General features: G+C 50.4%; 39 protein-coding genes and 1 riboswitch (1 of these 40 only partly in view). Of the genes, 19 read left to right on the forward strand and 20 right to left on the reverse strand.

Features of this window, described 5'->3' with window-relative positions; translation table 11 throughout:
- The 4 genes from Q1B47_RS15310 to Q1B47_RS15325 all read left to right on the forward strand — a co-directional run.
- Positions 1-1,146 carry the 3' portion of a methyl-accepting chemotaxis protein gene (locus tag Q1B47_RS15310; protein WP_299795338.1) on the forward strand. It extends 777 nt beyond the left edge of the window, so 1,146 of the gene's 1,923 nt are visible here — the last part of the coding sequence; the start codon falls outside the window, past its left edge; it ends in the stop codon at positions 1,144-1,146.
- A gap of 288 nt (positions 1,147-1,434) precedes the next feature.
- Complete coding sequence (locus Q1B47_RS15315; RefSeq protein ID WP_299795340.1) at positions 1,435-2,316, forward strand: helix-turn-helix domain-containing protein; 882 nt, start codon at positions 1,435-1,437, stop codon at positions 2,314-2,316.
- Positions 2,317-2,772: 456 nt separating this feature from the next.
- Positions 2,773-4,392, forward strand: coding sequence for an Ig-like domain-containing protein (locus Q1B47_RS15320; protein ID WP_299795342.1), 1,620 nt, complete (start codon positions 2,773-2,775; stop codon positions 4,390-4,392).
- 603 nt (positions 4,393-4,995) lie between these two features.
- Positions 4,996-6,603, forward strand: a complete 1,608-nt coding sequence (locus Q1B47_RS15325; RefSeq protein ID WP_299795344.1) for an Ig-like domain-containing protein — start codon at positions 4,996-4,998, stop codon at positions 6,601-6,603.
- A 267-nt stretch (positions 6,604-6,870) separates the two neighbouring features.
- On the opposite strand, the gene Q1B47_RS15330 is transcribed toward Q1B47_RS15325, so the two are convergent.
- Entirely contained in the window at positions 6,871-7,071 is a 201-nt protein-coding gene (locus Q1B47_RS15330; RefSeq protein ID WP_299795346.1) for a YheV family putative zinc ribbon protein, read from the reverse strand.
- A gap of 193 nt (positions 7,072-7,264) precedes the next feature.
- On the opposite strand from Q1B47_RS15330, the gene Q1B47_RS15335 reads away from it, so the two are divergent.
- On the forward strand, positions 7,265-9,178 hold the full coding sequence (locus Q1B47_RS15335) for an ABC transporter ATP-binding protein (protein WP_299795528.1): 1,914 nt from the start codon (positions 7,265-7,267) through the stop codon (positions 9,176-9,178).
- A gap of 68 nt (positions 9,179-9,246) precedes the next feature.
- Complete coding sequence (locus Q1B47_RS15340) at positions 9,247-9,684, forward strand: TIGR02444 family protein (RefSeq protein WP_299795348.1); 438 nt, start codon at positions 9,247-9,249, stop codon at positions 9,682-9,684.
- Between the two features lie 79 nt (positions 9,685-9,763).
- On the opposite strand, the gene Q1B47_RS15345 is transcribed toward Q1B47_RS15340, so the two are convergent.
- Positions 9,764-11,359, reverse strand: a complete 1,596-nt coding sequence (locus Q1B47_RS15345) for a GMC family oxidoreductase (protein ID WP_299795350.1) — start codon at positions 11,357-11,359, stop codon at positions 9,764-9,766.
- A gap of 69 nt (positions 11,360-11,428) precedes the next feature.
- On the reverse strand, positions 11,429-11,944 hold the full coding sequence (locus Q1B47_RS15350) for a TAT leader-containing periplasmic protein (protein WP_299795352.1): 516 nt from the start codon (positions 11,942-11,944) through the stop codon (positions 11,429-11,431).
- 233 nt (positions 11,945-12,177) lie between these two features.
- Here Q1B47_RS15350 and Q1B47_RS15355 point away from each other — a divergent pair, with 233 nt between their 5' ends.
- From Q1B47_RS15355 to Q1B47_RS15365, 3 genes are all read left to right on the forward strand, one after another.
- Entirely contained in the window at positions 12,178-13,149 is a 972-nt protein-coding gene (locus Q1B47_RS15355; protein WP_299795354.1) for a hydrolase, read from the forward strand.
- Positions 13,150-13,151: 2 nt separating this feature from the next.
- Positions 13,152-13,400 carry a YheU family protein gene (locus tag Q1B47_RS15360; RefSeq protein ID WP_299795355.1) on the forward strand — a complete coding sequence of 83 codons (249 nt, stop codon included), beginning with the start codon at positions 13,152-13,154 and terminating at the stop codon, positions 13,398-13,400.
- A gap of 91 nt (positions 13,401-13,491) precedes the next feature.
- Positions 13,492-14,379 carry a phosphoribulokinase gene (locus Q1B47_RS15365; protein ID WP_299795357.1) on the forward strand — a complete coding sequence of 296 codons (888 nt, stop codon included), beginning with the start codon at positions 13,492-13,494 and terminating at the stop codon, positions 14,377-14,379.
- Positions 14,380-15,000: 621 nt separating this feature from the next.
- Here the strand turns inward: Q1B47_RS15365 and Q1B47_RS15370 are convergent.
- The 5 genes from Q1B47_RS15370 to Q1B47_RS15390 all read right to left on the reverse strand — a co-directional run bounded on the left by Q1B47_RS15370 (position 15,001) and on the right by Q1B47_RS15390 (position 22,358).
- Positions 15,001-18,135, reverse strand: a complete 3,135-nt coding sequence (locus Q1B47_RS15370; RefSeq protein WP_299795359.1) for a CusA/CzcA family heavy metal efflux RND transporter — start codon at positions 18,133-18,135, stop codon at positions 15,001-15,003.
- 12 nt (positions 18,136-18,147) lie between these two features.
- The gene (locus Q1B47_RS15375) at positions 18,148-19,452 is read right to left on the reverse strand and encodes an efflux RND transporter periplasmic adaptor subunit (protein WP_299795361.1); all 1,305 of its coding nucleotides are present in this window, start codon (positions 19,450-19,452) and stop codon (positions 18,148-18,150) included.
- Positions 19,452-20,774, reverse strand: a complete 1,323-nt coding sequence (locus Q1B47_RS15380; RefSeq protein WP_299795363.1) for a TolC family protein — start codon at positions 20,772-20,774, stop codon at positions 19,452-19,454. Before Q1B47_RS15380 ends, Q1B47_RS15375 begins: the two co-directional genes overlap by 1 nt.
- Positions 20,775-20,910: 136 nt before the next feature.
- Positions 20,911-21,249 (reverse strand): hypothetical protein, encoded by a 339-nt coding sequence (locus tag Q1B47_RS15385; protein WP_299795365.1) that lies wholly within the window; start codon positions 21,247-21,249, stop codon positions 20,911-20,913.
- 332 nt (positions 21,250-21,581) lie between these two features.
- The gene (locus Q1B47_RS15390; protein ID WP_299795367.1) at positions 21,582-22,358 is read right to left on the reverse strand and encodes a tetratricopeptide repeat protein; all 777 of its coding nucleotides are present in this window, start codon (positions 22,356-22,358) and stop codon (positions 21,582-21,584) included.
- A gap of 447 nt (positions 22,359-22,805) precedes the next feature.
- Here Q1B47_RS15390 and crp point away from each other — a divergent pair, with 447 nt between their 5' ends.
- From crp to Q1B47_RS15410, 4 genes are all read left to right on the forward strand, one after another.
- Entirely contained in the window at positions 22,806-23,441 is a 636-nt protein-coding gene (gene crp, locus Q1B47_RS15395; protein ID WP_012144207.1) for a cAMP-activated global transcriptional regulator CRP, read from the forward strand.
- 82 nt (positions 23,442-23,523) lie between these two features.
- Positions 23,524-23,862: a hypothetical protein gene (locus tag Q1B47_RS15400; protein ID WP_299795380.1), complete on the forward strand. Its 339-nt coding sequence runs from the start codon at positions 23,524-23,526 to the stop codon at positions 23,860-23,862.
- Positions 23,863-23,909: 47 nt separating this feature from the next.
- A complete protein-coding gene (locus tag Q1B47_RS15405) occupies positions 23,910-24,584 on the forward strand; it encodes a response regulator transcription factor (RefSeq protein ID WP_299795382.1) in 675 nt (224 codons plus the stop codon).
- Entirely contained in the window at positions 24,581-25,906 is a 1,326-nt protein-coding gene (locus Q1B47_RS15410) for an ATP-binding protein (protein ID WP_299795384.1), read from the forward strand. Before Q1B47_RS15405 ends, Q1B47_RS15410 begins: the two co-directional genes overlap by 4 nt.
- A 338-nt stretch (positions 25,907-26,244) precedes the next feature.
- Here the strand turns inward: Q1B47_RS15410 and Q1B47_RS15415 are convergent, their stop codons facing one another.
- Together Q1B47_RS15415 and Q1B47_RS15420 are read right to left on the reverse strand one after the other, a co-directional pair.
- Complete coding sequence (locus tag Q1B47_RS15415) at positions 26,245-26,415, reverse strand: hypothetical protein (RefSeq protein ID WP_299795386.1); 171 nt, start codon at positions 26,413-26,415, stop codon at positions 26,245-26,247.
- A 324-nt stretch (positions 26,416-26,739) separates the two neighbouring features.
- Positions 26,740-28,530 (reverse strand): flavocytochrome c, encoded by a 1,791-nt coding sequence (locus Q1B47_RS15420; RefSeq protein ID WP_299795388.1) that lies wholly within the window; start codon positions 28,528-28,530, stop codon positions 26,740-26,742.
- A gap of 442 nt (positions 28,531-28,972) precedes the next feature.
- Between Q1B47_RS15420 and Q1B47_RS15425 the strand changes: the two genes are divergently transcribed.
- Together Q1B47_RS15425 and Q1B47_RS15430 are read left to right on the forward strand one after the other, a co-directional pair.
- Positions 28,973-30,973 carry an ATP-binding protein gene (locus tag Q1B47_RS15425; RefSeq protein ID WP_299795530.1) on the forward strand — a complete coding sequence of 667 codons (2,001 nt, stop codon included), beginning with the start codon at positions 28,973-28,975 and terminating at the stop codon, positions 30,971-30,973.
- Positions 30,970-32,352 carry a sigma-54 dependent transcriptional regulator gene (locus Q1B47_RS15430; RefSeq protein ID WP_299795390.1) on the forward strand — a complete coding sequence of 461 codons (1,383 nt, stop codon included), beginning with the start codon at positions 30,970-30,972 and terminating at the stop codon, positions 32,350-32,352. The genes Q1B47_RS15425 and Q1B47_RS15430 overlap by 4 nt, the downstream gene beginning before the upstream one ends.
- 68 nt (positions 32,353-32,420) lie before the next feature.
- Here the strand turns inward: Q1B47_RS15430 and Q1B47_RS15435 are convergent, their stop codons facing one another.
- The 8 genes from Q1B47_RS15435 to Q1B47_RS15470 all read right to left on the reverse strand — a co-directional run bounded on the left by Q1B47_RS15435 (position 32,421) and on the right by Q1B47_RS15470 (position 46,629).
- Positions 32,421-34,460, reverse strand: coding sequence for an ATP-binding protein (locus Q1B47_RS15435; protein ID WP_299795392.1), 2,040 nt, complete (start codon positions 34,458-34,460; stop codon positions 32,421-32,423).
- Positions 34,457-35,626, reverse strand: coding sequence for an urea ABC transporter substrate-binding protein (locus tag Q1B47_RS15440; protein ID WP_299795394.1), 1,170 nt, complete (start codon positions 35,624-35,626; stop codon positions 34,457-34,459). The genes Q1B47_RS15435 and Q1B47_RS15440 overlap by 4 nt, the downstream gene beginning before the upstream one ends.
- Positions 35,627-35,860: 234 nt before the next feature.
- On the reverse strand, positions 35,861-37,135 hold the full coding sequence (locus Q1B47_RS15445) for a dicarboxylate/amino acid:cation symporter (RefSeq protein ID WP_299795396.1): 1,275 nt from the start codon (positions 37,133-37,135) through the stop codon (positions 35,861-35,863).
- A 503-nt stretch (positions 37,136-37,638) separates the two neighbouring features.
- Positions 37,639-38,859, reverse strand: coding sequence for a phosphoenolpyruvate carboxylase (locus tag Q1B47_RS15450; protein WP_299795398.1), 1,221 nt, complete (start codon positions 38,857-38,859; stop codon positions 37,639-37,641).
- 1 nt (position 38,860) lies between these two features.
- Complete coding sequence (locus Q1B47_RS15455) at positions 38,861-39,514, reverse strand: hypothetical protein (RefSeq protein WP_299795400.1); 654 nt, start codon at positions 39,512-39,514, stop codon at positions 38,861-38,863.
- Complete coding sequence (locus Q1B47_RS15460) at positions 39,514-43,188, reverse strand: ATP-binding protein (RefSeq protein WP_299795401.1); 3,675 nt, start codon at positions 43,186-43,188, stop codon at positions 39,514-39,516. Before Q1B47_RS15460 ends, Q1B47_RS15455 begins: the two co-directional genes overlap by 1 nt.
- 530 nt (positions 43,189-43,718) lie before the next feature.
- Positions 43,719-45,098: a sodium:alanine symporter family protein gene (locus tag Q1B47_RS15465; protein WP_299795403.1), complete on the reverse strand. Its 1,380-nt coding sequence runs from the start codon at positions 45,096-45,098 to the stop codon at positions 43,719-43,721.
- Positions 45,099-45,274: 176 nt separating this feature from the next.
- Positions 45,275-45,437, reverse strand: a riboswitch (glycine riboswitch).
- 490 nt (positions 45,438-45,927) lie between these two features.
- The gene (locus Q1B47_RS15470) at positions 45,928-46,629 is read right to left on the reverse strand and encodes a DUF3581 domain-containing protein (protein WP_299795404.1); all 702 of its coding nucleotides are present in this window, start codon (positions 46,627-46,629) and stop codon (positions 45,928-45,930) included.
- A gap of 328 nt (positions 46,630-46,957) precedes the next feature.
- Between Q1B47_RS15470 and Q1B47_RS15475 the strand changes: the two genes are divergently transcribed.
- The 4 genes from Q1B47_RS15475 (at position 46,958) to Q1B47_RS15490 (ending at position 52,158) form a co-directional block, all read left to right on the forward strand.
- Positions 46,958-49,150 (forward strand): TonB-dependent receptor, encoded by a 2,193-nt coding sequence (locus tag Q1B47_RS15475; RefSeq protein WP_299795406.1) that lies wholly within the window; start codon positions 46,958-46,960, stop codon positions 49,148-49,150.
- Positions 49,151-49,420: 270 nt separating this feature from the next.
- The gene (locus Q1B47_RS15480; protein ID WP_299795408.1) at positions 49,421-50,608 is read left to right on the forward strand and encodes a porin; all 1,188 of its coding nucleotides are present in this window, start codon (positions 49,421-49,423) and stop codon (positions 50,606-50,608) included.
- Between the two features lie 137 nt (positions 50,609-50,745).
- Positions 50,746-51,264 carry an FMN-binding protein gene (locus Q1B47_RS15485; protein ID WP_299795410.1) on the forward strand — a complete coding sequence of 173 codons (519 nt, stop codon included), beginning with the start codon at positions 50,746-50,748 and terminating at the stop codon, positions 51,262-51,264.
- A gap of 99 nt (positions 51,265-51,363) precedes the next feature.
- A complete protein-coding gene (locus Q1B47_RS15490; RefSeq protein ID WP_299795412.1) occupies positions 51,364-52,158 on the forward strand; it encodes a PepSY-associated TM helix domain-containing protein in 795 nt (264 codons plus the stop codon).
- Between the two features lie 373 nt (positions 52,159-52,531).
- Here the strand turns inward: Q1B47_RS15490 and mrcB are convergent, their stop codons facing one another.
- Both mrcB and hrpB read right to left on the reverse strand, forming a co-directional pair.
- Positions 52,532-54,895 (reverse strand): penicillin-binding protein 1B, encoded by a 2,364-nt coding sequence (gene mrcB / locus Q1B47_RS15495; protein ID WP_299795414.1) that lies wholly within the window; start codon positions 54,893-54,895, stop codon positions 52,532-52,534.
- Positions 54,896-54,987: 92 nt separating this feature from the next.
- On the reverse strand, positions 54,988-57,546 hold the full coding sequence (gene hrpB, locus Q1B47_RS15500) for an ATP-dependent helicase HrpB (RefSeq protein WP_299795532.1): 2,559 nt from the start codon (positions 57,544-57,546) through the stop codon (positions 54,988-54,990).
- Positions 57,547-57,671 lie beyond the last annotated feature (125 nt).

Genomic DNA, 57,671 nt, shown 5'->3' on the forward strand with positions numbered 1-57,671 from the left:
CGCTATCTGCCCGATATCGGTTGGTACCTTATCGCTCAGATCCCACGGGACGAGATCTTTGGCACCTTAGACGATGCCACCTGGTCTGTAGTTATTATGGGGATAGTGATCGCCCTTCTCTTTATGGCCATCAGCATGTGGCTGATTAACCACCTGCTCTCCCCCTTTGGGGAGTTGGCTAAGATGCTTAAGGCCATCGGCGAGGGCGAGGGCGATCTCACCTTGAGACTGGATGATTCCCGTCAGGATGAGACAGGAAACATGGCACAGGGCTACAACCATTTCGTCGACTATCTCAGCCGCACGTTGCAAAGCGTGTCGGCGACGGGGAACGATCTCTATGAGGCCGTCGAACGTATCGACAATCAGGCCAAACATATGGAACATGAGATTAATGAGCAGGTAAGCAAGATAGAGCAGATAGCGACAGCGATCCATGAGATGGGAATGACGGCCGAGGAGATAGCCGGAAGCGCTAATAACGCCGCGGAAAATGCCTCTGTCGCCGAAGAGGCCGTGGTGCAGGGTAACAGCTCCGTCCAAAAGACCATTACCAGCGTGGCGACAATGAGCGAGCAGCTGAACAATACCAGCTCGACCATCAGCCAGCTCGCCGAAGATGCTAACTCTATCGACACTGTGCTCGAAGTGATCCGCGGCGTCTCTGAACAGACTAACCTGCTGGCACTCAACGCCGCCATTGAGGCCGCCCGTGCCGGTGAACAGGGCCGGGGCTTTGCCGTGGTCGCCGACGAGGTAAGGACATTAGCCTCACGTAGTCACGCCTCTACCGAAGAGATCCGCAATATTATCGAGCAGCTACAGGCCAGAACCAACGAGGCCGTCGAGGCGATAGCCCAGAGTACCGAGCTGAGTAACGATAGCCAACAGGAGGCAACCTCATCGGGTGAACACCTGCAGAGTATCTCAGACAACATCAAGGCGATGAACGAGATGAGCGTACAGATAGCCACGGCAACCGGGGAGCAATCGAATGTGGTGGGCGAGATCAACCCTCATGTCACCGCTATCGCAGATATCTCACGCACCAGCAGTCAGGTGGTGCAGCAGACCTCTATCGACTGCAGCGATCTCAGGGAGATGGCGGTACAGCTCAATGAGCTGGTGTCACGATTTAAGTTTTAATAAGTTCGTCATTCCGTAAAGAGAGAGGAACAGATAGGGACTCTAAGGTACTTTATACCAGCTGGCCCCCAGAGATCTCGTTCCTCGTTCCTCGATTCTGGGATAATGGGATCCGGCTCAGAGATCCGCATGGCCTGAACACAATTTGATTCCATTTGAGTAGTTCAGGTTCTATTATCAGATCTGATAACTGAATTATGGATAGAAATATCTATACCGTCGCCTCAACTATTCCTGCATTTTTATGCTGAAAACCGCTATCAAATAAGAGCTATCATCTGAATCTGAATGGATAAGTTTACAGACATACCAGACATTAAATATCGGGCTCCCAACAAAGAGAGGTCCGGCATAGAGGTGTTAGATCTCGACAAATTTTACAGCAAACTGCCAAAGTATGATCATGATCCCTCACAGCCCCACAGGCTCCATTACTTCTGCTTTCTCTATATAACCCAGGGGGAGGGCAGCCACTTCATCGATTGTAACTACTACCCAGTCAGGCAGGGTAGCTTCATCGCTGTTAACAAAAACCAGATACAAGCCTTCGATCTAAAGAACCGGCCCAAAGGCAAGATGATCAATGTCACTGAGAAGTTTTTTGACGAAATTAGAGCCAATATCAGAATGCCACTATTCACCCCCGCACATCTGGCGACAGCACATTCACCGGTTTTTGTGTTGGATCAAGCAACTAAAGAGAGCTGTGATCTTTTTTTAGCGGAGATCGATAAGGAGCAGGCAAGCGGGAGTTGTGATAACCTGCTCCTGCAGCTCGTTTTCTCTTCGCTACTACTGAAGTTAAGCCAGAAAAAAACGAGTCATATCGAGCAGTTAAACGAAGTGCAGGCACAAAGGTTCAGTCAGTTTATCTCACTGATTGAAAAGAAGTTCACTATCACCAGAGATGCATCTGTCTACGCCGACATGATACATATCTCGTATAAATACCTGAATCAGATCTGTAAACTGGCATGCAACCAAACCGCCAAACAGCTGATTGATGCGCATATCATTCTGGAGATAAAGCGCAGACTTACCATAGATAACTCCCAAGTGCAGCAGATAGCCTATGATCTGGGCTTCGATGATGTCACTTACTTCGTTAAGTTTTTCAAAAGACACACCCTTCTCACCCCATCTCAATTCAAAGAGACCACAAAAGGCTAATCCATTTTACCTCCAGGCTCCACTTGATGCCTGGAGGTAAAAAGTAATTTCCAAGCCTGTGCTCTCCAAAAAATACTTCCACATATGCTCTGTATTAACTTAAAAAGAAGCAGCCATCTCTCTTTCAATTAGCCTTAACTTAACTAAAATGAAGGGGTTCTGAATTGTTAAATATCTACTTGAGCAGGTATTAAGGCAGTCAATCTATCTCTCCCCCGCCCCCCTCTGGTTCAAAGAATTCTTATCAGGTTCGATTATCGCCATTTCTGGTTCGATAAGTCCATGCTGTTCGCAAGGGTAATTAATTAACTTCCCCTTATCGCACCATTTACATAGTTTACGTTCAGACAACAAGCTCTGTTCACCTAAAACCCCCATTAAATTAGGAAGCTATGTTGGTGCGATACCTAATGTGTAGAAAATAATAATCGATGAAAAATGATTACAGGAAAGATAATGATGAATACCATAAATGTAGGCGTACCATACAGGAAGTTAGCACTTGCCTGTATGATAAGTATGCTGACGGCTTGTGGCAGTGACGATCCAGCTCCCGCTCCAGAGCCAACACCGGAACCTCCACAACCAGTGGAGAATACCGCTCCGGTAGCCAATCCAAACGAAGCTGCGACCCTTGTGGGAAGCAGCATACTGATCGATGCCCTGTCTAACGATACAGATGCCGACGGCGATGCACTAACCATAGAGGCTGTGACGCTGATTGACGGCAGCGGAACAGCGACCATTGAAAGCAACCAGATCCGATTTACTCCGGAGCAGGCTGGTACCACAACACTGAACTACAGCATCTCCGATGGTAACGGAGGCACCGCCGAGTCAGGGATCACAATTACCGTAACCGATGACACTTTAAGTTATGTCGGTACTGATACTTGTCTCTCCTGCCATACAGATAAGAAGAGCTATTACGAGACAGGTCATAACTTTAAGTTGACTAAAGTTGTAGACGGCAAGATGCCAGAGTATCCATTTACGACTCTCGATGGTTCCTTAGAGGTAATGGACGGAGTCACTAACACTCTGGGTAAACCAGAGAGCTGGGCGGATATCAGCTATGTTATCGGTGGCTATAAAAAAGTCGCTCTGTTTATCGATGCGAATGGTTACATTATCAATGGTACAAATGTGACGGCTCTTGCTGCGCCTTTAGGCGAGAAAGTGACCAAGATGTTCCCGGAGTATCCTGACAAGGATCCGGATGGAAGCCCGTACGGTTACTGTGGCAGATGCCACACAACAGGTTGGCAAGATTACACCGAAGGTGCCGGTGACAACCGAAACCTGAACAGACAAGATGATCTGCCCGGAATGGACGGCACGTTCGCTATGACCGGGGTTCAGTGTGAGAGTTGTCATGGCGCCGGTAGTAAACACGTTAAGGCTCCATCAAAAGATAACATCGTTAAGATAGCTCAGGCCCGTGTTCCAGGTGATTTCACCGCAGATGATATGGCCTATGGCAAGGCGGCTTCCTGTAAAGAGTGTCATACCACAGATGACGCCGTCAGACGTTACCCGGACTATGAGTCTCCCTTCGAGCAAGAGTTTGGAGCACCCAGCCTGGGCGCACGCTTGAAGAGAGTCGACGACGTCTTTGGCCCCGAAGGGCGCAAGGATGGCCGTGGTGGTCGTCATGCTGCTTCAACCTTGATAGGCGCCGATCCGGACACCGGCGAGTTAATGGGTAAGAAGAAGGACTTCGCCTGCTCAACCTGTCATAACCCTCACCGGTCTGAACACTATCAGGACCAACCTGGTCACGAAGATGCGATGGTAAAACAGTGTAGTGACTGTCATAACAAGGAGTTTGCTAATGCGCCTGATGGTGGCGGAGCCGCCGCCCACGAGTTCATCGCTGAGTGTAAAGATTGCCATATGCCAGGTTCATCTCACCTGCTTAAGATCGATCTCGAGGGGGCAAAGGAAGACCCAAGACACTTCTCAGCAGACGGCAAGTGGCAGAAGCCCTGGCTTCGCGCCTGGGACAGCTGTTCCGGCTGTCACGAGGAGGATTATGACGAGAGAGCCGCTAAGATTGGCAAGATTCATAAATAATGATTCACAGATAATAGTACCTGCAACCCTCTAGGGCATTGCCATCGCCTTAGGCTTAGCCAGCCACAGATAGTGGCTGGCATTTTTTGCCCTACCGTCCGATAGCGGTTTCATTCCCCCATTTTTATCGGGTGTACTGCCCATTTACTATCGTGAAGCTGAACTAGCCAAAAACACGCTGTCAGTTCTCACACAATCACCACCAGGTTCGTTAATTACCATTTTTGTTCCGATATCTCCATGTCGACGGGGGGGGCTTTCTACTACTTTTAGGGTATTAAAGTATGAGTTGTAAAGAGTTAAAGGCTTTTGTTACGCACAAATAGAAACACCGAAAAAGACCATATTTTATATATCGTCGGTAACTGCATTTTTTAGTGCATCGGAGGTTTCAATCTTGTCTGTATATGAAGTGTTTTAATATATAAATCTCAGTCCATATTTTAATTGACGATATACAGCCGAACTTAAACACTTTGTTTTTATAGGTTTTCTAACTCGCAATGATTAGCCATAACCGAAGAAGGTTTATTTTAGCTGTGTTAAAAATTCTAAAATAAAAATATCCAATATATTAAGTAATAAATATATTAAGGGCATATCATGATGAACATTTCAGATATACGCATTCCATATAAGAAGTTAATACTTGCCAGTATGATCTCTTTGCTGGTGGCTTGTGGTAGCGATAACGACGATCCAGTTCCTCCACCAGAAGATAATAACCCGCCGATTGCTAACCCAAGCGATGCTGAAACCGTTATCGGTAGCAGTATATTGATAGACGCTTTGGCCAACGATACCGATCCCGATGGAGATCCACTGACTATCGAGACCGTGAGTGTGACGGAAGGGTCAGGAACGGCGTCGATTCAGGATAACAAAATCCTGTTCGAACCGGTTGAGGTCGGCACCACAATAATCAACTACACCATCTCAGACGGTAACGGCGGCGAGGCGAGCTCGACTGTCACCGTCGTTGTGACAGCAAGCGGGGCGGCGTTGACCTATGTCGGAACAGAGACCTGTATCGCCTGTCACACAGATAAGAAGAGCTATTATGAGACAGGCCATAACTTTAAGCTGACTAAAATTATAGACGGTAAGATGCCCGTGTATCCATTTACGAGTCTCGATGGTTCCATAGAGCTAATGGACGGAGTCACTAACACTCTGGGTAAACCAGAGAGCTGGGCAGATATCAGCTATGTTATCGGTGGCTACAAAAAAGTCGGTATGTTTATCGATGCAAATGGTTACATTATCAATGGTACAAAAGTGAAGCCTATTGTTGCGCCTAAAGGCGAGAAAGTGACCACGATGTTACCAGAGTATCCTTACAAGGATCCGGATGCCAGCCCCTACGGTTACTGCGGCAGATGCCACACAACGGGTTGGAAAGATTACACCGAAGGTGCCGGTGACAACCGAAACCTGAACAGACAAGATGATCTGCCGGGAATGGACGGCACATTCGCTATGACCGGGGTTCAATGTGAAAGCTGTCATGGCGCCGGTAGTGAACATATTAAGGCTCCGGCAAAACATAACATTGTTAAGATAGCTGAAGCACGCGTTCCAGGTGATTACACCGCAGAAGATATGGGCTATGGCAAAGCGGCCGCCTGTATTGAATGTCATACCACAGATGACGCCGTCAGGCGCTACCCGGACTATGAGTCTCCCTTCGAGCAAGAGTTTGGAGCACCTAGCCTGGGCGCACGCTTGAAAAGGGAAGACCACACCTTTGGCCCCGAAGGTCGCAAGGATGGCCGTGGTGGTCGTCATGCTGCTTCAACCATGATAGGTGTCGATCCGGACACCGGCGTGGCCATGGGTAAGAAGAAAGACTTCACCTGCTCAACCTGCCATAACCCTCATCAGTCTGAACACTATCAGGATAAGCCGGGTCACGAAAATGCCATGGTGCGCGAGTGTACCGATTGCCATACCAAGGAGTTTGCCGACCTCCCTGGCAGTGATATGGCTTCAGCCGCCCACAAGTTCATCGCTGAGTGTAAAGATTGCCATATGCCAGGTTCATCTCACCTGCTCAAGATCGATCTCGAGGGTGCAAAGGAAGACCCAAGACACTTCTCCGCAGACGGCAAGTGGCAGAAGCCATGGCTTCGCGCCTGGGACAGCTGTTCCGGTTGTCATGAGGAGGATTATGACTTGAGAGCCACTCAGATAGGCAAGATTCATAAATAATGATTCTTAAATACTGATGCTTAAAGAATAGTACCTGCGACCCTCTAAGGTTCTAGCCTTAGCCAATGCCAGTCACTGATAGTGACTGGCATTTTTTATGGTGTTGCGCAATGTTCTGTCGGCCGATGCAGCCTTGGTACTGGAGAAACGCTTTAAAAAGTTATAATGCCGCAACTGACATGAGTAACGCCTGAATTCTAGTTAGCAGGTTTTAGGAGCTATAGTTTAGAAGCCAGGTTCTAAAGCCTCGAATCCAGAACCTTATTTTTACGGCTTAAACACGCCTATCACATCACCACCGGCCTGTTTAGCCACCTTCCCATCGCTCTGCTGCTCGCTGTAATCACAGTCGATACACTCGACCGTTTCCACACCGTTAACTTTAAACAGGACTATGCTATCCATCGCCTTACATTTAGGACACTTAGCACCGGCAACAAAACGTCTCTTCACTCTGGATTCAGCCACTTAATTCTCAACCTTAGGTTAGGGTCATAGTTCAATAGAACTCCATTTTGCCACAAACAGGACGAAATCGCCGTATTGTTCGACACTTTTACCCTGTTTGTGGCGCAGTTTGTGGCTCGCTTTGTGGTAATGGTGGCCATTTGTGAGATATCATCTGCGCAATAGTCTCCAGAACATCACCAAGTCGTACTCCATGATATCCATCAATCAAGCACAGTTGATCCGCGGCAGTAAAACGCTTCTGGATGAAACCTCTCTCACCATCTATCCGGGCCACAAGGTAGGCCTGGTCGGTGCTAACGGCACAGGCAAGTCATCACTCCTGGCACTGATACTCGGCAAGATAAGCCTGGATAAAGGCGATATCAGTGTCCCCGCCGGCTGGCAGATAGCCACTGTCGCCCAAGAGACACCGGCACTTGAGGTATCGGCCCTGGAATACGTTATCGATGGTGATGTGGAGTATCGCGAGCTTGAAAAGCAGCTGCATCAGGCTCAGGCCGATGATGATGGCAACGCCATTGCACATCTGCATGGAAAAATTGATGCCATCGGCGGTTATGCCATTCACGCCCGTGCGGCCAGCCTTTTAGCCGGCCTTGGGTTCAGTGAAGCCGAGCAGTCTAACCCGGTTAAGAGCTTCTCCGGTGGCTGGCGTATGCGCCTCAACCTGGCTCAGGCGCTGCTATGCCGCTCAGATCTGCTGCTTCTCGATGAGCCGACCAACCACCTCGACTTAGACACCATGTACTGGCTCGAAGGCTGGATTAAGTCTTATCAGGGCACGCTGATCCTTATCAGTCACGACAGAGACTTTATCGACGGCATTGTCACAGAGATCATCCACCTGGAGAACCAGAAGCTTAACTACTACAAGGGTAACTACACCGCCTTCGAACGGATCCGTGCAGAACGCATGGCTCAGCAACAGGTCGCCTTCGAGCGTCAACAGAAAGAGCGTGCCCATATGCAGTCTTTCGTCGACAGGTTCCGTTATAAGGCGAGTAAGGCCAAGCAGGCACAGAGCCGCTTAAAGGCACTGGAGCGCATGACTGAGCTGCTGCCGTCTCAAGCCGACAGCCCGTTTCATATGGCGTTTAAAGCGCCTGAAACCCTGCCTAATCCACTGGTGACCATGGAACAGGTGTCTGTAGGCTATGGGGATAAAGAGATCTTAAATAGCGTACATCTTAATCTGGTTCCCGGCGCGCGCATCGGCCTTCTCGGTCGCAACGGTGCGGGTAAGTCGACACTGATTAAGCTGCTCTCCGAAGAGCTTTCCCCGATGAAGGGAAAGTACGAGACCAATCCGGGCCTGAATATCGGTTATTTCGCCCAGCATCAACTCGAGAGTCTGCGCCTGGATGATACACCGCTTCAGCACCTATCCAGACTGGCACCGACAACCCGTGAACAGGAGTTGAGAAACTTCCTCGGCTGCTATGGCTTCAACGGCGACATGGTGTTATCCCCTGTTCGACCCTTTTCCGGTGGCGAGAAGGCCCGGTTAGTATTAGCGCTGCTGGTATGGCAACGCCCTAACCTGCTGCTTCTCGATGAGCCAACTAACCACCTGGATCTGGAGATGCGTCATGCACTGACGATGGCACTGCAATCGTTCGAAGGGGCGATGATCATCGTATCCCACGACAGGCACCTGCTGAGACTCAGTTGCAGCGACTACTATCTGGTCGATGGCGGCAAAGTACAAAGTTTCGATGGCGACCTCGATGATTATCATCAGTGGCTTCTCGATGCTGCCAAGGCGGCAAACAAAGAGGAGGTCGGTCAGGATGCTGCAAAGCCGGCTCAGGATAAGAAGCTACAGAAGCGTTTAGAGGCGGAGCTGCGCCAGAAACTGTCTCCGTTGAAAAAGGTTCAGCTTAAACTTGAAAAAGAGCAGCAGAGATCGAGTAGCCGTCTATCCGAACTCGAAGAGATGCTTGCCGACATGAGTTTGTATGATGCCGAAAATAAGGCTAAATTAACTCAGGTCTTAAACGAAAGAACTAAGCTCACTCAGGCATTAGAGGAGAGTGAGATGGAGTGGTTAGAGGTTCAGGAGTCTATCGAGGAGATCGAACAAGAGGTTCGTTCGGCTCTTTGATTCAGATTCGGCGCCGCTCAGATGATTAAAGGCGGCGCATCGACAAAAATGCAAAGGAAACGCGTTAAATGACCTATTTAAATCAGTTTGATCTCTCCCTTTGGCAGGTGTGTGACGGTTATTACGACCAACATCAAGCCCTCTGCCTGCAACTTCAGGATGAGCACCAGGTCAATGTGAACCTGCTCCTGCTCTCCCTGTGGTTAGACAAACAGGGATATCTGTTGTCCGAGAAAGATTGGTCACAGATGAGAGATGAGATCCACCACTGGGAGGAGCGGGTGCTGCTCCCCTACAGAAAATTACGCAAACTGAGTAAAAACAGCTTAGTCGATGGGGAGTATCAACAGATGCTTGAGGTCGAACTCATGCTGGAGCGAAAGTCACAGGCTCTGATTTTACACAAGCTCAGACAGCTGCCCCATGAAGGTAAGAGTTCAAATCTGAATGTCTTTTTGGATCTCTACCGACTGGATGCAGATGAATACCAACAACTGGCAGCCTAGTCTAAAAACTCGTTAACCTTCCCGATCAGGAGTGAATCATTCACTCCTGCTCTATTGAGCCGGCCCTCAGCGTTTTAAACTAGCCCTTCGAAAGGCTCAGCCGTTCGGCCAAACGTGTCGCATTTCTGGCTGTGATGCCGTAGATAGAGAGCTGCGGATTGGCCCCCAGGCTGGTAGGGAAGATTGAACCGTCCATCACCGACATATTTTCATAGTAGTGAGATTGGCCGTGGCTATCGACCATAGAGATCTTCTGGTCCTCGCCCATGGGACAGCCCCCCATCACATGAGCAGAAGCGACTACGGTTTTAAGCGGTGCTAATGTCATCCTCTCTATCTCTGATTTAGCCTCAGCCCAGCTTTTGAGATAGGACATACCTTCACTGATAGGCAGTACCTGTTTAGCCCCGGCAGCAAACTGCAGCTCGGCCATGCTGGCAAATGCCCTTCTCGCCGCAGCCCAAAACGTATCTGTCAGCGGGTAATCCAGCATAAATCCACTGTCGGTCAGATGAACCTGCCCCCCCTGACTCTGCTCATGATACCCATCCCTCACCAGAGCGATGGTGACCTGGAGTTGATTGAAGTTTTCCATCAATTCGGCGTGGCTCTTGCCATAACCCAATGTTTTCGAGGCGATGAGCACCGGGTGAACCGGGGGCACCTCTAACTTATAACCCAACTGGCCATCGGCTCCGTCACGCCAGACAAATTCATCACTATAGATAGACTGAGGTGCGCCGCTGTGGGCATTAATGGGATCTGAAAATATGGCACCACTGAGCAGGGTAGGGTGCAGGAAGGTACGCTTACCCAAAATTTGATTCGGGTCGCTTACACCTGAGCGCATCATGAGGGCCGGCGTATGTACGGCGCCCGCCGCAATAATATAGTGTTTCGCCTTAAAGGTTAACTTCACGGACGTTGGCCGTAACTGCTCATCCAGCGCAATGGCCTTAGCCGCAACTATCTTCTCTTTGTGGTGCTCTAACTTCACCACCTTAGCCCGACTGACCAGTGTCGCGCCTTTTTCAAGGGCCGCCGGTATAGTCGTCACCAACATAGATTGCTTTGCGTTTACCGGGCAGCCCATTCCACAATACCCTGTATTCCAGCAACCCTTGACGTTGCGCTTGATCACGGTGAAATCCCAATTTAGCTTCTCACAGCCGGACTTCAAGGCTTCATTATTTCTATTTGGAGCAAAAGGCCACTCGGTGATATTCAGGCGCTGCTCCATCTTCTCAAACCAAGGGTCCAACTCCTGCCTGGATAAACCTTCGATCGACTTCTCCCGGGCCCAATATTCCAGTGCATTTTTCGGAGTCCTGATGGAGGTGGTCCAGTTGACGGTTGTCGAGCCTCCCACCGCCCTGCCCTGAAAGATACCGATCGCCTTATCTTTGGTCTTCATGGCCGCAGCCTGCTGGTAGAGATCCGGGTAGGCGCGCCGCTCCTCCATATTAAAGCTGCGGGATGACTTGAGCGGACCGCCCTCTATGATGATAACTGTCAAGCCTGCATCGGTTAATATTTCGGCAGCGACACCGCCACCGGCACCGCTGCCAACGATTACGACATCGGCCTCCAGAGTCCGGTTTCGGCTCAGCTTACTGGCATCGATATGTTTCCAGCCGGATGACAACCCCTCCTCTATCGGATCTGCTATTACCACCTGTCCCCTCCACACCATCTTTTATTTATAGTTATTTAATCTGTAACAGCCAATTTCAGTCGCCAGTGTCTATGTTTCCGTACCGAGAAAGGTCGGTTTTACATAGTTCAGTCGGCTCCAATGCTCGGGGCAGGAGTAGTAGCTGGCCATAACCAGCTCCCTGAGCCCTTGATAAGCAGTCACCATCAACTCTATGAAACTGTTTCGCCAATACTCCAGCAGGGTGACCAGCTCCTGCGCAGTTCGCATCATCAAAGGGGTCATGCTACCTGTGAGGATCAGCAGCCCCAACCTCTGCTCCAACATGCCCAGCAGCTGCTCCAGCTCGGCTCGGCTCTCTTCGGGCAACATGGCAATGGTCTGTGTAATGGCATCTAAGGTGCGGTTCTCTGCGGCGCGGCGAAGACTCTCGACCTCGGGAAGCGCCCCATCTAAAAATACCGGGAGCAGTGCGCTGAACAGTAATCTATGTTGGCTATCTTGTGACCTGTTGGCCGCGATAAACTCCGGTGAATAGAGGTTTACTCCCAGCGCTATTGCGGCCGTGCCAACGAATGCCGATGTCAAAAACGTACGTCGTTTCATGCCTCTCCCTGTGAACGTTTCAAAATGGATAGATTACCAACACTGAAAAACGATGCTTTTCTATACTATACCTATGCAGACCATTGTGCGAAGCAGACCAGAACCTTAATCATAATCGAGAGCGAAGAGGCCAGACTTTCTCTCATCGAAAAAGCAACACTCTGGTATGCTACAATGCGACTCTCACTAATAATTAAACACACGTTTTAATTTACAGCAATAGCCAATACATTATGACGCACTCTTTTTCTCCCCCCTGGTGGGCAAGAAGCCCCCATGTTCAGACGATTCTGCCGGTATTCACCAAGGTGGACAGACCAGCTTTGAGTCGCGAACGGTTGGAGCTCAGTGACGGGGACTTTATCGATCTGGACTGGCTGAGTTTCCCTGAAGATGGTCAGACTATTCTGGTCGTTATTCATGGGTTGGAGGGCAGCGCCGAGTCTCACTATGTACGCCGCCTGCTGCAGGATTGCCGTGCCAGAGGCCTGTGCGCCGTCGTACATCATCACAGAAGTTGTTCGGGTGAGCCTAACCGTCTGGCCCGAAGTTATCATAGCGGCGACACCCGCGACCTGCACGAAAACCTGACCCATCTGAAGGCACGGTTTCCCAACTCAAGAATCAGGGCGGTCGGCTACAGTTTGGGTGGCAACGTACTGACTAAATACCTGGGCGAACACAGTGATTCCAGCCTTATCGAACGGGCCGTGGTTGTCTCGGCGCCGCTGAAACTTGCAGCCTGCGCCAAGAAACTGGAAAAAGGGTTCTCTAAGGTCTATCAAAGCTACCTGATAAAGCAGCTACAGCAGAAACTGACTAAAAAAGTACAGGATAAGCGCCTGTCGGAGAGTATGCCGGTTTCGATGTCGCAGATAGAGGAACTCAACACCTTCTACAGCTTCGATCACCGGGTAACGGCCCCGCTCCATGGGTTTGAGGGCGTGGACGACTACTACCACAGAGCCAGTGGCATGAACTTTCTCCAACATATCTGCCAGCCAACGCTGGTGATACACGCCGAAGACGACCCATTTATGACCCGGGAGGTGATCCCACCGGCTAAAAAGCTGTCACCTGATGTGGTCTATGAGCTACACAGTCGCGGCGGTCACGTAGGCTTCATCGATGGCGGGACACCATTTAAACCTAAGTACTATCTGGAAAAACGGATCCTTACTTTTCTTTCACAGAGTGATACCTGAATATGCTTGTACCTTTTGATGCACTTCAGCAACTGCCAAACGAAACCTTAGAGAGCCTGATCAAAGAGTATCTCTTCTCGCAGGTGGAGGATGGCAGCTTTTCAGACACAGACGGTGAGGCGATAAAGCTCGCTATAACCAAGTGTAAACAAGCCCTTAAACAAGGGACTCTGGTCGTCGAATACAGTGAAGATGATGAGTCTGTTGCGATCCGCCAACAGGATGATCTTCATATATGGTCAACCCCTTAAATCGTATGCGAGTTTGACCTGAGAGTATCGATTACCGTATAAATACAGCTCAGCTACTCATTATAAATTCAGGTTCCATTTAGGAAATTTAATGTCAGCAAAACATCCCATCATCGCAGTGACCGGCTCCTCAGGAGCAGGAACAACGACAACGACTACGGCCTTTAAGCATATTTTCCGCCAGCTGGGGATCAATGCCGCAACGGTCGAAGGTGATAGCTTTCATCACTTTACCCGCCCTGAAATGGAACTGATGATACGTAAGGCTAAGACAGAAAATAAAAATATCAGTTATTTTGGCCCCGAGGCGAACGACTTTGAAAAACTGGAGCAGTGCTTCAGCGACTATGGCGCTACCGGCCAGGGTGAAACCCGTGCCTACCTGCACACGTTCGATGAAGCTGTGCCGTTCAACCAGATGCCCGGCACCTTTACCCAGTGGCACCCTCTGCCTGAAAATACCGATATGCTCTACTATGAGGGACTTCACGGTGGCGTGAAAACCGACACCTGCAATGTGGCGGAACATGTCGATCTGCTCATAGGTATGGTGCCTATCGTCAACCTGGAGTGGATCCAGAAGATCATTCGTGACACCTCGGAGAGAGGCCACAGTCGCGAAAAGGTGATGGGCTCGATAGTGCGTAGCATGGATGATTATATCAACCATATGACTCCACAGTTTTCACGTACCCACATCAACTTTCAACGTGTGCCTACCGTAGACACCTCCAACCCGTTCAGTGCCAAGAATATCCCCAGCCTGGATGAGAGTTTCGTTGTTATCCGTTTTCGCGGCATCAAAAATGTCGACTTCCCCTACTACCTGAAGATGATAGACGGCTCATTTATGTCCAGAGTCAATACCATGGTGGTGCCCGGCGGCAAGATGTCCCTGGCCATGGAGCTGATCTTAACCCCCTTGATACGGGATCTGCTGGAGAAGCGACAACAACTCCTCTCTCTCGATAACGAATAGAGACAGAAAATTTGCACGTTTTATTTCGACTAAGAAAAGCTTAAGCTTCATTTAAGTATGATGCAGTAAACTTTCTCTCGTCGGGATTTCAGGCGAAAGACTGATGAGCTGGCATGCTCTTGGAAGTGAATTCCCCCATCTTGATCTGTTTGTTTCCTTGAGTATGCTAGCTATTCCCCTCTTCAACTAAGACAACCCAGAGTGAATTCCACATCCGTGCTTGATCCGCTTATTTCCTTGAGTATGCTAGCTATTCCGACCCTCTTGTTTATCATCGAAAGTGAATTCCACATCCATGCTTGATCTGCTCGCTTCTTGAGTATGCTAGCTATTCCCCTCTTCAACTAAGACAACCCAGAGTGAATTCCACATCCATGCTTGATCTGCTCTTTCCTTGAGTATGCTAGCTATTCCCCTCTTCAAATAAGACAACCCAGAGTGAATTCCACGTCTATGCTTGATCCGCTCATTTCTTGAGTATGCTAGAACTAGGATAAACCTAAGGTCCTAGGAGCTAGAATCTCAAACCTCGCAACTCTCAACTTAAAACTTAAAACTTAAAACTAAGAAGATAAGATATTAGCGGGAGACTGGCTCCCGCTATCGAAACCATAATCCGGACTAGCTCACCTCCCTCTTACCACTAAAACGGTACACCAGCAGATATAGCACCGGCAGGATAACCAGAGTCAACAGGGTCGAGGAGACGATGCCGCCAATCACGACGGTAGCCAGCGGTCGCTGCACCTCGGCACCGGTGCCGACATTCAGTGCCATAGGAATAAAGCCGAGACTCGCCACCAGCGCAGTCATCAACACCGGGCGCAGTCGCTGGCTTGCACCCTGCTTGATCGCCTCGAGTAACTCGCCTCCCTGCTGCCTCAACTCCTTGATGAAGCTCAGCATTACCACACCGTTGAGTACGGCAATACCCGAGAGGGCGATGAATCCAACCGCCGCCGAGATGGACAGGGGCATATCTCTGAGCACCAAAGCCAGCACGCCACCGGTCAGTGCCAGCGGTACACCGCTGAAGATGATCAACGAATCCCTGATTGAGCCGAAAGCGCTGTACAGGAGGCCGAAGATCAGCAGCAGAGTGAGCGGCACTATGATCATCAAGCGGTTCGATGCCGACTCTAACTGCTCAAAAGTTCCCCCATATTCACTCCAGTAACCACTGGGCAGGTTAAGATCCCTCTCCATCAGCGACTTGGTCTCCTTGATGAATGAGCCCAGATCCCTCCCCTCGACGTTAGCCGTCACCACCACATGTCGTTTACCGCTTTGGCGATTGATCTGATTTGGCCCCACCTTAAATTGAATATCGGCAACCTCACCAAGGGGCACATAACTGAGATCCGGGTTAAGCTCCGCCGGTAAGGGGATCGGCAAACGCTTAAGCGCCCTCAGATCCTGACTGATATCCCGCTGCATGCGAACCACCAGCCTGAAACGGCGATCGCCCTCATAGATAAGGCCGACGGGCACACCTGAAACCGCAGCCTGTAACGCCTGTTGCACATCGACTATGGTCAGCCCCAGCAGGGCTAAATGGTCGCGATTAGGCTCGACCGATAGTGTCGGCAAACCAGACATCTGCTCGACCCGGATATCCTTAGCCCCATCGAGTTGATGGAACAAGACCTCGGCGCGATCACCGGCGGCTTTGAGAGTATCGAGATCGTCACCATATATTCGCAGTGCCACATCGGCACGAACACCGGCAATCAACTCATTGAAGCGCATCTCGATAGGCTGGGTAAACTCGTAGTTGTTACCGGGTACCTGCTCGACATGCTCTCTCAGCTCATCGATAAACTCCTCCTTAGTCTTATCCGGATCGGCCCACTGATCCCGTGGCTTGATGATCAAGATGGTGTCGGCAACACTCGGCGGCATAGGATCGGTCGCCACCTCAGGGGTACCTATCCTCGAAAACACACGCTCAACTTCATCAAGCTCACCGATAACCAGTTCGAGCTTCTTCTGCATCTCGGTCGACTGCTCCAGGCCGGTTCCGGTTATGCGCATGGCATGCATCGCGATGTCGCCCTCATCCAGCTTAGGCAGAAATTCAGAGCCTAAACGACTCGCTTGATACAGTGTGAGCGCCATCAAGGCGATAGCGATGAGCACTATGACGGCGGGGCGCTTCAGCGAGAAAAATAGCACAGGTTCATAGACGCCACGTGCTCTGGCCATCAGCCAGTTCTCCTTCTCATTGACCTTACCCTTAACAAACAGCGCAATGGCGGCAGGAACGAAGGTGACCGAGAATATGAGTGCACCGATAAGGGCCGCAACTACGGTGAAGGCCATAGGGTGGAACATCTTACCTTCGACGCCACTGAGAGCGAAAATAGGCAGATAGACCAACATGATGATCAACACACCAAACACCGCCGGACGGAACACCTCTTTGGTCGACTCAAATACCACCTTCAGACGCTCCTCGAGTGTGAGCAGACGGCCGAACTGATGCTGAGCCATCCCTAAGCGGCGAAGGGCGTTCTCGACGATGATCACCGCACCATCGACGATAATGCCAAAGTCGATGGCACCCAGGCTCATCAGGTTGCCCGATACCCGGTTCGTTGTCATACCTGTGATGGCAAACAGCATACTGAGCGGGATCACCAGGGCGGCGATCAGCGCGGCGCGAAAGTTCCCCAACAGGGCAAACAGTACAACTATGACCAGTACGGCACCTTCGAACAGGTTCTTCTGCACCGTAGCTATCGCCTTATCGACTAAGCCGGTTCTGTCATACACAGCCTCGGCCACAATCCCCTCTGGCAGACTGGCATTAACCAGTTCCAGTCTGTCGCCGACCTCCTTGGCGACCACGCGGCTGTTCTCCCCCATCAACATGAAGGCGGTACCCAACACAGTCTCTTCACCATCCTGGGTGGCGGCGCCGGTTCTGAGTTGCTTACCGTAAAACACCTCGGCGACATCGCCGATACGAACAGGTGCATCATCCCGCTTAGTCACCACGACCCGGCGGATCTCATCGAGGTTCTTCAGCTGCCCCGGTGAACGCACCAGCCACTGCTCGCCACTCCTCTCTATGTAGCCGGCACCGATATTACGGTTGTTACGCTCCAACGCCGAGATCACATCATCGACGGTAACCTTAAATGCCAGTAACTTGCCGGGATCCGGTGCCACCTGATATTCCCGCTCGAAGCCACCCAGGCTGTTGATCTCGGTGACGCCGGGAACCTTGACCAGCTGCGGACGAATGATCCAATCCTGGATGGTACGCAGATCTTCGGCATTATAGGGAGTGCCATCCTCTTTCAAGGCGCCATCTTGCGCGCGAATAGAGTAGGTGAAGATCTCACCCAGGCCACTGCTCACAGGCCCCAGAGCTGGCTCGGCTTCCACGGGTAACTCCCCGGAGACGCCCTGAAGCCGTTCGGCTATCTGCTGTCTGGCCCAGTAGATATCTGTACCCTCATCGAAGATCACCGTCACCTGAGACAGGCCGTAACGCGAGATCGAGCGCGTATGGTCCAGATTAGGGATCCCCGCCATCGCATTCTCGATGACATAGGTCAGTCGCTGTTCAGACTCGAGTGGAGAGTAGCCAGCAATCGCCGTATTTATCTGTACCTGCACATTGGTGATATCCGGCACGGCATCGATTGGCAACTTCAGGGTGTTGTATACGCCCAACAGTGCAATGAGCAAGGTCATGGCGAGCACCAGTAACCGTCTCTTTAGCGCAAAGGAGATGATTGTATCCATGTTAATCCTCTCCTAGTGTACGTGCTTAGCGGCATTTTTCATGATATCCGCCTTAAGCAGATAGCTGTTTTCGGTGACATATTCCACGTTACTATCCAGTCCCGCCAAAACTTCTACATATACGCCGTCACTCTCACCGAGTGTCAGCATACGCACCTCGAAGGTATTTCCATGCTTTATAAATACAGCAGGTTTTTCCATAAAGGTTTGAAGTGAATCGACGCGTACTGCAAGCGGTACCTGTTTGGTACGGGTCTCAATATCGGCCTGTATATGCATGCCCGGACGCCAGTGTCCATGATCATTATCGATCACTGCGCGGACGCGGGCGATATGGCCACCTGTCATGATTGGGGCGATATAGCTGATGGTACTACTAGCCGGGGGGCTGACCTCTTTGCCCTGATGCACCTTGTCTTTGTGAGCATCTCCTATCGTCACCGGTTGACCCAGCGACAGCTTGGCTATGCTGTCAGGAAAGGCTGAAAGATCGATCCAGACACGCGATAGGTCGCTGATACGTACAAGGGCACGATTTAATGTATTGTCCCCCAGACTCAATAACTGCTCGGTGACCTGACCACCGGCCGGACTCTTGACCTGATAGCTCTGCAGTGTGCTTGAGTTACGCACGGTAGCGATAACCTGCCCCTTCTGTACGCTATCACCTATGCTGACATGAAGTTGCTCGATGACACCGGCATAGGGTGCATTCACACTGAACTGATTATCGGCAATAGGGGCGATGATACCGAACAGGGTATCGACGAAGGTGAGCTGCTTAGCCTCCGCAAGCTGCGTCTGAACCCCAGAGAGCTTCAGCAACCGGTCGTTGATCTCGGTACGGCCCATAAAGTTATCGTAGTGCCAATCGAACTCCTCCCCCTCAAAACCGGCATGCACCTCCACCTCAAATGAGTGTGGCTCGGCGACGCTCTGTTCACTCACCAGATAATCCTCCTCAATGGTAAAGCTGACTCTGTCAGTTTTTCCGCCAAGACGATTAAGCAGGAGCTCGAGATTAACCCTGCCCGGCTCCACCGGCTCGCCCTTAAGGTAGGCATACACACGCATCTCCGGCGGGATCCCGGACTCGACCATAGTGATCTCCAGTTCAAACTCGCCACTGTGCAACAGCCGGCCACCGTGTGGTCCTTCGGGAACGTGCTCCTCCTGCTCCTCATGCCCATGCCCATGACCGTGGTTGCCACCGGCCCATACTTGACCCGCTGGCAGCAGAGTCGGAATAGAAAAAGCCGACAGGGTGATGGCCGCGGCCATCAATGCTGATGAAAGCTGATTCATTTTAACGTTCATTATCTGTTCTCCTGTGCCGCAGCTGGCATGGCATTGAATGGGTTAGTGCTCATGGATTGTCCGGTTATACGCTCGAGCTCGAGCTTCTGCCGGTAGACTGCCGCCTCGGCTTCGATAAGGTCACGCTCCACGCTAAAGAGTTCCGACTGGGCATCGGCAAGCTGCAGCACATTAGTCTGCCCGGTTTGGTAGGCAGCTTGAGTATCTTTGAGCAGACGCCGGGCCAGAGGCAAGATCTGCTGTTCGATCAGCCTTGCCTGTCCGACGTTGTTTACCATGGCCTGATGGATCTCCAGCAGTGAAAGTCTCAGCTGACTACGGGCTAGTTTTTGCTGCTCCATCGCCATCGCCTCATTGGCTTTAGCGGCCAGTATGTTGCCCTGGTTAGGGTTTGAGAGTGGGATAGGCATAGAGAAATTGAACATCAGGGCACCATCATCGAAGCCGTCATAACTTCTGACTCCCAGACCCAATGTCACATCGTGTTGCGCCTTAGCCTCCTCCATGCGACGTTTGGCATACATCAAACGTCCTGTACTTAACAGCTGCAGATACTGCGGTGCCCTTTCGATAGCGTTGAGTACACTGGCTGCCGCCGGTAGCCTGGTCAGTGGCTTGAGCTCACCCGCCGCACGTTGAAAGTGCGGCTCACCGGACCAGATGGCGGCTAAGCGCAGCCGTGCCAGAGCCGTCTCGCCATCGAGCCTCTCTTTAACCGCTTTTGAGTGTGACAGGCGCAGTGCCATCTTAGTGACATCGGCCTCGATAACGGCTCCGGCTCTGGCACGGGATTCGATAGCCTTCAGGGCTTCGCGTTCGACCAGGATCCGTCGCTCGCTCCAATCCTGTAGCGCCTGCAACCTGAGTAGTTGATAGTATCGTCCGGTGGCCTGAGCCAAAATATCCAGGCGCAGAAGCTCATACTCCCCCAGTTTCTGACGCTCTGAAGCTTGAGCGACATCGATACGCCGCTGACGCTTATCACCCAATTCGATAAGCTGACTCAACCCCAGAGTCACCTCGACGTTATCCACCCCCTGCATATCTCCCGTGCCGAGCAGATTTTCAACTTCGACGGAAAATTCGGGATTGGGCTTGACCCCGGCTTGCAGGGTCAAGGCTTCACTGACTCTTAATTCATAGGGAAAAGCTTGCAGCTGAACATTGTTCAACAAGGTTTTTTCCAGTACCCAAGGTAGAGTAATTTCGCCCGGCTCTGTCTGAGCTGAACTTTTGCCTGCAAATAATGCAAGCACACACAGACTCACGGTGACCAGTGCACGTTGGCAGGTCACAAGTGTGTTCGCTTGAGATCTCTTCACGAGAATAAACTCCGGTTTTCGCCGGAACACACGGCGATGCGAATGGCATCTAATCAAGATCAGACACAGGAATCCGCACCCAATATCAGGTGTTCAGGCAGATTTAATTAAGAAAAATTATTTAAATAACGCGGAGTTAACTATATGGAGGGGGGATTGGCGGTGCGTAACTTCTATCTTGATAGCTGATAAGAAACAGGCTTTTACCTTCGACCCGGTCGCGATCACAGGCAAACTGCAGCTCTACGGGCGGATGACAGGAGGTATGAAAATCATCATCGTGTTCATCGTGTTCATCTTGCTCACTGCCCGCTCTGGTATGAACACAAGTGCAGGTCGGCGCATGACAGCAAGACTCCTGCTCTTCACCCGAGGGAGTGGCTTGGATTTGCGAGAGTGCTTGCGAGAGCTCTTGTGAGGTTAGCTCGTTGGTGTGGATATCCGATGCTACACAGGTCGGAAATAACTGAGACACGAAAACCACCAGCAATAGAACCAGTGTCAACTTAGATTGTAAAACCTGTGTTGAAGCTTTCATGTTAAACAAACAACCATTCCCAAGTCAGAATAGCCTTTGGCTATTAAGGTTAAAAACTGCAACTCGCAGTTAAGAGTGGGGCCTATCAACCTGACCCTGTAAAAAACACTGGCTATTAGACCAGAGTCAATTTTTAAGATCCAGAGACAAGATATCTATTTACACGGACAAATAGGGATTTCGTGACATGCACTAAGGTATTTGATTAAATTTCAATAGAGATGAATAGGGCCACCTCTCCAGATGACCTAAAGGTTAAGCCTATATAGTTACATCAAAGGTACGACTTCACGAAACGGTTTATTCTGCTGATAGGTCTGAAGGCGCTGCTCAAACTCACCGGCTCTATGGGCCTCTTCGCTATGTTTCAATGCATCGATCGCTTTAAGCTGGGTGCTGATTGCCGCATTGTAGTCACCGATTTCAGCGTAGGCTGCTGCCAGATTATCCAGATTGGTTGGATTTTCCCGATCCGCCTCGACCAGGGTGCGAGCCAGCTGTAGTGCCTTATCTCCATTTCGGTACTCCTCTTCAGGACAGGTCGATAGGATCCAGGCAACATTACCCAGCGAAACTTCATCGCCGACCGAACTGAAACGATCGACCGCTTTACCACAATTACGCTCCACTCCATTCCCGCCGGCGGCATAGATAAAGCCCAGCCTGAATTGCGCCCACTTGCTCCCCTGCTCGCTTAAGGAGAGATACCAACGCTCGGCAACGGTAAGGTCACGCTCGATGATATTGCCTTCGAAGGAGAGATCGGCCAAGGTTTGTTGCGCCTTAGGGTGTCCCTGTTCGGCAGCGAGAGATACCCAATCGAGCCCCTGTTGTTGATCTTGTTCGACAAAACGACCTGACAGATACATGAGCCCAAGAAGAAACTGTGCCTCTTTCTCTCCTTGAGCGGCCTTTAATTGAATATGAGCGAGTTTACTCGCGGCAACTTCCGCTACAGGTTGAGGAATTGAAAACGCATTAGCTGTAGTACTCGTTAAGAGTAAAAAAACAAAACCAACGCCAACAAATAACGGATGATATTTCAAAACAACTCCTAATTGAAATCAACATTTGGGCCAGTCTGAAGCGGATATCTGATGTAGATAAAACAAAACCGGAACAGAGAAAATAGCACAGTAAAAATTTTGTACAAACCCCTTGTTTCCCCTGAGTTAGCCAGATTTAACAGTCAAAGTCGAGAAAAACAGTATTTCATGATCAGTTTAAGACAAATAAATATTGAACAAGTTCAGCATGAAAGGGGGATAAGATGTGATTGAGTCTGCATTGTTAAACCAATCAGTGCATATTTATACGGTATTAGTTGACTTATATCACTAATGTATCAAAATAAACATCAATATAGATAGTCTGTTACGAATATTCATTCTCTCTAAACTTAGACATTCATCTAGGTTTTGGTGACATAATTGACGTAAACTGCTTATTTAGCATATTCTTGTATTTAAATTAAACTGTCGAGGAACATAGGCATGGCTCTGATTGGTAAGCCTAAACCGGATCCTACTTTGGAATGGTTTTTATCACACTGTCACATTCACAAGTATCCAGCCAAAAGCACTTTGATCCACGCTGGTGAAGAATCAGATACGCTTTATTACATCGTTAAAGGTTCTGTCGCTGTTTTGATCAAAGACGAAGAAGGCAAAGAGATGATCCTCTCTTACCTTAATCAAGGCGACTTCATCGGGGAACTTGGCCTGTTTGAAGAGCAAGCCGAACGTACAGCTTGGGTTCGTGCTAAGCAACCTTGTGAAATTGCAGAGATATCTTACAAGAAATTTAAGCAGCTCATTCAGGTTAACCCTGAAATCTTGATGAAGCTTTCTTCGCAGATGGCTTATCGCCTGCATAGCACCAGCCAGAAAGTTGGTGATCTTGCATTCCTGGATGTCGCAGGAAGAATCGCTCAAACATTACTGCATTTGGCTAAGCAGCCGGATGCGATGACTCACCCGGATGGCATGCAGATCAAGATCACTCGTCAAGAGATTGGTCAAATCGTTGGCTGTTCACGTGAGACAGTGGGACGTATCCTTAAGATGCTTGAAGAGCAAAGCCTGATTCAAGCTCACGGTAAAACAATCGTAGTTTACGGCACACGCTAAGCTAACATTAAGTTAGATTTAAGACAGCTTCGATAAAGTGGCCTGAGATGATCTCAGGCCATTTTTTTTGGAGATAATATTAATGACAAGGGCACTGTGTGTTAGCTTATTCGCTCTTGCGACCTTAATGTCGATGAAAGGTCACACAACCAACCTGATAGAACTCGAGCATTACGAGGCTAAACAATTAGTTAGCTCAGGAAAGATCTTGTCCCTCGATGTCACTCTCTCCAGAATAAAACATTTCTGTTACGGCAAACTTATCGATGCACACCTCTATCGTGAAGATGGTAAATGGCGTTATGATTTGCAAATTAAGGCACAACATGGCCAAATTATAGATCTGAGCCTGGACGCTAGCACCGGACAGCCCGATCCCTATAGATCATTACCCAGTGACTGCAGAGCTTTTGAGAAATAGTTCAGCCTGCCACTTGAGTCGATGACACCATTTGATGACAGGTTAATATGAAACTACTGCTCGTTGAAGACAATACACTACTCGTTGAAGAACTCGAAAAACAGCTAAAGCAGGCCGGGTACGTAACAGACGTAACAGATAAAGCGGCCGAAGCCGACTACCTATTGAAAGAGACCAATTACGATTGCGTGATTCTCGATATCGGTTTACCCGACGGAAATGGGCTGGAACTACTCGAAAGCTGGCGTAATCAAGGGGTTAATACACCTGTCATCATGCTGACTGCGCGCAGCCAGTGGCATGAGAAGGTCGAAGGATTCAATGCCGGCGCAGATGATTACCTGGGCAAGCCGTTCCACACTCAGGAGCTCCTGGCGAGAATACATGCGCTCATACAGCGCGCCCACGGCAAGGCGAGTTCACCAACGAAAGAGCTCAGTTTTTCAGGCGTCACTCTCGATGAAAACCAGCAATCAGTCATGGTCGGCTCCCAATCATTTGAGCTGACCGCGATGGAGTTCAGGCTACTCAAGATATTTCTGATGTCACCGGAAAAACTGCTCTCAAAGTCACAGCTCACGGACAAACTTTACCAGTTCGATGATGAGAAGGAGAGCAATGTGGTAGAGGTCTATGTCACCCATCTGCGCAAGAAGCTAGGTAAGACAGCCATCGAAACCCGTCGTGGCCAGGGATACATTTTCCACGGCATCAAACAATGATCTCGATAAGAACTAAGCTCAGCCTCTGGCTCACGGGCTTAGTCATCCTGTCGACGGCCGTTGCCATTATCTTCTTCGAGTCTATGCTGAGACAGGCGTTTCACGACTCGATCATAGCCAGATTACAGGAAGACTTAGAGCAGGTCATGCTTGCCACTCAGCTACACGGCGATGAGTTAACCATTGACCAGAGCCAGCTCTCCGGATTCTATAAGCCTGTGTTTTCCGGACGTTACTATCAGCTCAACCTGCCGGATCATGAGATCCGCTCACGCTCCCTTTGGGATCAGAAACTCGATATCGAACTCTTAAAGGGGGGAGAGAGCCGGGTATGGCAGACTAAGGGGCCTCAGAATCACGATATTCAACTTCTCTCGCTCGGTCTCAGCTCAGACTCCCTGAATGTAGATGCGACCTTGACCGTGGCTCAGGATCTGAGTATCGGACGTAAAATTTTCTCTCAGGTTTACGGCACAAAACTCGGGGTAAACCTGGCGATGCTGTTAACCATGATCGCCGGTATTTTTCTGGTCTTAAGACAATCATTTAAACCTATTACCCATATGCAGAAAGCACTCTCAAAGCTGAGGGAGGGTGAGATCAACTCATTAGAGGTCGATAAGATCCCCCCCGAACTGCAGGGGCTGGCCGAGACCTATAATGAGCTGCTGCGATACTCAAGCAAACAGCTGGAAAGAAGCCGTAATAACATTGGAAACCTGAGTCATGGACTCAAGACACCTCTGGCGGTGATGCAGCAACAGGTTGAAGCCTTAGGGCTGAAAGATCCTGACGCGGCAATTGCGCTGCAGAAGCAGTTAGATCTGATTCATAAGATGATAGAGAGAAAACTTGCAGCCGCCCGCATCACGGGCGATATGTTACCCGCAGCACAGATGCAGCTGCCAAAAGACTTAGATGACCTCTGCCAGACCTTAGGTAAGGTACACTTTCACAAGCAGATACAGTGCAGCATAGACATTCCTGAACAACTGCCAAGGCTTCCCGTTCACAGGGAGGATGGTATGGAGCTGATTGGCAATCTGCTCGACAACGCTCACAAGTGGGCCAACGCTAAGGTAGAGATCGGCGCCACTATTGAGGGTGATAAGATAAGCCTTACCATAGAGGACGACGGACCCGGTGTCGCCAATGAAGAGCTGGCCTTATTGACCAGCCGCGGTAAGCGTTTAGACGAGGCGACCATGGGTCATGGCCTGGGACTCTCTATCGTCAAAGATATTGCCGAACAGTATGAGATAGAGTTGCAATTTACCCATAGCGAACACTTAGGTGGATTGAAGGTGAGCTTAACCTTTTAACTAACTCGCCCACAGACTTTAAGCGCCCTAAACGGGCCCGTTGAGTAACCCCAGAACAGACTAAAGTTGTTATTAAGCCAGTTGCTACTCCCAGCTGGCTTTTTTATATACTTCGTTTGAGATTTTAATCCCTAAACTATGATTCAGTCCCAAGTGTGTCCAGCCCTGAGATAGATTGATACTTCAATTCCGCTTATATCGTCAGTTATTAAGAAGCTACAGCCTCCTCAGAAGACACCAAATCACACGACTCACTCTGTACCAGTTTACTCATAAATACTTCCCTATCAGCCGGATAGGAGCCCTCAGCGATATAATAGCCCTCAGCCACATATCTGCTAACCCGATGAGCGGGCACCACTTCGAAGACATCTCCTCCCCTGCCCCATAGGAATATGGGTCAGAGGCGGGAATGCCAAATTGATGCCGGGAGCATCATTGGCCCATGGCAAACAGACATAAGTGTTCTGACTGCCAGGGTCTAAAGCGTTCCCTACACTCTTAGACATTTCCCATATCCATATGGGTCAGATGGCGGGAATGCCAACAAATGTTGGGAACATTTGTGGCCAGACACAACGTCTGTTTTATGCCTTGACCCACAGGGACGTGGGGAATGCCAAATTGATGCCGGGAGCATCATTGGCCCATGGCCCCTTCTTGAAAAAGACAGACATAACTTTCCATTACAAGAATGCCAGACACAAAAAAGCCACAGCACGGAGTCTGTGGCTTTTGTTCAGAGGCTTACTGAAGCGGATAAACCGGAGAGCGTTACCCGCTTCTAACCATACTCACTCATAGAGCGCTTTCAGAAGACTATTTCCAGAAGATTACTTCTTCTTAGAGTATGCAGCCGCTTCTTCACCGGCCAGTCTGCCGAAGGTGATGATATCAGAGATAGCGTTACCACCTAAGCGGTTAGCACCATGAACACCACCGGTCACTTCACCGGCACCATATAGGCCAGGTATAACCTGCTTCTTAGCATTCATGATCTCTGCTTTAGAGTCGATCATCACGCCGCCCATAGTGTGGTGAACACCAGGAGTCACTTCGATAGCGTAGTAGTTACCTTCATTGATGGCACGAGGCAGGTTAGGACGAGCAAAGTCGGCATCCTTACCACTTGTCACGAAGGTGTTATAACGAGCAACTGTTTCTTTCAGTGCCTTACCATCGATGTTTTCCATCTTACCTAACTTAACCAGAGTATCGGCAGTAGGAGCGACACCCAGGCCGATGTACTTATCGATCTTCTTCAGAGACTTACGTACAGAGTCATCGAAGATCAAGAAAGCAGATTTACCTGTTTGTTGCAGAATCGCAGCGGCAGCCTTATCACGAGTGGTGATCTCGTTGACGAAACGCTTACCTTCGCGGTTAACCAGGATAGCACCGTTACCACGTACGGCTTCAGTAACCATAACGCCACCTTTCACAGAAAGCGTTGGGTGAGCCTGGATGTACTCAAGGTCTTTCATTGCTGCACCGGCATTACCGGCTACGTCGATACCATCACCGGTTGCACCAGGCTGGTTAGTCGATACGAAACCTTTCAGCTTAGGATCCAGCTTAGCAACACGATCATTGTTCTTAGCGAAACCACCGGTAGCCAGAATCACAGCGTCGGCCTTAATCCAGTAGTAACCTTTGTACATCCCCTTAACCAGCAGGCCTTTAACGTTACCTGAATCATCTTTAAGGATCTCGATACCACGGGTGTTCATGCGCATATCGATTTCGCGTTTAACCGCGTTATCATAAAGCACCTGAATAACGTGTGCACCCACACCTGCACCACCGGTTGGACGGTGAGTACGGTTAACCGATGCGCCACCCATACGGCCTACATCGCTCAGGTCAGCACCCATGGCTGTCATCCAGTCGACAGAGCCTTTTGAGTGAGAAACCAGCACATCGACCAGTGCAGGGTCGTTGATGTTACGTCCCCCCTTCATGGTGTCTTTTGTCATCAGCTCAAGGCTATCTTCGATGCCCTTAGCTTTTTGTTGATCGGTCCAGGCAGCATTCATACCACCGGCTGCAAGTTTCGCATTACCACCGATAACAGGCTCTTTCTCGATAAGAATTACTTTGGCGCCCTTATCGTGGGCAGCTACAGATGCAGAGAAACCAGCTCCGCCTGAACCTACGACAACAACATCGACAGTGTCTTTAGGTGCGCTGGCCAGTGCCGCTTCACGCTCAGACTTATCTTTAGCAAGCTCGGCGATGCTTGGCTCGTGGCGCTCCCACTTACCTGCATATGGCATATCGAAATCGAAGCTATGGCAGGAATCACAATAGACCATAGATTTTTCGTGAGCGCTGTGACAAGAGGTACAAGCAACGTCACCAGGGAAGTGAGAGTCGTGAGCGTTGTAATGCTCATGTTTAGTCTCTTCAGCTACCTCTTCCATTGTACCGTGGCAAGAAACACACTGCTCATTTTCATAGGTAAGGCTATCGTTAGATAGTTCACCGTCTGCGGTATGACAGCTGTCACACTCTTGGTTTTCAGCATGGAAGTCTGCAAGGTTATCTGCGGCAGTTGCATTGGCAACCATTCCTGCAGAACCAAGCAAGGTGGCTAGGCATATCGCTTTTTTAAAGTTTTTCATCACGTCTCCTAACTTTTTAACAGTTCAAAAATATTTGGAAAATATCGTTGCGCCATTAACAAGCTCATCTCTGGTATTGTTAGCTAAGTTTTCTGACCCCATAACTATAGGATGCTCTCAGCTTTCTGTTTCAAATAAAGTTTGAGCCATGTCAAAGAGGAGCTCAATATTAAAAAAAAAGCAGGAGATGAAAATCAAGCGAGCTTCACAGCTGAAAAAGATGCTCATGCAAAGATGCATAATTAAATAGGTCGTTATGCAGTTTTGCATAGGCCATAGATGAATGGATCACAAAACCTCCGTATCATGCCAGCTCCACCTGATTGAGCTCATAATCTGAGCTGATATGTTGCGTCAAATGTAGTAATTGCGCCCATCACCACAGTTCATCAGTTATCGGGCATGTTAAAATTCTGCCATGAAATATCTTTTTATATTAGTCATGGTGCTATGTTTCCATGCACCATCTCAGGCCGCACAGGCACAAGACTTATCACATAAGAGTATCGTCTTTGGCGTTCACTCCAAAACGGCTCCGCTGGAGTGGCGTAATAATGGTGTCGACCAGGGGTTCAACCTGGAGCTGATGAGCCGAATCGGACAACTCATAGATAAGAGAATCGTTGTCAGACGGAAAACATTTCAGCAGCTACTGACCGATGTTCATGATCCAGACTGCCCTATCGATGTCATCGCTGTTGTCAGCCCGGTCACCATAGACAGAAAACTGAGTCAGTCTGATCCTATCTACGCCACTCACGCCAAGGCGTACACGCTGCAGGGCAAGTCCTTTATCAACGGCTGGCAGGACCTTGCCGGGAAACGGGTTGCCATCAAGAAAGGCGCCTTCGTGGATGTCTATATAACCGGACAGCCACAGGAGTTCGAACGCGTCGATGTTGATCTCTACGAGACAGGCTTTCAGCTGCTGATCAAGGGGGAGGTCGATATTGTGCTGGCCGAAAATTTTGTAGCCAGACGTCTGATGCCTCTCTATCCCTCTATCAGGAGCTCCAGTGATCCCCTGATATATGGTGCCTTCAACTTTGTGAGTAATAAGGTTAACGCTCCTCTGATGGGCCTGATTAACGACGCCCTCAGACAGCTAAAACTCTCAGGTGAGTATGACCGACTGGTCAATAAATGGTTTGGTACGGGCCGGGAGAAGGTCGATCTCACCTCCACCCAGCAGAAGATGTTATGGCTGGCTATCACGGTGAGCATCATCTCGGCGCTGGGTATGCTATTCACCGGCTATATCAGCCGAAGCTTACGCAAGCGAACCCGTTCGCTTAACCTGGAGTTGGCCCAGCGTCGCAAGGCAGAGCATCAAATATCCAACCTGTCCAAGCAGTTTCAATCTGTATTGGATGGGATCCCCCATGGTGTCACGCTATTTAACCGGGAGTGTGACAGTTTATGGAGTAACGACAACAACAATGATCTGCTGGAAAACCCTGATTTTCACTTTATCGATGGCGAGCCCTTCGAACTCAAGGTCACCCTGCTGCAGGTACTGGACAACCAGCGCTCGCTTATCGAAGATATGAGCTTTCATGATCAGTTCTGGCAGCTTCAGATCCACCCCATAGGGGAAGATCAGGCCGTTATTCTGCTTGAGGAAGCCACTGAGCGACATCAGTTAAGACAGGCCAATGATGAAGCCAGCCGTCTGGCCTCATTAGGAGAACTCTCGGCTGGCGTAGCCCATGAAATTAATAACCCAACAGGGATTATCATCCACTCGGTCGCCTTCCTAAACGATGCGCTCAAAGATCTCAAGCCGGCAACCGATGCCTATCTGAAGCAAAATCCATTCTGGCTTATAGCCGGTCTGGATCCTGAGCGCGCCCTGTATGAACTGCACTATAGCTGCCTCAATATTGACGAGGGAGCGACCCGAATAAGCCGCATCGTCAATGATCTCAAACGCTATGCCCTACCTAACATAGCCGCCGAACACCAGAGGCTAAGTCTAAATGAGGTGGTACAGGTCTCGCTGCGCTTAACCGCCAATCAGATAAAAATATTTAAGATAAGACCCCGGCTGCATCAGCCCGAGCCCTTCATCACAGGGGATGCACAGCAGCTGCATCAGGTACTGATCAACCTTATCCAAAATGCCTGCCATGCATCACCACCTGACGACGGTGAAGAGACTGAAGCTGGCATGATCGCCATCGAAACCAGCATAGTGGATGAGAAGGCCTGCCTGACTGTCTGCGATAACGGTTGTGGCATGGACAGAGCGACGCTACAACGCATCACCGAGCCCTTCTTTACGACTCGTCGCTCATGTGGCGGCACCGGACTTGGATTATCTGTGTGCAGCAGAATAATCAAAGAACATAAGGGCGAGATGCAGATAACTTCCCGTCAGGGCAAGGGAACCTGTATCAAACTTCTCTTCTCATTGGACACCTCAATGGAGCACCCCAGATGAAACTCGCACGAAATATTCTGTTAGTCGATGATGAAGCCTCTTGGTTGAGAACCTTAGCCGTCACACTCAACAGGCTCGTCCCCGAGGCGCAGGTCGATACCTGTGTAGACAGCAGGCAGGTCATTAATCGTCTCTCGGTATCCGATTACGCCCTGGTCCTGCTCGATCTGACGATGCCATTTCACTCCGGCGAAGAGCTACTGGAGATAATCAGGTGTGACTTTCCCAAGACCCGCGTCATCATAGTGACCGGGGTCAATGAGGTAGACACCGCGGTTCGCTGCATCAAAAATGGCGCCTACGATTACTTTATCAAGACAGACAATGTAGACGATCTGGCCCGAACCGTGCGACGAGCCCTCGAAGTTGTCGGTTTAGAGAGAAACTACCTGAGAATAAAAGAGAGCTTCCTGAGTCGAACCCTGAACCAGCCGGAAGCCTTTAATAACATTCTCACCTGTGAGCCTGTCCTGCTGGATCAGTTTCGTTATCTGGAAGCTGTTGCCCTGAGCCCTGAGCCGATTCTCATACTTGGAGAGAGTGGCACCGGCAAAGGTGAGTTTGCAAAGTCCTGCCATCAACTCTGTTGCCATGATTCCCCTTTTATCAATATCAACCTCGCCGGCATCAGTACAGATGCATTTGAACTACAGCTGTTCGGGCAGATCCATACCCATGAGGACGGTCAGGTTTCGGCTCAGGCCGGTGTGTTGCATCAGGTCGGTAACGGACTCCTTTACCTCAACGAAGTTGGCGATCTTCCGCTGGAGGCCCAGGCCAAGCTTGTCGATGTTATCGAGCATAAACAGTATTACCCCATAGGCAGCGATCGCTCCTACCCGGTAAACTGCCGGATCATCACTTCGACTCAAAACGATCTGCGGGCACTCAATCAGGCCGGAAAGTTTCGCAGCGATCTGCTATACAGGTTACGCTCCCACAAGATCACCCTGCCACCACTGCGAAAGCGCCCCATGGATCTTTCCATGCTTATTAACCACTTTATCGCTCAGGCATCTGAAGAGATGGGGCTCGACGCTCCCCAACAACCCAGAAGTCTGGCGAGTCGGCTGGCAGATTATGATTTTCCCGGAAATCTTCATGAACTCAAAGGGATGGTCTTCGATGCGGTGAGTCGCAGCGATGGTGTACAACTCAATATCTCCCCCTTCATGGAGGCGATTAACGAGCAGAAAGGCTCCACTGAGACACCACAAGATGCCTTGATCTTTCCCAAGCAGTTGCCCACCCTGGCCGAAATGAGTAACGCCTTGATCAATGAGGCGATGAGCCGCACGGCAAATAACCAAACTGCAGCCGCTCAGATGCTCGGCATCAGCCAAAGTGCGCTGAGCAGACGTATGACGAAAGAGAAGTAGCCGTGATATCGACCGGAGTTGAACCAGAGCCGCTTTTCATCGAATAAACGGGCGATTTCACAGTGGGATTAATCTTCGACAGGGCAGGTGATAGTAAATTTGGTTCCCTGCCCCAAGTCAGAGCTCACATCTATATTCCCACGAAGCTTTTGCTTCACTATGTTGTAGACAATACTCAACCCTAATCCACTGCCCCCCTGACCGCGCTTAGTGGTAAAAAAGGGCTCAAAAATATTGCTGCAATCCTGCGAGGAGATCCCCTTGCCATTATCGGCAACCGTCATGATCAGGCTTTGCTGCTTTATTGAGGCATCGATGACCAACTCACCATTAGGGTAGCCGCTAAAGCCGTGAAGCAAGGAGTTGAGGATCAGATTGGTTAATACCTGATAGAAGTCTCCGGCATAGGAGTGAACAACAATCTCCTTATCGACCCGGTTGGAAATGGCAACCGGGTACTTCCTGGTCTCAGGGGACAAACTGCTCAGTAGAGACTCTATCAACTCATGTAGGACAAACTTCTCCTTGTGCAGATTAGTTTGCTCGACGGCCACCAGTTTAAAGTCTTTCACCAATGAAGCCGAGCGCTTCAGGTTTTTATCAAGCAGGGAACATGCCGCTTTAATATCGTTCAGGTACCGTTTGAATACATCTTCGGTCAGCTCGTCACTACTGTAACTCTCCTCTAAGATAGTTAACTCCCTCAACAGGAGCGATGATGCCGTGATGGCCACACCTATGGGCGTATTCAGCTCATGAGCAAAGCCGGCCACCAGCCCACCCAGAGCCGCCATCTTCTCAGATTCGATAAGCTGAGACTGCATCGCCTGCAAGTTTTTCATCGACAGGTTTAAGCGCTTATAGCTTTCGGCCAGTGCGGCTTCCTTGTTTTGCCTCAGTTCGATCTCATCGGTTAACTTAAGAGTACGTTCTTCGACCTGTTGCTCTAACGTCTCTCTGGCCAGAGTGAGGGCGTGTGACATCTGGTTAAAACAGAGCGCCAACTCATAGCTCTCCCTGAAGCCTTCGGGCTTCATCCTACTGCCGGTTTCTCCCGATGCTATAGAGCGGGTCATCTGACTCATAGACTCAAATGGCTTAGCCATCACTCTTCCAAGTAAGCCGGAAACAAGCAGTACACCGATAAGTACAATCCCCAGTGTCAGTAAGCCGAGCCTGAAGAGTTGTTCGTAAACCTGCATCACTTCACTCTTATCCTCCTTAAATACCAGCCCCCACTGCACAGATGGGATATAACGGGAAGCCGCCAACACCTCTACTCCCCGGTAATCCCTGTCGAAACCGATATACCTGTGACCCGACAGAGCCTTAGATAATGGCTCGGATAACGCCGAAACCGGCTGTGGCTGTCCTATGGTCACACCGCTATTATATTTAGACTTAACCTGATAACTGAAACTATCTCCCTGTCTGGCCGCCACCACCACCTCTCTGCTCGACCTGAGTCCACTGACATCTGAAGCCACCTTTTGAATAATATGGCTATCGAACTGCAGCACAACGATACCTATCAGGCGCCCCTGCAGTAGCACCGGAGAGCCGATATAGGCCGCAGTCTGTTCTATGGCAGGGGAATATTCGAAGCCCGATAAGGAGGACTCCAGAAAGTACTTGGCTCTCTGCACCACAAAATTTTGCCCACTGTCAAATTCAGCATCGGCGTTCAGGCTTTCCACCACGTCACCGTTTCCTCCCAAGGAGAACAGAAGCTCACCTGCTGGGGAAACGAGTAAAATGTCCAGATAACCGTAGTCCTGATAGTGTTGATATCGTGCCCTGAATCCAGCCGATAACTCCCGGTAACGCTCAGCCTGCTGCTCATGACCATATAACCTGTTGAACTCCTCCAGGGCTTGTACAATCTCAACCGACTGGGACAAGCTGAATGCATCGGCGATTCGCTCGTCAATATAGCTCTCAATCTGCTTAACTTTTCTATCGGCAAACTGAGATAAGCTCTCCTCCTGCTGTCGCAGGAAACTGCTCTTAAATGAACTGAGGTATAAGCCGGATAAGATCACAGTCGGCGTCATGACACTCAAGAGAAGCCAGATAAAAAGTATGGTCGATAAGTTATGGCGTCTCATCGATACTCAAGCTCCTGCAGACGCTGCAGCCAAACTGAACGGCTATGGTATTTCGGAAAAGGTGTAGGCCTGATGGGGGAATCACTTCGCCAGACTATATCGAACTGCCCATCATCTCCGACCCGGCCGATGCGCACCGTTTTCCACAGATGTTGGGTGCCCATATCGACCGATACAATACCTTGAGGAGCGTTGAGGCTCTGGTAGCCAAGGGCATTTTTTACCCTCATGGGATCAAACGTGCCCGCCGCAATGACTCCCTGAACCCAGAGTTTAATACCTATATAGGTTGCCTCCATAGGATCGTTAACCACCCTGTGCTCACCAAAGCGCTTTTTAAATGAGTTCACAAATTGTCGGTTCTCTTCACCCTCTATACTCTGGAAATAGTTCCAGACGGCGTAATGCCCCAGCATCTTTTCAATACCTATGGCCAGTATCTCGGGTTCGGCGAGGCTGAAAGAGACCACCTTGGTACCTTCGAGTCCACTCAAGCCATTAAAGAATGCGATATTGCTGTCGCCGTTAATGGTATTGAATACCAGATCCGGTTTTAACCGCCTGATATCCTCCACAACAGCGGAGACATCTAAAGAGCCAAGAGGCAGGTAGCTCTCACCCAGTGGCTCAATGCCACGATTCTTCAACTGATCTTTAATCAGCATGTTCGCGGCGCGTGGGAAGATATAATCGGAGCCAAGCAGGTAGATCCCCTCTCCTATATTTTCCAGTGCCCAGTGAACACTGGGGATGATCTGCTGATTTGGTGCGGCTCCCGTATAGATGATATTAGGCGACTGCTCCAACCCTTCATATTGCAGGGGGTAGAACAACAGGTTTTGATATCGTTCAACAATGGGCTTCACCGCAATACGGCTGCCCGAGGTCCAGCAACCGAACAAGACAGCAACCCCCTCCTGTGTAATGAGTCGCTCCGCCTGTGATGAAAACTGCTGCCAGTTCGAAGCCCCATCCGCTACAACGGGCTCCAACTGCCTACCCAGCACCCCGCCATCGGCATTGATCTCTTCGATCGCCATGGTCAATACATCGACCAGATCCCGCTCGCTGAACGCCATGGTTCCGCTCATCGAATGCAGTATACCAACCTTAATCGTCGCATCTTTTTCAGTGTCACAGGCAGCAAGACCCGTAGCGAGAAGCATGGCTAATAACAGCCATCTCCACCCAGGGACGAAACATTGAAATGTACACGCTCTAGCCTTCGCCATAGATCGTTGTCGTAAATCCGGATTCACCACATTTAATTTTGGCAGATAAGTGAAGTTTATCCACTCGAGGGCAACCGGGAAGCACACACAAAAAAGCCCACAGCAATAAACTGCGGGCCTTATTAATTATGCGTCTTACTCTAAATTTTTTACCTTACAGCAAAGTATCTATGCCTGGTTGGTTTCCTGAATCGAAAGAGCCGGAGCTTCGCTCTCATCCGCAACACCTTTCTCGGTTTCATCGACAATAGTCAGTACCGCCGCATCGCCGACAACATTACAGGAGGTCAATACCATATCGATCAGCCTATCCAGCGCCGCCACAATGGCGAACGCCTCTACCGGCAGCCCCATCTGATGAATAAGCACACCTATCATCACCATTCCACCACCGGGCACACCACCGGCACCGACCGACAGCAGGAAGATGCTGAATAACAGGGCCGGAAGTTGATCCATTGCGATTGGGGCACCGAAGGCGTTTGCCACAAAGAAGATCGCAATCGTGATATAGATAGAGACTCCCCCCATGTTCATGGTTGCCCCCAGAGGTACACCGAAGCCTGCAATGGCACGCTTAACACCTAGCTTATCTGTCAAGGTTCTCATCGTCACAGGGATGGTGGCATTCGAACTTGCGGTAGAGAGGGAGAATAAGATCTGCTCCTGAGTCTTAGCACGAAACTCTTTCGCCGAGACAGAGGTGAAGGCACCGACCGCCACCGGGTAGACGATGAAGATCCAGGTCAGCAACAAGCCCAGAATAACCACCAGATACTCGAGTACGCTCAGGAAGATGCTCGCCTCGAGTGTTGCCCCCAGCTTCAACATCAAGGCAAAAACACCGATGGGAGCCAGCTGCATCACAACAGTGATAAGCTTCATCATCAGTTTATTACCTTCCTGGAACCCTTGAACCAACAGAGGAACCCCATCCCCCAGAGACTTAATCACACCGCCGACCAGCAACGCCATGAAGATAACCTGCAGCATATTACCCGAGGTAAAAGCCGCGACCGGGTTACTCGGTACGATATTAACGATAAGCTGAACCAGGTTAGGAAGCTCTGTTGCTGTGATCTCAGCCCCCTCGCCTCCGGACATATCTACGCCTAAACCAGGTTGTAGCAGCAGCGCAACCGTCAGCGCCGCAAAAATTGCCACTAAGGTATTGATGATATAGAAGCTAAAGGTCTTGCCACCAAGACGTCCGAAGCTCTTAAGGTCATCGAGCTCCAACACACCACACACTATGCTGACAAATACCAGCGGTACGACCAACATCATGATCATATTGACGAACATGGTGCCTACGCCGGAGGATAACTCGACGACGGTGCCGGAAAAGAAACCGATATCGCCGAGTAGGTATTGAATAATTGAACCGAACAATAATCCGGAAAACAGACCGATAAAGATCCGTGTAGAAAGTGATTTTGTCATTTGCCTGCCTTCAATTTGGCATCTCTTTTTGTATGCCTTTTTAATTCAGCATCGAACGCTTCGAGTATCCGTGCCGTTAAATTGAGGGAATGAGTTCCCTTCTTTGCACCAGATAGTGAATCATGCTGGAGAAAAATTCAATCACAATCGAAAATACGCAAATTGATACAATTCTATAACCCACGCATAAACAAGCATAAAATCACGCACAAACAGGAATCAACCCAAAGAACATGAATCAAAACTTTTACATTATTCTCACTACCGCAACACCAACGCCAACAATTCGCAAATAGAGCCAGTTGATAACACCAGCACAACCACAATTTATGGATGATAAAACCAACAAAACAATCCTTTTAAGAGCTTACAGCTGGTTAAACTCGGGTGTCAGGATGGTTAGTTTGTCATTTGATTAAAAAAAAGCCGTTAACAGAAGAAGCTGTCAACGGCTCTTTAAGTAGATAACTCCATATTAAGGCTGAGCTTTTAAGCCAAAACAGTTAAGCCAGCCAAAGCTCTACATCCCTGATGATAAAGTTACCCGTATAAACCGGATCTGACTCACCGATAGGCTCTAACTCGAAGTAGTGCCTGTGCTCTTCGGGCAGGCCTTCATAGCCGCAGATAACCTGATAGAGCCAGCTCTCGCTCTCCCACGGCAGCTCCTTCTCTTTCAGATACTCCAACGCCGACTGACTCCGCCCCGAGTCGATGACCGAGCAGAAATACTCATCCACGGCCAACTTCAGCGGATTATCCGGGATATCGAACTCTTCAGCCTGGCTAAGGGAGACACTGACATCATGCTCACGAAGCTGAGGCTCCTGAGATGTCCGGCTGATAGCTTTTATGCGCGAAACGATATCCAAAAGCTCAGGTTCATAACCTGTGTTGTGAACATCTACCGCAGCCGGTGCCAGGATAGCCTCCGCACGATTAAACAGAGTAGGCAGCTGCTTATGACTGACATGATCGGCGGGGGTATAATCGGGGTGTAGATCGGTATAGAGCAGCCAACCTTTCAGCAGGCGGGTTCGCCCTCTTATCTGACGGAAACGCCCGAGCAGCTCCAGTAAGCGCCCCTGAACAACACTGAGCTCCTGAGTACAGTCACTCAATGTCTCCTGCAAGCTGGTAACGAGGAGCTTTCGCAGCTCGCGAATATCTCCTGCGATCTCACCCAGCTCACTGAACTGGAACATCTCCAGACCGTTGAGCAGCTCGGTGACCTGACTCTGGGCCAGCTCATTTTCACGGATCTTGGCGTTGATGGTACCCACATAACCAAATTCGTTATTGATACGACTCCAGAGCACACGAATCGAATACCTCAGCCCTTCGGTGAAACTATATACATGCTCATTGAGATCCGACAGGTAGGCCTCACAGGCACTGTAATCGACGTTTTGACGTGCCTCTTTGTAGTGATCCGCCAGAGTTTTAATGCTGGCCAGAGAGGAGCCGACATTGGAGTCTATCTGGCGATTACGCTCATCGCTGAGCGCCTCCTCGAGCAGGGCCCGCACCGAACGTTTGAGACGCAGCTCCTGATCCGGCTCGGGGCGCCACAGGATCTCACTCTTACGCAGCTTTTCGATAGCGGCCGCGTTCTCTCCCCCGTCGGGCACAGAGCCCGAGAGGTAGACATCCATAACGAGATCGGCGTGTCGACCTAACTGCTTAAGCAGCTTAACGCCGGCCTGATGTAAGTTTGTACTCATCTTAAACCAGATCCCTTTGGGTAGCGGTCTCGGCCTGCGCCTCCAGGCTCAGCCCTTCGGTTTCATCGATAAAACGAATCACCTCGTAGAGATAATCTAACTTACCGGTGGCGATAAAGATCTGCTTCTCGGCATTGGGGCGGGTGATATAACCCAGCTCTACCAGACGTTTGAACACCAATTTAATCTGGGCGTCGACATTGCTACTGGTCGAGCCAAACAGGCGATAATGGCTGATCTTGGCCAGCTGCTCTCTGAAGGCCGGTGTATCTTCGATACGGGTCTGCAGCTCAGTTAAACGTACCGCAGCTCCCTCTGACAGAGGCGCATCCTGTCCGCTGGCTTCCTGAACCAACACCAGCCACTCCACCAGGGGGATGAGTGCATTACAGATATCCCTGAATTGAGAGGAGATGACTTTACGCTCCCTGTCACCCAGCTGCAGGTAACCACAGAAGAACACCTCCCCCTCCCCCGCAGAACCTATGGTCCGGTTTATCTGGTTAAGGTAGACCTCGACCCGCTCTTTAGTGGCTGGGGTCTTCAGTGAACGCCAGGCCTCTTCGTCGGTCGTTCGGCAGATGAACTCCCCCTTTAGCAGGCGCTCTATGATGGCACCGGTTCCTACGATTGCAGTTTCTGTCATCTCACTCATTACACCGCCTCCCTGGCAAATCGTTTACTCAATTTATCGGCGATGGGATTGGCCTGAGGTTTCACCACCTGTAGTTTTCTGGTCTGTTTATTGATGATATAGCGGTTAGCAAACAAGTTAAGTACCTCAGACTCAGGGTTAGGGAAGGCCCCCAAAACAGAAATATTGTTGTTTTCACAGGCATCGAAGATCTTCTTCACGTTACCATGATGCAGGGTGCCCAGCTCATCGATGGGCCAGTGAATAGTGACATCCGAGCGCCCACGCAGCAGACGGGTAAAGGCCAGCAGGAACTTACATAAGATCAGATACGCCATACCGTGACTGGAAGACTCATTGAGCTGACGATCGGTACGGATCACCAGATCGCTGTTGCCCTCTTTCAGCCTCAACTCAATCTCGAGCAGTTTGGCAATACCGCCGGAGAGTGCTGCGCGACCGATAATATCCAGGGCACGGCGCATGCTGTTGGTGTAGTTCTCATCGGGCAGTTCACTGAACCCGTCGGCCTTCCACTGACGGAAGGCTTTAACAAAGAGTTCCAGCTCAGGCCAGAACTCCAGCTCGCTGATCCGCGAGCGGATCTTAACCGCCGACTCAGAGACTCCGTCCAGGAACAGCTCTTCACCCACCTCACGGGTGATACGTGCACTCTGAGAAGCGATGCGGCGATCGATATCGGCCAATACATCATAAAATGCGGTGAGGTCGACACCAAAGATCCGTCCCTGCTCACGCAGCGCCATGATCGACTGGGGCACCATCACATTGAGCAGCTGCTCGAGCTGAGGAACCAGCTTGCGGTAATCGAGCAGGCGGATCCCTTTATCGTTCACAAAGCTGGACTCTTCACGGGCCCGCTCCCAGGTTTCCGACAGGCTCGACCCTGACTTGCTGGCGATAACCGAGTCGAAATGCTCCACGTACTGCTTAACCGAACCTAACAAGCTGTCTCTTTTCAGCAGCTGCTCCTCACCCTGACGCAATCGCTCGGTGAGCCCACCCTGTGCGTCATCATTGTTAGCCGGCAGCTTAAGCTCGCTAAGTTTTCGCATCACACTACGCAGCTTAGTCAGATTCTCCGAAGCCTCTACCTGTATCGCATCAGACTGCTTACGCTGACTATCCAGCTCCAGCCTCTTGGCCTTGACTTCATTGGCTTTCGACTTGAGCTGCTGCTCAAGCTCTGAGGTCGCATGCTTGACAGTGCTGAGCTCAGTTTGCAGTTTAGGTTTACGCATCAGCCAGGTATGCTGATACCAGTCTTCATATCTGAGCACCTCGTTACGGCGCTGCTCGGCCTTAGTGATGCTCGACTCCAGAGTACGGATCTCCTGTTTCAGCGCCAGGATCTTATCTTCATCCACGCCGCGGGACTTAAGCTCGCTCTTATACCACTGCTCACAGGCCTTGAGCTCGCTCTTGGCATGATCGCGTCTGTGCTGAATATTCTCCTTCGTCTGCTCCAGTTGAGTATCGAGCGCGCCAACCACCTCCTGCCAGTAGGCATTTTTCTCCATCCTCGCTTCCAGCGCCTGCTCTTTCTGCTCTTCGAGCCACTCATCATGCTGGTGTTTCAGCTGCTTAAGTTCGCTGTCTAATCTGCTCAACCTCTTCTGCGACTCGGCTTTTCGCTCGTTGAGTGCCTTGTTGATCTTCTCCTGCTCGGCGCGCTTCTCGTCAAACAGGCGACGAAGGTCGTCACGGCTGTTCTTATATGCGGTGCGGGCGAAGGTGAGCTCCCTGCTCAGCCCATCCAACTCGGCGTTGATGGCGACCAGCTTGTCTTCGGCCTCGGCCTGAAGCTCTTTGGCAGCGAGTAGTACCTCTTCAGCCTTAGCATGACGGATACGTAACTCCTGCTCGGAAGCGGCATATTCCGGCGAATCGATAGCCTTAAGATCCAGTCCGACGCCATAGAGCGCCTCTAAACTTTCTCCTGTCACGGCCGGATGCAGGTCACTGCGATGCAGCAACTCGGGGTTGATCACCCTACCTAAACTGTTCTCCCAGCCATCGACCTCTTTGCGCAGGAACTCAAGCAGGGTATGAGACTGAGGGAAAAGAATATGATGCAACTCATCGAGTTCACTCTGACGCTCGGTGACGCGAATACCGGCCAGACGCAGACTCTCGCTGGCCTGATCTCGTCTGGCACGCAGCTTACGCTCGTCGCTCGTTAACCTGTCGACCTTGGCATTACATACCTCCTGCTCCTCATCGGCCCGGGTGATCCGTTCATCGAACACGGCCAGTGCCAGCTTTTCCCCTTCACTATAGGTCACGCTGTCGACGCGCACCTTTAGCTCGGCTGCGGATAGCTTAAGCTGGTACTCCTCCTGATGAAACTTCTCACGACCACTGTCCATCTGTTCGCGCCACTGACCATCAAGTTCCTCCAGTTCGCGTCGTCCCTGCTCACGCTGCGTATCTCTGACCTCGCGCTGCTTCTCCTGAGCCTGATGCAGGTTTTCCAGCTCACGATTGAGCCCCTCACCGATCTTACTGCGACGGGCGTTGTATGCCGCCTCGATATCCTGATGCTTCTCGGTCTGCAGCTTGTGACGCTCGGTCAGGTTTTCCAGGCTGCCACGCCAGTTTGGCAGCTGCTCCAGATCCAGTTTTGCCTGCTCGATATCGGCATCTAAGAACGCAGCATGTTGGTCCTCTATCGCATCGAGTTCATATTCACACTTAGCGACATCTCCTTTTGCCGCCGACAGATCAAGGCTGAGCTCATCGCGCTGCTCCTTCCACTCATCGTCTAACTGTCTTAACTCGCCATTGAGTGACTTAGAGAGCTCCTGATTATGCTCCTGACGCTCCACCTCTGCGGTTTCATCTTTAGCGTAACCACGCTTGAGACTCGCAAGGCGCAACTCGGCGCTCAATAGTTGATTAAACTCCTGCTCAAGCTTCTCAAATTCCGGACGGATCTGCTCGAAGCCCTGAATAAGCTGGCTGTCCCTGATCCAGGCCTCGACCCTTTGAGGGTTCAACCTGGAACTGGGCGGGTTAACCCCATCCTCCTCCAAAATGGCGGCAATCATCGATTTGATCGTCTCCATCTTGCCCTCTTTAGAGTGCACGGCCTTGGCCAGCTTTTCGATATGGCGCAGAGTATGTTCCGATTCACACAGGGAGAACTGACGCGCATAGGTTCGCAGCTCACTGCGGTTACTCCCGGTACTCAACAGGGCGCGATCATTTTGAATGATGGCACGAAATTCACGGGTATTAAGCAGGTTAGTCACAGCTACGCCGGCACGTTTCATCTCCCGCCCCAGCTCAGCCATGGTATGGCAGAGCACTGTGTCGCCACTTTTTGACTTCACATAATCTTCCAGCTCGAAGCCCTTGGCGATAAAACGGTAATTGACCCCTTTACCATCTCCGGCAGAAGAGAGAACCGCTTGATTTAACAGGCCGTCGTCACGCTTATACTCATAGATGATAAAGCTTGAATCGTGAGGCAGGTACCAGCGTTCGAAGCTATCACGGGTAGAGGGCACGACTCGACTTGGATACTCACCATAGAAGACAGGCACCAGACGCTGCAGCGTGGTCTTTCCTGAGGCATTGGTACCACAGATATTCGTGTGGCCATCGAGGGCGAGTTCCACTACGCCGGGTAGGTGCGTATCGATAAGCACAATTCGATTCAAGCTTGGCATTTCTTTCCTTATCCAAACAGCGCCTCTTATGAGGCAAAAGCAGACAATAGAGCATCACAGACAAAGGACCGGGAGCGGTTCTGAGCACTTTACGTTAACCTTAAGGCTAATATGGCGATCTTTTCAGAGACACTAAAATAGATCAAAGCGGCAGCGAGCGCAATCACGTGCACACAGGCTATGATCGGTGAAGATTAAAAGCGGGATCATACGCTAATTTGCATCAAAATGACGTTCAAGGAAAGAGCAATCGAAAAAGTCGCTGAAAGTCAGGTAAGAGCGATAGCAGGAACAGAGAAAGGCAGGTAAACGTCTGCAATAAAACCGGTGTTAAGAGAAGGTGCAAGTCGCGAAGACTCACACCTTCCGGAGCTGAATCGCTAGCCCGCTACCAACTCGGCCTTGTCCATTTCACTGTTTTCCCGTTTTGAGAAATAACGTAGGGTTTCGGCTTTTATGATATGAAGTAAACCCGAAACAGTTGCTATCAGGTTCGAGATAGCAACTCGACCATATACAAAATCCTCTATTTAGCCCGCTACCACCTCGGCTTCGTCCACTGCATTACCTTCCCGTTTTGAGAAATAACGTAGGGTTTCGGCATGGATAATATGACGCAGGCCGACTATCGCAATAAGGTTAGGAATCGCCATCAAGCCATTCACTGTATCGGCAAGCAACCAGATCATATCCAGCTGAATGAAGGCCCCCACCGCGATGAGTGCAAGGAACAGCCCCTGATAAAGGCGTAAGCCCTTGTCACCAACAAGATAGTACCAACAACGCTCACCGTAATAGTGCCAACCTAAAATGGTGGTAAAGGCGAAGCAGACCAGGGCGATAGTCACCAAATACTGTCCGACCAATGCCGAGCCACCGCTGGCAAAGGCCGCACTGGTCATGGCCGCACCGGCGGTCTCACCGCTCCAGACGCCTGTGATGATAAGCACTAAGCCGGTCATGGTGCAGATGACGATGGTATCGAAAAAGGTACCCGTCATGCTCACCAGCCCCTGCTCTACAGGCTCATTGGTCTTGGCTGCTGCGGCAGCAATGGGCGCGCTGCCCAGCCCCGCTTCATTTGAGAACACCCCACGGGCAATACCGATCTGCAGCGCCTGAGCCACCGTCGCCCCCAGGAAGCCACCGGCGGCAGAGATTGGGGTGAAGGCCGACTCGATAATCAGCGCGAATGCCGGCAAAATTTGATCAGAAAAAGCGACTAAGATCCACACACAGGCCAACACATAACCAAGCGCCATGGTTGGGACTAGTCTCTGCGCCACATTGGCAATACGTTTAACCCCGCCCAGAGTGACCGCGGCCACAAGCACAGTTAATACCAGAGCCGTCACCCAGCTCGGCACATGGAAGGCAATCGTCATGGCATCGCTGATGGCGTTAACCTGCGCAAAGGTACCGATACCGAAAAACGCGACCCCTACGCCAAACACGGCAAATAACTTAGCCAGCCAGCCCAATCCCAGGCCGCGCTCGATATAATACATGGGGCCACCAGCTATCTGTCCCCTCGCATCTGTGGTGCGATACTTTACCGCCAACATACACTCGGCATACTTAGTAGCCATACCGAAGAAGGCCGCTAACCACATCCAAAACAGGGCGCCGGGACCACCAATCTTGATAGCGGTGGCGACACCGACAATGTTACCTGTACCTATGGTGGCAGAGAGCGCGGTACAAAGGGCGGCAAAAGAGGACAGGTCGCCCTTACCGCTTGCAGGTTTAAACAGTAATTTCATCGCCAATGGCAGACGAAATACCTGGATCAGCTTGAGTCTCACCGTAAGATAGAGTCCCGTCCCCACCAGGAGGCATAGGGTGACAGGTCCCCAAACTATGGCGTTAACATCAGCCAGAAGATCGGCGATTAGGAGTTGAAAATTCATACATTCCTCGTGTATTAAACAACTGAACCCTTTAAAAAGAGTTATTAATAAACGGAGGAGGAAAAGAAATGGCTGTTGAGCGGCATGCCGGGCGCAATAGCAAGCCATATTCACCGGGCAGAAAAGCCAAACGGTAAACATAGCCCACGACGACAAACGACAGGGACTGTGCAGTCATCCTCTCCTCTGTCCTTTTGCCTGAGCGTTTCGCGTCTATAGCCAAACCCGGGGTTTGGCTATTGGTCAGTAAACGGGTTCACTGAGACACTTTCGCCTTCGGCGCCGCAATACAGTTTTCTGTTTTGAATACCTGTTTACGATCTCTCCAGAGGCTCGTCCAGTAACAGTCCACGCCAATCACAATTGGCACCTGAAAGAGTATTTGGCTAAAACGAACTAAAGCGTTAAACCAAGTTGCCTCGTCGGTGTGGGGGCAATTCCCCACTCTCCTGCTACCTTCATCCGAACGGATTGCCGAACTTAACGTGATAAATCGCGATAAGTTCGGCAGGTTGCACAGAATGCAGCAATATCGGGATTTGCTCAAGTCGGTCAGGTCACATTTTTACCCAAGACTCGACAGATGTACTTTTTTTGGACAGATAGAGGGGAAGATTCAAGATGCCAGGTGCGAGGAGGCCAGAGCTCTTTTACGTAGAAGCGGCTTTAGCCGCGAATCTTTAAACGTTTCAAACCATGAAATAGAGGCTTTAGATACTTGGTCAGGTTACAAAGAGTAAGTTCAGAATGACACTAAATACTAACATTCAAGCTGGTTCCTGAAGCGAATTCAGGACAGCCAGCTTGGACAGCTTAAAAATATCAAACCTTAAAATTCGGTTTTGCGGCCTTCATAGGTTTCGCACATCTGCTGCACCTTGTCAGCCTCAAAGGGGCGCAGGCCACTCATTACCAGAGTTTTCACGCCCGTTCCCACTAAGGTGTCGCCACTGTGAAGCTCAAATTTCAGAGTCACATTGCCGCGCTTACCGTCGACGACAAGCTCCTGTTCAACCAGTGAAAGGGTTACCTGGGTAAAGTCCAGGGTATTGAGGTCGAATGACATGCTCTCATAAATAACCAGCGGACGTGCCGGATTAATCATCACCTGATGCTGCTCCATCATAGGTACGAGCACATGAATGAAGTTCAGGCCGGAGAAAGCCACATAACTACGGATAAAGGACTCTATCTGAGCTTCACAATGCCTTACATCACCATGGCGCTCGACACTCAGATAGTGCTTATCTTTATCATCATTGATATCGAAGCTCTCGCCGACGGAGGCGGGAAACTCTAACTTAACGCCATCTCCCACCATACCGGCAAAGTTAAAGCTCATCTTCTGGCTTAAACCATACTCTCCCAACACCAAAGAAAATAGCAGGTCTCCGGGCACACAGAACCGCTTGGCGCCTTCATCATGAATAGGATTAAAGTCCTGGGCCACATTTTTTGCAAAGTCACTCGCCTGAGACGGGAGAATTGATACAGATTGATTTTCTTTTTTATAATATGGAGTTAGAAACATATTCACTCAATTAATTGTTGCAGCATAAAATTGCGGCACATTTTATATCAAAACTTCTCAAACACTCACCCGATGACTTGGCAACAAGGATTTAACGCCAAAGCCAGTACCGAAATCAGACTGGAAATAGGTTCCACTGAATCGACAACCAAATGCAAATTCCACCAGCCCTCAGCAGTTAACAATTGTAAAGAATGCTGAGCTTAAGTTAATTTTAATGCTTCACACTTAGGATGCGCATAAAAATGATAATCACTCCCATTAACATTACTTAATGGGTCTAATTGGATTATTTTACCTTTGGTATTAATTGCGTAACGGAGATCATATGCCCCACCCTAAAGTCTTGTCACTCAGTCTAGTTTCCACGGCGCTGCTTACAGCACTGTCAAGTTCATCATTCGCTCAGGAGGTTCAAAACAGCGAGCAAGCCGGCCCTATGGAGCAGATCAGCATCTTTGGCAAGCGAAACCCCCTCAACACAGTTCCGGGTAGTGGACATCAGATCACCGAGACGCAGCTCGAGACCTTCAAATACACAGATATCATGCGCACCCTGTCATCGGTTCCCGGTGTCTATATTCAGGAGGAGGATGGTTACGGTCTTCGCCCGAATATCGGTATGCGTGGTACGGGACAAAACCGCTCAGAAAAGGTCACCATCATGGAAGATGGCGTTATCGCAGCCCCAGCCCCCTATGCTTCTTCTGCAGCCTACTACTTCCCGACATCCGGACGCATGGAGTCCGTTGAGATCCTTAAAGGTAGCTCAACGGTTAAGTATGGCCCCCGGACCACAGGCGGCGTGATCAACATGCTCTCACGTCAGATCCCCGAGGAGGAGCTGGCCGGTAAGCTGGATATTGCAGCCGGACAGGATGGCTTCGGCAAACTACATGGCTATGCAGGCGGACAAGGGGAGCGTGTCGGCGCTGTTGTCGACCTCTATCGCTACCAGGCCGATGGCTTTAAAGATATCAATGGCGTAGGCGGCGATACCGGGTTTAAGAAGAACGATGCCATGGCCAAGTTCAGCGTACGCTCGGCCAAAGATGCCAAATTCGAACAGGTGCTGGAATTTAAACTAAAATATTCCGACGAAACATCTAACGAGACCTATATGGGCCTCACCGATGAGGACTTTGCCGCTAACCCCTACAGCCGTTACTCTGCATCACAAAAAGATGTGATGAATACCGAGCACAAGCAGCTGCAGATCAACCATATCATCGACTTTAGCGATAATATCACCTTAGGCACTACGGTTTACCATAACGACTTTAAGCGTAACTGGTACAAGACCAGCAAGGTTAACGGTGAGAAGATCAGCGGAGGTGGTATCCAGATTGCTTCTGATTTTGATAGAGATCCCACCTCCGGTGATCTTGAGGTCGATGTAAAGGCTAACAACCGTGCCTACCTATCCCAGGGTATCCAAACTGAACTTAACTGGTACTTAGACAGCCATGAGATCGCCTTCGGAGCTCGCTACCACGAAGATGAGATGGACAGATTCCAGTGGGTTGATACCTACACCATGGGTTCAGACCAGGTGCTGCTGATGACTGAAGCCGGCACACCAGGTACCGACTCTAACCGTATCGACAGCGCCGAAGCTTTAGCCTTATATGTACAAGATAAGATTAACTTCGGAGACTTTAATATCACCGCAGGTGTGCGCTACGAAGATGTCACCACCAATCGCCGCGACTGGGGTAAAGAGAACCCGGGACGTAACGGCGAGCCAGGCAAAGTGAAAGACAATAGCTTTTCGGCGTTTATGCCTTCGCTATCGGCCACATACCAGGTTAACGACTCCCTGCTTGTGCTTGCCGGCGTTCAGAAAGGTTTCTCACCTGCATCGCCAGGTAATAGCCAAGGTGAAGAGGAGGAGAGCTGGAACTATGAAGCCGGTGCCCGTTACAACAGTGGTGAACTAACTTCTGAAGCGATATTCTTCTACAGTGACTACAGTAACATGCACGGTGACTGCACTGAGTTCGCCGGTTGTAATGATGAAAATATTGGTGATCAGTACAACGCAGGTGAGGTGGACATTACCGGCCTGGAGCTGAGTCTGGCTTATAACTTCAATAGTGGCGGTCAGGTCAACTTCCCTGTAAAACTTGCTTACACCTACACGAGCTCAGAGTTTGGTAATAGCTTCGAATCTGATTTTTGGGGTGATGTTGAGAAGGGCTACGCATTACCTTACCTTGCTGAAAATATCCTATTTGCCTCGGCAGGTATTGCAGGTGATAACTGGGAGTTAACCATAGCGGCACGCTACACAGATGATATCCGTACAGAGGCCGGTGAAGGTAGCATCCCAAGCGATGAGCTGATCGAAGCCAAAACCATAGTCGACCTTTCTGGACGTTATTTTATCTCAGAAGCTCAGGAACTTTACCTGACCGCCGAGAACCTGTTTGACGAAGAGTATGTTGCCACTAAGATCCACGGTTCAAGCTCAGCGGGTAAACCAATGACAGTCACAGTCGGATATTCGTATAAGTTTTAACCACATCTAGAAAAAACCAATAAATTTTTTAAATCTTTAAAAAGGTGAGCCTCGGCTCGCCTTTTTTACTATCAATAACAAACTAATTCATTGTTAAACAACAAGAATACCCCACCTAACATTAATACAAACTGGCATCAAAGTGATTTACCTTATCTTTACATTTGTTGATCCTCATCAAAAAAGCAAATGATAACCGTTTGCATTATCAAAATCAGTTGTTAGAATCGCTCCAAATTAAATAACCCTTACATAACAACAGGGAACAAAATGATGATGAAAAAGACGCTGATAGCAACCGCACTCGTTGGCCTTTTCGCCAGCCAAACTGCATTTGCTTCTGAAGAGACTCAAGAACTACGTAAAGTGATCGAGCAGCAGCAAAAGGTGCTACAAGATCTTGAACGTCGTCTCGAAGCCACTGAAACTCGAGTAGAAAAGACTGCCGACGTAGTCGAAGAGGTTGCAGAGTCCAAGAGTGCAACGACTATCGGTGGTTATGGTGAGCTTCACTACAACAACATTACCGATAACAAATCAGATAGCGACAAGAAAGCGATCGACTTCCACCGTTTCGTACTGTTCTTCGGCCATGAGTTCACCGAGAAAACACGTTTCTTCTCTGAGGTTGAGCTTGAACACTCACTTTCAGGTGATGGTAAGCCGGGTGAAGTAGAGCTTGAGCAAGCCTACGTAGAGCATGACTTCAACGAGATGTTTAGCGGTAAGGCGGGTCTGTTCCTGATGCCTGTTGGTATCATTAACGAAACCCATGAGCCACCAACTTTCTACGGCGTTGAGCGTAACCCTGTTGAGAAAAACATTCTTCCTGCAACCTGGTGGGAAGCCGGTGCGGCACTTAATATTAAAGCCGCTCCAGGTCTGGTTTTCGATGGTGCCGTGACCAGTGGTCTTGAAGTTGCTACCGAAGGCAGTAAAGCCTACAACATCCGTAGTGGTCGCCAGAAGGTCGCTAAAGCTAACGCTTCAGATCTAGCCTACACTGCACGTGTTAAATACACAGCAGTTCCAGGTCTAGAGCTCGCTGCAACCGCTCAATACCAGGCTGATATCACTCAAAGTGCCGGCGGAGTAGACACGGCTTCTGCAACTCTTTTGACTGCACACGCTATCTACAGCATTCAGGGTTTCAGTGTTAAAGCCCTTTACGCACAGTGGGATATCGATGGTAAAGAAGCTGAAGCATTTGGTCGTGATGAGCAAAATGGTTGGTACATCGAGCCTTCATACCGCTTCAACGAGAGCTTCGGGCTGTTTGCTCGCTATAATGAGTATGACAACGAAGCTGGCAACAGCGACGATACTAAAATTGAGCAAACCAACGTAGGTATTAACTACTGGTTGCATGAGAACGTAGTATTCAAGGCTGACTACGAAAAAGTTGGCGGCGCCAAAGATTCAGACGGGTTCAACCTGGGTGTAGGTTACCAGTTCTAATCATCTGAGTTTGAGTACCTGGATACTAGTTAATAGGTACCGGATTCCAGCTTCAAGGTGCTAAAAGCGACAGCCTTTAGCACCTTTCTCAGCTTTAGCATAAGCTAAAATCCTCTAAATGAATCAGTGAGTCCATTATGAAGCTAAACTCTTTTCTCCTTATCCTTCTCACTCTGCTCCTAAGCTTCAACGCTCACTCCAAGAGTGTTTATCAAGAGCCACAAGAGTTTATCAGTCAGGCCTTTAATGCCCCGGCGCCCAAGTCGAAAGTCTTCTGGATAGACGATGAAGCACAGAGAGTCATAGAAGAGATACTGGCACATAAATTCAAGAAGATGCGCCTGAGATATTGGCAGCAGGAGGGGGAAACCGTTTGGATACTGGAGGAGATAGGCAAAGAATCGCTTATCACGGTCGGTATACATATCAAAGATCAACAGATAGCTCAGACCAAGGTGCTCGTCTACCGTGAAAATCGCGGCGATGAGGTAAGACATGATTTCTTTACTGATCAGTTCAAATCGGCCAAACTAAAGGACGATCTTCAGCTCGACAGACATATCGACGGAATAACCGGCGCTACACTATCCGTCAGGGCTCTGACCAAACTATCACGCATTGCACTATGGTTGGATAATCATGTCACAAAGGGGTAATAAGGTAAGAGCGTAAGGATCATTTAACGTTACAGCTTGAGCCCTCAATATGGTGCTTATGCCATATTAAAAATAAAGAACAATGAAAAGAATAATTAAATGATCCATAAGCATCACCATCATCGTAAGAAAAGCCTCAAAACAAAAATTACCAAGCAACTCCGCCCCTGGCATCGCGGCCTCGGGATCATCAGCGCCCTCTTCATCCTGCTGATGGCTCTGAGTGGCATCTTGATCAACCATAGCAACCAACTGTCGATCGATACCACCCATGTAGAGCAGAGCTGGCTACTGGACTACTATGGCATCACCCCGCCTGCTCAAATCGATATCTACCAGACATCACCGTTTAAACTTGCCAGCTCAGATAACCTTATCTGGGTCGACAACAGGCTCGCCGTCGAAGCCGACTCATCGATTAAGGGAGTGCTGTCTCTGGGCAGGGTGCTGGTCGCCGTAGACAGCGACAACCTCTACCTGCTCTCGAAAGAGGGGGAGCTGTTGGAGAAACAAGATGCCTCGACCGGACTTCCCCGTGGGATTGAGGCCATCGGCTTCGATGAGCAGCTCTGGTTGAAAACAGATACCGGCACCTTCATGGCCGACGATGACCTTATCGAGTGGAACCAGAGTCAGCCATTGGCAGCCATCGACTGGAGTGAACCACTCGCTGCGGATAGTGTTATTGATGAACGCGAATCGATCGCCCTGCAGGCCCGCTCCAGCCACCTCACCTGGGAGCGTGTTCTGCTGGATATCCACAGCGGACGCTTCTTCGGCAGCTTAGGCCCCTGGATCATGGATCTGGTCGCACTGGCGCTGATCATCATGGCCATCTCCGGGATCTATATCTGGCAACAGCAGAAACCCAAGAAGCCGAGAAAACGAAGGTAAATTCGTTTTATCCTTTATTTGTTGGTTGCACCATTTGATCCACTTGGGTATTGGGTGGAAATAATGGTAGTCGTACCTTCATTGTTATCTATCGTATCGCTTGCAGCTTGCTTGCGTGCAAGTAATTAGTACAAGTAGGACTATAGTTCCCCACGAGTAAATCCAAGACCAAACCAGATTAATGAACCCCATCTAAGAAGATATTTGAAACTTGTTATCCGACAAGCAAACAAGTTTTTTCCCGCCCCTCGCCGGGCAGGCGTTAGATAACAATACGGCTATGGTACTTAGCAAACTACCCAAGTACCAAACCAGCCATATGAAACCTAACAGAAATACTTAAAGGGCTTGTTATTCCACAAGCCCTCTATGACTATCTGCCAGTCAGCTTCTGCCACCAGGATAACGGCTCGCCGCAGTTCTTCGCCGGATGGTAACTGGACTGCAGCGCCGGCAGGGCTATCGAGTCATCACAGCCCGCCTGTTTGGCAATGCCGGTGGTGCGCTCGAAATACCCGTTTACGACGCCATTAACCGGCGTTCTTCTCAGGCTGATTGGCGGCCTGTCTCCGAGGAAGTCCTGATATACGGCCATGGCGCCGCTGCTGCCATAGAGCTTGGTCTTGCCGTTATCGTCACGGCCAACCCAGATGGCGGCGACATTACGCTCATCGAAACCGGCAAACCAGGAGTCGCGGGAGTCATTACTGGTACCTGTCTTACCTGCAAGCGTGGTTCCCGGGAAGGCCCTGCCGAGTCTGGAGGCGGTGCCCGAATCAACCACCTGGGTCATCGCATACTGCACCAGGTAGTTCGTCGCCGCGTCCAGTGCCTGACTCGGCGCTATCGGCGCCGCCGGTAGTGGGTTATTGTCCATATCCAGCACCGAAGTAATCGAGCTCAGCTGTCGGTAACGGCCGTTGTCCGCTATGGTCTGATATACCTGGGCCACCATCAGGGGAGAGCCGTTGACCGCACCAAGCAACATAGAGGGGTACTCAGGGATCTTATCCCGCCAGCCCGCCTTGTCTAATGTGGTAGCCACACTGCCAACGCCAATACTCATGCCTAAATTAACCGTAGGCACATTGATAGACTTCTTAAAGGCGGTTAACAGAGGGACCTCACCCCTGAACTGCTTATCCACATTCTTAGGCGACCAGCTTTTACCCTGACCATTTTTCAGTGTGATGGGCTGATCTTTTATCGGCGTCGCCAGATTATATCTGTCACCATGACTCAGCGCCGTGGCATAGACGAATGGCTTTATCAGGGAGCCGATTGGACGACGTATCTCTACCGCGCGATTAAAGCCCTTATAACCCGGCACCTTATCCCCTACCATGGCGGCGATACCGGCGGAGTATTTGTCGGTCACCACCATGCCCACCTGCAGGGAGTCATCACTCTTACCAAGGCGCGCCATGGTCTTCTTAACCGCTTTTTCGGCGGCCTCCTGAGCCATAGGATCCAAGGTGGTATAGACCTTTATCCCGGACTGTTTCAGCAGGGAGTCGCCGAATCGTCTCGCCAGCTCATGTTGCACCACGGCAAAGAAAGCCGGCAGTTTCTGATGTACCGGTTTATCTGCCTTGCGCAGCCCCAGAGGGGATTCGACCGCCGCCGTGTACTGCGCCACATTGAGTTGATCCGCCTCCATCAACAGCCTCAAGACCAGATCTCTCCTCTGCTGCGCCCTCTCAGGGTAGCGCCAGGGGTTGTAGTAGGAGGGGCCCTTGATCACTGCCACAAGAAAAGCCTGCTGCGGCAGGGTCAGTTCGGCAATGGGTCGTCCGAAGTAGAACTGAGATGCCAGCCCCATGCCGTGTACACCACGGGCCTTATCCTGCCCCATATACACTTCATTGAGATAGGCCTCTAATATCTCATCTTTGTCATAACGAAAATCGATGATAACCGCCATCAGGGCTTCACGAATTTTCCGCACCAATGACCGCTGGCTGGAGAGGAAGAAGTTTTTAGCCAGCTGCTGAGTCAGGGTCGAGCCTCCCTGCACCGTTCTTCCGGCGCTGATGTTCACCATCAGGGCCCTCGCGATAGCAAACGGGTTAACGCCGTGATGCTCATAAAAACTGCGATCTTCCACTAAGATGAGGGCATCGATTATCGGCTTAGGGATCTTGTGCGCCGGCACAAATAATCTGTCTTCACCATCTGTGGTAAGAATACGGTCGAGTAGTACAGGTTCTAGATGAAAAACCGCCAGCTGACGTCCATCTTTATTTCTGGCAACAGAGCTGACACCCTGCGAATCGAAGCTGATCATCACCCTCTGCTCGGCCTGGGAGCCCTGCGGATGGAGGAAGGGACGACGCCAGAGATCCACCTTGGTTTTCGAGGCCGAAAATTCGCCGACCTGCCTGGGATTAGCGACCTTGCGGTAACCCAGTAGCTTAAGTTCGGCGATGAGTTGGTTATGGCTCACCGCAGCGCCAGGATAGAGCGCCATCGAGCGGCTGAACACCTGAGCCGGCAGATGCCACTTCTGCCCCTCGAACTTTCGGGCGATGATCTGATCCAGATAGATGCCATAGATAACGGCCGCCGCTACAACAATGAGCGCACACTTCCAACCTATCGACCAGATACGACGTCCCCAACCCGAAGATGAGGTTCTCTTCGAGGCGCGCTTTTTGCTTTTTGGCTTAGCTTTGGCCGCACTCTTTTTAGCGGCTGGCTTCTTAGTCGCCCTCTTTGATGTCTCTTTCTGTGTCATCTTTGTTCCGGTAAAACCTTTCAGCGGACGGTTTTCCGGCCGCTAAGTAATTCATAATTAGTATAATTTCAATCGACTCGGCAACTCCGGCCCTAGCCCTTTGTGTTTAAAGTCTTCTTCTTGGTAAAGCGGGTCGGCAGGGTATTGGCTGGGTCATCGGGCCAAAGGTGTTTGGGATACCTTCCCTTCATCTCTTTTTTAACCTCGACATAGGGCCCCTGCCAGAAGTTGGCAAGATCTGCCGTTAATGCCAGAGGCCTGTGAGCCGGCGATAACAACTCCATCGTCACCATGAGTTTGCCATTGGCCAGAACCGGGCTCTGCGCCATTCCCAGCGCCTCCTGCAACCTGACACTGAGCAGGGCTCTGCCGGTTTCATCATAGGTTATCTTCGCCTTGGTCCCCGTCGCCATAGTCCAGTGAGTGGGAAACAGTGAGTCTAATCTTTGCTGTTTATCCCACCCGAGGCCGTTGAGCAGCAGAGTATAACAGTCGAGCGCCTTCAATTGTGACAGGTTTCTGACATCACTCAAATAGGGAGCCAACCACTCATTCAGGCTCGCCAGCAGGCTGGCGTCATCGAAATCGGGCCAGCCCTGTTCGCTGTCGAGCTCTGCCGCTAACTTCACCCTGTTTTGCAGCTGCAGCAGCTTATCATCGATATTGAGCAGACCCAGTCCCTTGCTGAGAAGTTGCTCTATGATGGCGGCTTTTATCTGCTCCTGATCGGGCTTCTTCGCAGCCGCTCTGCTTAGCACTATCTGACCGATAGTTCTGCGGGTCTCGGCAAAGAAACGTCCCTTAGACTCATCCCAGCCACAATAGTCCTTACTCGATACCAAAAATGAGAGCCGCTCTTTAAACGCCGCCTCATCGACTTCGGCGGCCAGATAGACCCGACCGGAGGTTCTGCCTTCACTCTCCTGAAAGTCCGCCACCACCAGCCAGTCTACATGAGAGAGAGCGTCGTTATCGGGCAGGAGCACCCCGGTACCATTAGCCAGCTGATAACCCGATACCCCTCTGCTTTTCGCGATGCGATCGGGAAACGCTAATGCGAGCAGAAAAGCGATATCTGCACCGTTAGTGCTGGTGTAGATCTCAGACAGGGGCATATTGACCTTTAACTTCTTCATCCATGTTCGTACCTGCTGGCCCGATTCCCCCTGAGTGGCCTCTCTTAAATAATTACCAATGTCTGTTCCATGACGACTACGGGAGCGAGACTCTAACACGCCGGCCAACAGGCAGGCTAACCCCGCAAGCTCATCTGATCCGCTCTGAGCCGACAGCGCCCTGGCCTTGAGCAGCATATGGGCCAATCTTGGATGACAACCCAGCTCATAGGCTTGCTGCCCGTGAGCCGTAATTTTTCTCTGCTCATCGACCACCTCTAACATCTGCAGTAACTGCCAGGCTACCGCTTCATTAGCCTGAGAGGGCTGAGTCAACATGGGAAGCTCAGAGAGTGACTTAACTCCCCAGCATGCGCCGTCGTGCACCATAGAGATAAGATCCGTATGTAGGATCTCGGGCTCGTCGGCCTTAAGCAGCCTCCCCTGCTCCTCCTGACTCCAGAGACGCAGACAATGGCCCGGGGCCAAACGTCCGGCACGACCACAACGCTGCGCCGCCGAAGCCTGACTGATACGCTTGAGTGACAATCTGGTCACCCCCGTTCTGGGGTTGAAGCTGGCCTGTCGCTTATAACCTGAGTCCACCACCATAGTGATCCCTTCGATGGTCAGACTCGATTCGGCCACATTGGTCGAGAGTACGACTTTACGTTTTCCGTCCTCTGCTGCGGCAATGGCCCTGTCCTGCGCCTTTGCAGGCAAGCTGCCATAGAGCGGACAGAGACTGAACTTGCTCAAATCCAGCCGGCTCGCTAAGAAGTCATACAGACGCATGATCTCCGCCTGACCAGGCAGGAATGCAAGCAGTGACCCGTTAGCGGTGTGCCCGTCAACGTCATCATCGCCCTTGAGCAACTCCACTATGCTTCGTCCCATATGTTCTATCCAATGGGAGTGATGTTGGGATCTGTTTTTCGACACCGCAGCACTGTAGGCTATCTCGACAGGAAAACTGCGCCCCTCACTCTTTAAGGAGATGGCATCGGGCATGACGCTATTCAGCGGCAGGCCGGAGAGGGTCGCCGACATGGCTAAGATCTTCAGATCTTCGCGAAACGATCCCTGGATCTCAAGCGCCAGCGCCAAGCCAAGATCTGTGGTCAGGTGGCGTTCATGGATCTCATCGAAGATGATCAACCCGACCCCCTCTAACTCGGGATCTTGCTGGATCATCCGGGTAAGAATCCCCTCGGTGACGATCTCCAGTCTGGTCGCTCTACTGCTGCGAGATTCCCCCCGGACCCTGAAGCCTATCTCCTCGCCTATGGCGCAGCCTCGCTGACCGGCGATATAGTGAGCCACGCTTCGCGCCGCAACCCTTCTGGGCTCCAGCATCAAGATCTTGCCCTCAATCTCCGTCCAATCGAGCATGGCTAAGGGCAGTGCGGTTGACTTACCTGCACCGGTAGGGGCTTCGAGGATCACTTGATTATGCTGACTAAAGGCCCTACGCAGAGGGTCGAGCAGGCTTTGTACGGGTAACTGTTCCAAGGAGATGACATCTGAATAACACACTGCCACCAGTGTACTAGGAATGGGCCTTATACCCAAGCCACTTCATATTCCGAGTTTCAGAGCTTCCGAAGGATAACAGGGCAAGGCAGTGATTGAGAGAATGGTTGCTCCCTTGTCGATATCAC

This window comes from uncultured Shewanella sp. (genome assembly GCF_947501225.1).
Taxonomy (GTDB): Bacteria; Pseudomonadota; Gammaproteobacteria; order Enterobacterales; family Shewanellaceae; genus Shewanella.

What these genes read in the sequence shown, in the direction of transcription:
- Q1B47_RS15315 (WP_299795340.1), top strand. Translation starts at nt 1,435, where the DNA reads ATGGATAAGTTTACAGACATACCAGACATTAAATATCGGGCTCCCAAC.
- Q1B47_RS15320 (WP_299795342.1), top strand. Translation starts at nt 2,773, where the DNA reads ATGATGAATACCATAAATGTAGGCGTACCATACAGGAAGTTAGCACTT.
- Q1B47_RS15325 (WP_299795344.1), top strand. Translation starts at nt 4,996, where the DNA reads ATGATGAACATTTCAGATATACGCATTCCATATAAGAAGTTAATACTT.
- Q1B47_RS15335 (WP_299795528.1), top strand. Translation starts at nt 7,265, where the DNA reads ATGATATCCATCAATCAAGCACAGTTGATCCGCGGCAGTAAAACGCTT.
- Q1B47_RS15340 (WP_299795348.1), top strand. Translation starts at nt 9,247, where the DNA reads ATGACCTATTTAAATCAGTTTGATCTCTCCCTTTGGCAGGTGTGTGAC.
- Q1B47_RS15350 (WP_299795352.1), bottom strand. Translation starts at nt 11,944, where the DNA reads ATGAAACGACGTACGTTTTTGACATCGGCATTCGTTGGCACGGCCGCA.
- Q1B47_RS15355 (WP_299795354.1), top strand. Translation starts at nt 12,178, where the DNA reads ATGACGCACTCTTTTTCTCCCCCCTGGTGGGCAAGAAGCCCCCATGTT.
- Q1B47_RS15360 (WP_299795355.1), top strand. Translation starts at nt 13,152, where the DNA reads ATGCTTGTACCTTTTGATGCACTTCAGCAACTGCCAAACGAAACCTTA.
- Q1B47_RS15365 (WP_299795357.1), top strand. Translation starts at nt 13,492, where the DNA reads ATGTCAGCAAAACATCCCATCATCGCAGTGACCGGCTCCTCAGGAGCA.
- Q1B47_RS15370 (WP_299795359.1), bottom strand. Translation starts at nt 18,135, where the DNA reads ATGGATACAATCATCTCCTTTGCGCTAAAGAGACGGTTACTGGTGCTC.
- Q1B47_RS15375 (WP_299795361.1), bottom strand. Translation starts at nt 19,452, where the DNA reads ATGAACGTTAAAATGAATCAGCTTTCATCAGCATTGATGGCCGCGGCC.
- crp (WP_012144207.1), top strand. Translation starts at nt 22,806, where the DNA reads ATGGCTCTGATTGGTAAGCCTAAACCGGATCCTACTTTGGAATGGTTT.
- Q1B47_RS15400 (WP_299795380.1), top strand. Translation starts at nt 23,524, where the DNA reads ATGACAAGGGCACTGTGTGTTAGCTTATTCGCTCTTGCGACCTTAATG.
- Q1B47_RS15405 (WP_299795382.1), top strand. Translation starts at nt 23,910, where the DNA reads ATGAAACTACTGCTCGTTGAAGACAATACACTACTCGTTGAAGAACTC.
- Q1B47_RS15410 (WP_299795384.1), top strand. Translation starts at nt 24,581, where the DNA reads ATGATCTCGATAAGAACTAAGCTCAGCCTCTGGCTCACGGGCTTAGTC.
- Q1B47_RS15415 (WP_299795386.1), bottom strand. Translation starts at nt 26,415, where the DNA reads ATGTCTAAGAGTGTAGGGAACGCTTTAGACCCTGGCAGTCAGAACACT.
- Q1B47_RS15420 (WP_299795388.1), bottom strand. Translation starts at nt 28,530, where the DNA reads ATGAAAAACTTTAAAAAAGCGATATGCCTAGCCACCTTGCTTGGTTCT.
- Q1B47_RS15425 (WP_299795530.1), top strand. Translation starts at nt 28,973, where the DNA reads ATGGTGCTATGTTTCCATGCACCATCTCAGGCCGCACAGGCACAAGAC.
- Q1B47_RS15430 (WP_299795390.1), top strand. Translation starts at nt 30,970, where the DNA reads ATGAAACTCGCACGAAATATTCTGTTAGTCGATGATGAAGCCTCTTGG.
- Q1B47_RS15435 (WP_299795392.1), bottom strand. Translation starts at nt 34,460, where the DNA reads ATGAGACGCCATAACTTATCGACCATACTTTTTATCTGGCTTCTCTTG.
- Q1B47_RS15440 (WP_299795394.1), bottom strand. Translation starts at nt 35,626, where the DNA reads ATGCTTCTCGCTACGGGTCTTGCTGCCTGTGACACTGAAAAAGATGCG.
- Q1B47_RS15445 (WP_299795396.1), bottom strand. Translation starts at nt 37,135, where the DNA reads ATGACAAAATCACTTTCTACACGGATCTTTATCGGTCTGTTTTCCGGA.
- Q1B47_RS15450 (WP_299795398.1), bottom strand. Translation starts at nt 38,859, where the DNA reads ATGAGTACAAACTTACATCAGGCCGGCGTTAAGCTGCTTAAGCAGTTA.
- Q1B47_RS15455 (WP_299795400.1), bottom strand. Translation starts at nt 39,514, where the DNA reads ATGAGTGAGATGACAGAAACTGCAATCGTAGGAACCGGTGCCATCATA.
- Q1B47_RS15460 (WP_299795401.1), bottom strand. Translation starts at nt 43,188, where the DNA reads ATGCCAAGCTTGAATCGAATTGTGCTTATCGATACGCACCTACCCGGC.
- Q1B47_RS15465 (WP_299795403.1), bottom strand. Translation starts at nt 45,098, where the DNA reads ATGAATTTTCAACTCCTAATCGCCGATCTTCTGGCTGATGTTAACGCC.
- Q1B47_RS15470 (WP_299795404.1), bottom strand. Translation starts at nt 46,629, where the DNA reads ATGTTTCTAACTCCATATTATAAAAAAGAAAATCAATCTGTATCAATT.
- Q1B47_RS15475 (WP_299795406.1), top strand. Translation starts at nt 46,958, where the DNA reads ATGCCCCACCCTAAAGTCTTGTCACTCAGTCTAGTTTCCACGGCGCTG.
- Q1B47_RS15480 (WP_299795408.1), top strand. Translation starts at nt 49,421, where the DNA reads ATGATGATGAAAAAGACGCTGATAGCAACCGCACTCGTTGGCCTTTTC.
- Q1B47_RS15485 (WP_299795410.1), top strand. Translation starts at nt 50,746, where the DNA reads ATGAAGCTAAACTCTTTTCTCCTTATCCTTCTCACTCTGCTCCTAAGC.
- Q1B47_RS15490 (WP_299795412.1), top strand. Translation starts at nt 51,364, where the DNA reads ATGATCCATAAGCATCACCATCATCGTAAGAAAAGCCTCAAAACAAAA.
- mrcB (WP_299795414.1), bottom strand. Translation starts at nt 54,895, where the DNA reads ATGACACAGAAAGAGACATCAAAGAGGGCGACTAAGAAGCCAGCCGCT.